Here is a 46,148-nt window from a genome sequence, read left to right on the forward strand (position 1 = left end):
CTTTGTAAGATATTCATAAGTCTATTATGCAGGAAAAAGGAAGAAAAAGAAACCCCCTAACCCCTCAAGATTGAGGGGAAGGGGAGCTGAATAGGCGAAGCCTATTTTTTATCTTCTATTGGAATTCCGGTTCAATCAGACCGTATGTGTTGTTCTTACGTTTGTAAACAACGTTCACTTCATCTGTCTCAGCATTGCTGAATACGAAGAAGTTATGTCCAAGCAGTTCCATCTGAACACATGCGTCTTCTGGGAACATAGGCTTGATTCCAAAACGTTTTGTACGAATAATCTTAATCTCATCGTTGTTAGAAGTATCCTGCTCTGCCTCGAAGAATTCTGATTGGAAGTTCCCGCCTTCCTGCTGTCTTGCAATTAATTTGTTCTTATACTTGCGAAGCTGACGTTCAATTACTTCTTCCACTAAGTCAATAGATACATACATATCGTCACTCACTTGTTCGGAACGAATAATGTGACCTTTGACAGGGATAGTTACCTCAATTTTCTGACGCTCTTTTTCAACACTGAGTGTCACGATAATTTCAGTATCAGGAGTGAAATACCTTTCCAGTTTTCCTAATTTTTGCTCGATGGTTGATTTTAAACCAGGTGTTACATCGATATTTTTGCCGCTAATAATATAGTTCATGTCTCCAACCCCTTTGCGATATATTTTATGGTCTTATTATACAACCAAATGATGGGACATGCAATAAAAATAACGAGAAAATTCTAAAAATAATATAAAAAAACTGACAAATAAAGCTAAAATAAGAAAAAACTCGAAAACTATAGTTTTCCTCTTTTTCTCATCTTGGAATCCAGAATTTTTTTACGGATACGAAGTGACTGTGGTGTTACTTCTAACAGCTCGTCGGTATCGATAAAATCAAGCGCTTCTTCCAAACTTAAAATACGTGGAGTTGTAAGCTTGAGCGCATCATCGGCACCGGAAGAGCGAGTGTTTGTTAAATGTTTTGTCTTACATACGTTCAGTTCAATATCTTCAGCTTTTCCGTTCTGTCCGATGACCATTCCGGAATATACCTTTTCTCCGGCTCCGATAAAGAGAGTACCTCGTTCCTGAGCGCTGTACAATCCGTAAGTAACAGATTCGCCAGTTTCAAAAGCAATCAGAGAACCTTGTTTGCGATACTGAATGTCTCCTTTATATGGTGCGTAGCCGTCAAATGCAGTATTTAAAATTCCATTTCCTTTTGTGTCTGTCATGAATTCCCCACGGTATCCGATCAGACCTCTTGCAGGGATTGAAAATTCCAATCTTGTAGTTGTTCCGTTGGAGGCGCTCATATTTTGGAGTTCTCCTTTTCGCTGACTTAACTTGTCGATGACTGTTCCGGTAAATTCGTCCGGCACGTCGATGTATGCAGTCTCGATTGGCTCTAAGAGTTTGCCGTTCTCATCTTTTTTATAGAGAACTTCTGCCTTGCTTACTGCAAATTCATATCCCTCACGTCTCATGTTTTCGATAAGAACGGACAAGTGAAGTTCACCACGTCCGGATACACGGAAACTGTCTGCGTTTTCTGACTCTTCTACACGGAGACTGACGTCTGTATTCAATTCGCGCAGCAGACGGTCACGCAGGTGGCGGGACGTTACAAATTTTCCTTCCTGTCCGGCAAATGGGCTGTCATTGACGATAAACTGCATTGCAATCGTTGGTTCTGAGATCTTTTGGAATGGGATTGCAACCGGATTTTCAGGAGAGCAGAGTGTGTCACCGATAGAAATATCTGAAATTCCTGAAATTGCAACGAACGAGCCGATTGTTGCCTCTTTTACTTCCACTTTGTTGAGTCCGTCAAATTCATATAATTTGCTGATTTTTACTTTTTTCTGTTTGTCCGGTTCATGGGCGTTTACGACAACCATGTCCTGATTTACGGCGATCGTACCGTTGTCTACTTTTCCGATACCAATACGTCCGACATATTCATTGTAGTCGATCGTGCTGATAAGAACCTGTGTATCGGCGTCAGGATCACCTTCCGGAGCAGGAATATAATCTAAAATTGTCTCAAATAATGGAATCATATTTTCCGGTTCATCTGTTAAATCTAAGATGGCATGTCCGGCTTTGGCAGATGCATATACAAATGGGCAGTCCAACTGTTCGTCAGATGCGTCAAGGTCCATGAATAATTCTAAAATCTCGTCGATGACTTCTTCCGGTCTTGCCTCAGGACGGTCGATTTTATTGATGCAGACGATAACCGGAAGCTGTAACTCCAACGCTTTTTTTAATACAAATTTTGTCTGAGGCATCGCACCTTCAAATGCATCTACGACAAGGATAACACCGTTTACCATCTTTAAGACACGCTCTACCTCACCGCCGAAATCGGCATGTCCAGGTGTGTCGATGATGTTGATCTTCGTATCTTTATAGTATACGGCTGTATTTTTTGCCAGAATAGTGATTCCACGTTCACGCTCGATATCGTTGGAATCCATGACACGCTCAGCCACTTCCTGATTGGCGCGGAATACACCGCTCTGTTTTAAAAGCTCGTCTACCAGTGTTGTCTTACCGTGGTCAACGTGGGCAATGATCGCAATATTTCTAATATCTTCTCTTTGTTTCTTCATTGTAAAATACCTTCTTTCTGTTATCAAAAAGCTTTTATATCCATAAAAGCAAAGGTTTTAAAATATAACTCATATAGTTTATCATATTATTAACAGAATACAAGAGTTTAAGTGAGAAATATAGAAATTGGAAAATGTCGAGAAAGGGTGTCGAGAATTGACGCACGGTTTTTAAGGCAAAATGTTCTAAAGTGTGTAAAATAGAAATAGACTTAGTAGTGACTAAAAAATACTGCGAAGAGGAAGGGAGAACTACAATTCATGTCAGATAAGATTATTGAAAACAACCAGGTAACGATTATGGGAGAGGTGGCATCTCAGTTTACATTCAGCCACGAGGTATTCGGGGAAGGCTTTTATATGGTGGAGGTGCTTGTGAAGCGTTTGAGCAATTCAGACGATCGTATTCCACTGATGATCTCAGAGAGACTGATTGATGTGCATCAGGATTACACAGGGGAATACATTATGGTAACAGGGCAATTCCGCTCCTATAATCACCATGATGAACAGAAAAACAGACTTGTGCTTTCTGTATTTGTAAGAGAGGTAACATTTGTGGAAGAAGAGCTTGATGGGGCAAAGACAAACAGTATCTTTTTAGATGGCTATATCTGCAAAACACCGATTTACAGAAAGACACCGCTTGGAAGAGAGATTGCGGATCTTCTGTTGGCTGTAAACAGACCATACGGGAAATCGGATTACATACCATGCATCTGCTGGGGAAGAAATGCAAGATTTGCATCTGGCTTTGAAGTCGGAGAACATGTGCAGATATTAGGGCGGATTCAGAGCCGAGAATATATAAAAAAACTGACAGAGACAGAGACGCAAAAACGGATTGCATATGAAGTTTCTGTAAGCAAACTGGAATGTGTAGAAGAATGAGTTCACGTGCATTGACATTGCCTGTGAATGGTGCTAAAATCCTGTAAGAGAGAACTGAGAACTCGGTATGTAAGGAGGACTAGAATGGCTATTTTTACAGGGGCTGGAGTGGCGATTATCACACCATTTCATGCAGATGGAAGTATTAATTATGAAAAATTAGAAGAATTGATTGATTATCATTGCAATAACGGGACAGACAGTATTGTGATTTGTGGCACGACAGGTGAGTCTGCGACGATGACAGAAGAAGAACATCTGGACTGTATTAAAAAGACAATTGATTTCACAAAAGGAAGAGTTCCGGTTATCGCAGGAACGGGATCAAACTGTACAAGAACAGCAATTGAATTGTCAAAAGCGGCGTCAGAGTATGGAGCAGATGGATTACTGCTTGTCACTCCATATTATAATAAAGCAACACAAGCGGGATTGATTCAACATTACACAGCGGTTGCGAATGAAGCCAAAGCGCCGATCATCATGTACAGTGTGGCAAGCAGAACAGGCTGCAATATCGAGCCGGCAACAGTTGCGCATCTTGTGAAGAATGTGGATAACATTGTCGGAATCAAGGAAGCTTCTGGGAATATTTCGCAGGTTGCGAAGATTATGAACCTGACAGATGGAAAGGTCGACTTGTATTCTGGAAATGATGATCAGATTGTGCCAATTATGTCCCTTGGCGGAAAAGGTGTGATTTCTGTATTGTCTAATATCGCACCGAAAGAGACACACGACATCTGTGCAAAATTCTTTGAAGGTGATGTAAAAGAAAGTATGCAATTACAGTTAAATGCACTGCCTTTGATTGAGCAGTTATTCTGTGAAGTGAATCCAATTCCTGTGAAAAAAGCGATGAACTTGATGGGAATGGAAGTTGGAGGACTTCGTATGCCATTGACAGAGCTTACAGAGGCACATACGGAAACGCTAAAAAAAGCGATGAAAGATTTTGGAATTTTATAGATCGCTGTGAACAGTGATTTTATGGAAAAGAATGTACAGGCAGGAGAGTTTGTTTTTGCAAACTCTCTTTTTTTGTGTTATTTTATAATATAAATAACTGTGAACAGGGAGGAAACGAATATGACAAAATTGATTATGCATGGCTGTAATGGGAAAATGGGACAAGTTATCAGTAAAATAGTAAAAGAAGACCCAAATGTCGAGATGGCAGCAGGAATAGATGCCTATACTGGAATTGCGAATGATTATCCGGTATTTGAAAGTATTGAAAAGTGTGATGTCAAGGCGGATGCAATCATTGATTTTTCGAATGCGGCGGCAGTAGACGGGCTACTTGACTATTGTGTGGAAAAACAGATTCCGGTTGTACTGTGCACAACAGGGTTATCAGAGGAGCAGCTCAAGAAAGTAGAAGAGACAAGCAAGAAAGTTGCGGTTTTAAAATCTGCAAATATGTCATTGGGAGTAAATATGTTATTAAAGTTGCTTCAAGATGCGACAAAAGTGCTTGCACCGGCAGGATTTGACATTGAGATTGTCGAAAAACATCATAATCAGAAAGTGGATGCACCGAGCGGAACTGCACTTGCAATGGCAGATTCCATGAATGAAGTAATGGAGAATGCATATACCTATAATTATGATAGAAGTCAGGTACGTCAAAAACGTGAAAAAAAGGAAATCGGAATCTCAGCGGTCAGAGGTGGCACAATTGTAGGAGAACATGAGGTGATCTTTGCCGGAGAAGATGAAGTCATTGAATTCAAACATACGGCATATTCGAAAGCGGTGTTCGCAAAAGGTGCAGTGGAGGCAGGAAAGTTCCTGAAAGGAAAAGGAGCCGGTCTTTACGATATGAGCGATGTGATCCAATTTTAAAAACTGTTTAAAAAAGGCAAAAACTCCCAATGGAAAGTGAAGTATATATTTGAGAAAAATGCAGATATTACATGATAAGAAGTAATTCTTAATGGTACTACATGAAAGAAAGGGAGTAAAAAAATGAAAAAATTGAAAAAAGTAATCTTGTGTATGCTGTGCGTTGGAGTGCTTTGTTCGACAACCGGCTGTGGAAGCAATACAAAAGATGATGCGGCAAACAATACAACAACCGACAAAAATACGACAACCGATCCAACAAAAGACAGCAATGGAGATGGTGTGATTGATGATCTCGGAAATGCCGTGAAAGATGGTGTTGATGATGTGGAAAAAGGTGTTGACAATGTAAGAGACGGTGTCAGGGATATGACAGACCAGACACCAGACAAAAACGTAAATGACGCAACAAAATAATTATTTATAGAAGGGAACGTGAAAAAGCGTTCCTTTTTTGGGCAAAAAATGCTATACTAAACGAAAAATTGCAAAAGTGGGGGAAGAAATATGCAATTCAGACCTTGTATTGACATACATAATGGAGCTGTCAGGCAGATTGTCGGAGGATCGCTGAAAGATGAAGGGGATCAGGCAATCACAAATTTCACCTCGGAATATGATGCGCGGTTTTATGCAAATCTCTATCGAAAAGATGATATCCGAGGCGGACATATTGTATTGCTGAATCCAAGTACATCAGAATATTTTGATGCCACAAAAAAACAGGCGTTGGAGGCGCTTCGTGCATATCCGCAAGGGATGCAGATCGGTGGAGGAGTTACCGCAGAGAATGCGGAGGAATATCTGGATGCGGGAGCAAGTCACGTCATTGTCACATCATATGTTTTTCGAGATGGGGAAGTGAAGTGGAAGAGTTTGCAAAAACTCAAGGAGACAGTCGGGAAAGAGCGGATCGTGCTTGATTTAAGCTGCAGAAAAAAAGAGAATTTCTACTATATTGTGACAAACCGATGGCAGACGTTCTCCAATGTACAGGTGACGATATCATTATTGGAGCAGCTTTCAGATTACTGCGATGAATTTCTGATACATGGGGTAGATGTGGAGGGGAAATCGTCAGGAGTGGAACTGCCGCTTGTGGAACTGCTTGCAAAGTGGGATGGTATACCGATTACTTATGCAGGCGGAATCGGAAGTCTGGAAGATTTGGAAGCATTTCGGCGGACAGGAAAAGGGAAGTTAAATTTTACGATTGGAAGTGCGCTAGATTTGTTTGGAGGACAGATTCCATATGAAATCGTAAAAAAAATGTGACCATTTGCGAAAGAGTTTGTGAACAGTTTATAAATTTGTTGAACTGCAATGTATATAGTGATAAAATGAAGATTAGAGTAAATTCGTAAATAAGGAGTAAAGTATGAGCTTATTAGAAAAAATTTTTGGGACACACAGTGATCATGAGTTAAAGAGAATCTATCCGATTGTCGACCGCATTGAGGCAATGGACGAGGATATGCAGAAGCTGACGGATGAAGAGTTGAGAGATAAAACAAAAGAGTTTAAAGAAAGACTGGCAAACGGGGAGACATTGGATGATATCCTTCCAGAAGCATTTGCGACAGTAAGAGAAGCGGCGTCGAGATCACTTCATATGAAACATTACCGTGTACAGCTGATCGGTGGTATTGTACTGCATCAGGGACGTATTGCGGAGATGAGAACTGGTGAAGGAAAGACTTTGGTATCGACACTTCCGGCGTATCTGAATGCGTTGGCGGGAAATGGAGTTCATATTGTAACAGTCAATGATTATCTTGCAAAACGTGATGCGGAATGGATGGGACAAGTTCACAGATTTTTAGGGCTTACAGTAGGCGTTGTTTTAAATGAGATGGACAACGATGAACGCCGTGAGGCATATAACTGTGATATTACATATGTGACAAACAATGAACTTGGATTCGATTATCTGAGAGATAATATGGTAATCTACAAAGAGCAGTTAGTACAGAGAGGACTTACCTATGCGGTAATCGATGAGGTCGACTCTGTATTGATCGATGAGGCGAGAACCCCACTTATTATTTCCGGTCAGAGTGGAAAGTCTACGAAGTTATACGAGGCTTGCGATATTCTTGCAAGACAACTGGAACGTGGTGAGGCAAGCGGCGAATTTTCTAAGATGAATGCTATCATGGGCGAGGACATCGAAGAGACAGGTGATTTCATCGTCAATGAGAAAGAGAAGAATATTAACCTGACAGAAGAAGGTGTGAAGAAAGTAGAAAAATTCTTCCACATCGAGAACCTTGCGGATCCGGAACATTTAGAGATTCAGCATAACATTATTCTGGCGCTTCGTGCACACAATTTGATGTTCAGAGATCAGGATTATGTTGTGGCGGATGATCAGGTTATGATCGTAGATGAATTTACCGGACGTATTATGCCGGGACGTCGTTATTCTGACGGTCTTCATCAGGCAATCGAAGCGAAAGAGCATGTAAAAGTAAAACGAGAGAGCAAGACACTTGCGACAATCACATTCCAGAATCTGTTTAACAAATATGAAAAGAAAAGTGGTATGACAGGTACTGCCCTTACAGAAGAAAAAGAATTCCGTGATATTTACGGAATGGACGTAGTGGAGATCCCAACGAATCTTCCGGTTCTTCGTAAAGATTTGGACGATGCTGTATATAAGACAAAAGATGAAAAATTCAAAGCGGTAATCGAGGAGATCGTAAGAGCACATGAGACAGGACAGCCGGTACTTGTAGGTACCATTACAATTGAGACATCAGAACTTTTGAGTAATATGCTGAAGAAAAGAGGTATTCAGCACAACGTCCTGAATGCAAAATTCCATGAGATGGAGGCTGAGATCGTAGCACAGGCCGGTGTGCATGGTGCAGTCACGATTGCGACGAATATGGCAGGTCGTGGTACTGATATCAAGTTGGACGATGAGGCGAAAGCGATCGGAGGATTAAAGATTATCGGTACAGAGCGTCATGAGTCAAGACGTATCGACAATCAGCTTCGTGGTCGTTCCGGTAGACAGGGAGACCCAGGAGAATCCAGATTCTATATTTCTCTGGAAGATGATCTGCTGAGATTGTTCGGATCTGAAAAGCTGATGAGTGTATTTAATACATTAGGTGTGGAAGATGGGGAGCAGATTGAGCATAAGATGCTGTCTAATGCGATTGAAAAAGCACAGAAGAAGCTGGAAGGAAATAACTTTGGAATCCGTAAAAATCTGTTAGAATACGATCAGGTTATGAATGAACAAAGAGAGATCATCTACGAGGAGAGACGCCGTGTGCTTGATGGAGAGAGCATGAGAGATTCGATTTATCATATGATTACGGAGTATGTGGAGAACACAGTGGATGCGTGTGCATCGCCGGATACAGAATCTGATGAGTGGGATTTGGATGCTTTGAACCGTGATCTGTATGCATCATTGCTTTTAAAACCGATAGTGTTTGAAGAAGTAAAAGAGATGTCGCAGAAAGAATTGAAACAGATGTTAAAAGAACGTGCGGTGAAAGGATATGAGGCAAAAGAGGCTGAGTTCCCAGAACCAGAACAGCTGCGTGAGATTGAACGTGTTGTTCTTTTGAAGGTAATCGACGCAAAATGGATGGATCACATTGATGATATGGATCAGCTTCGTCAGGGAATCGGTCTTCAGGCATATGGGCAGAGAGATCCGCTTGTAGAGTACAAGATGGTTGGATATGATATGTTTGGGGCGATGACATCGGCAATCGCAGCAGATACAGTGCGCATGCTATTCCATGTTCAGCTTGAACAGAAGGTTGAAAGAGAGCAGGTTGCAAAAGTAACCGGTACAAATAAAGACGATACGGCAGCACATGAACCGAAGAAACGTCAGGAAAAGAAAGTTTATCCAAATGATCCTTGTCCATGTGGAAGCGGTAAAAAATACAAACAGTGCTGTGGAAGAAAATAGAGAATAAGAGGTGAGAATGTGGTCGAATTAGATCAGTTTAAAGGTATATTAAACTCATATGAAGAACCATTGAAGGAAATGAGGGATTCACTTTGACCTGTCTGGAAAAGAAAAACAGGTAGAAGAGTTAGAACGAAAGATAGAAGAACCGGGATTTTGGGAGAATACGGAAAATTCTCAGATAGTCATGAAAGAGCTGAAGAGCCTGAAAGATTTTTTGGAGAAAGTATCACAGCTTACAACAAGTTATGAGGATATCGGTGTTTTGATTGAGATGGCATATGATGAGAATGATGAAAGTCTTGTGCCGGAGATTGAAAGTGAACTGACTGCATTTCAACAAGGATATGAGGAGATCCGTATTCAGACCTTGCTTTCCGGGGAATACGATAAAGACAATGCAATTGTGACACTGCATGCAGGAGCAGGCGGAACGGAGTCCTGTGATTGGGCGAATATGTTGTACCGTATGTATACAAGATGGGCGGAGCGAAAAGGATTTTCCGTGGAAGTGCTAGACTTTTTGGACGGAGATGTAGCCGGCTTAAAGGCAGTCACGTTTCAGGTGAATGGAGAGAATGCCTACGGGTATCTCAAGTCGGAAAAAGGGGTACACCGTCTTGTGCGCATTTCTCCGTTTAATGCGGCTGGAAAGCGACAGACATCGTTTGCGTCTTGTGATGTTGTTCCGGATATTGAGGACGACATTGACATTGAACTCAATGACGATGATCTGAAGATTGATACATACAGGGCAAGTGGTGCGGGAGGTCAGCATGTCAACAAAACATCTTCGGCAATCCGCATTACGCATATTCCTACCGGGATTGTAGTGCAGTGCCAGAATGAGCGCTCACAGCATAATAATAAAGAGAAGGCAATGCAGATGCTGAAAGCAAAGCTGTATCTGCTGAAAGAACAGGAACAGGCAGAAAAGGTGTCAGACATTCGTGGAGAGATAAAAGAAATTGGATTTGGCAATCAGATCCGCTCTTATGTCATGCAGCCATATACATTGGTGAAAGATCATCGGACGAATGTAGAAAGCGGAAATGTGTCGAGTGTGCTGGACGGAAACATTGATCTGTTTATGAATGCATACTTAAAAGCACAGAGCATGGAGGAGTAATCATGGATAAGACAAAATACTTTGTAGTCAAGAAAAAAGCGTTGCCGGAAGTCCTTATCAAAGTGGTGGAAGCAAAGAGACTGCTGGCGTCTGAGAGAGGATTGACGATACAGGAAGCAACAGATCAGATTGGAATTAGCAGGAGTTCTTTTTATAAATACAAAGACGATATTTTCCCGTTTCATGAAAATGAAAAAGGACAGACGATTACCCTGGTGGTGCAGATGGATGACACACCAGGGCTTCTTGCTGAAATTTTGAGAGATGTCGCAGAATACGGTGCGAATATACTGACTATACATCAGAGTATTCCACTGAACGGAGTGGCGACTTTGACTTTGAGTGTAGAGATCTTATCCACAACCGGAAATATATCCGATATGGTTGCGGAGATAGAGGAAAATCAAGGTGTTCACTATTTGAAAATTGTAGGCAGGGAGTAAGTACGATATGACAAAAATAGCAGTATTAGGATATGGAACAGTTGGATCCGGAGTCGTGGAAGTAATTCAGACAAACCGAGATTTAATCAATCAAAAAATAGGGGATTCTTTAGAAATTAAATATATTTTGGATTTGAAAGAATTTCCGGGAAGTCCTATAGAAAAATTGATTGTACATGATTTTGAAGAGATTGTAAATGATGAAGAGGTCAAAGTCGTGGTAGAAGTAATGGGAGGAGTTGAACCGGCATATACCTTTGTAAAGAAAAGTCTTTTGGCGGGGAAAAGTGTGGCGACCTCCAATAAAGCGCTTGTGGCAAAGCATGGTGCAGAGCTGCTTGCGATTGCAAAAGAAAAGAATTTGAATTTCTTATTTGAGGCGAGTGTTGGCGGGGGTATTCCGATTATCCGTCCTTTGAATACGTCACTTTCGGCGGATGATATTGAGGAGATTACCGGAATTTTGAACGGTACGACCAACTATATGCTTAGTAAGATGTATCATGAAGATGCAGATTATGATGCAGTGCTGAAGGAAGCTCAGACGATGGGATATGCAGAGCGTGACCCGAGTGCAGACGTGGATGGTCACGATGCATGCAGAAAGATTGCAATTTTATCTTCTTTGATTTGCGGGAAACAAGTGGAGTTTGAGGACATTTATACGGAAGGAATCACCGATATTACTTTGCGGGATATGCAGTATGCAAAGGCGATGGGAATGAAGATCAAGCTGCTTGCAACCTGCAGAAAGAACGGCGAAAGATTAGGAGCAGTTGTGGCACCTTGTCTTTTAGGGAAAAAACATCCGCTTTACAATGTAGAAGATGTATTTAATGCGATTTTTATAAAAGGAAATATGCTTGGAGATGCCATGTTCTATGGAAGCGGAGCAGGAAAACTCCCGACTGCAAGCGCAGTTGTGGCTGATGTTATTGAAGCGGCAAAATATCCGAGACAGAGTATGATGACAGTCTGGTCAGAGGAAAAAATGGTTTTAGAAGACAAAAGTGAGCGAGAAAATCGTTTCTTTGTACGCGTAAAAGGTACAGAGGCGTTAAAAGAAGAATTGGAACAGACTTTTGGAGAGATTACAGTTATAAAACCTGAAGGTGTGGAAGGTGAATTTGGTTTCGTGACATCAGTTATGAAAGAGGGCGATTTTGAAAGAGGTGCAGAAAAATATCCTCAGATTCAAAAAATGCTCCGGGTAAAAGAATAAAGTCAAAAGGGTAAGGAGGCGCAGTGGAATGAAATATATCATAGTCTTAGGAGATGGGATGGCGGATGAACCGATTGAAAAATTGTCGGGGAAGACACCGCTTGAAGCAGCAGATAAACCAACGATGGACAGACTTGCAAAGAAAGGTGAGGTAGGACTTGCCTATATGGTTCCGGAAGGAATGAGCCCGGGAAGTGATACGGCAAATCTGTCAGTGCTTGGATATGATCCAAAGATTTATTATACAGGCCGCTCGCCACTTGAGGCGCTCAGCATCGGAGTGGATATGAAAAAGACAGATGTGTCATTTCGGTGTAATCTGGTAACACTTTCGGAAGAAGAAAGCTGTTATGAAGAAAAGAGAATGGTGGATCACAGCTCCAGCGAGATCAGTACTGAGGATGCTGCAGTTTTGATGGAAGCACTGAAGGAAGGGCTGGAAAGAGAAGGATATGAGTTCTACGTGGGAACGAGTTACCGTCACTTGCTTGTGTGGGAGGAAGGAAAAGTGATAAAGCTGACTCCGCCGCATGACATTTTGACGAAGAAAATCGGAGAGTATCTGCCGGAAAATGAAGTGTTCTGTGATATGATGAAGAAAAGTTATGAGATATTGTCTGCGCATCCTCTGAATCAGAAAAGAAAAGAGCAGGGGCTCAATCCGGCGAATTCTGCATGGTTCTGGGGAGCAGGCACAAGGCCGAATCTGATGTCTTTTGAAGACAAGACAGGAAAGAAAGGTGTTATGATCTCAGCGGTGGACCTGCTGAAAGGACTTGCAGTTGGGTCTGAGATGGATACGATTTTGGTGGAAGGAGCCAATGGTGGACTTCATACGAATTATGAAGGAAAGGCAAATGCAGCGGCAGATGCACTTTTGAAGCATGGATATGATTTTGCTTATGTGCATGTGGAGGCACCGGATGAGATGGGACATCAGGGATTGCTGAATGAGAAAATAGAATCAATCGAGTATCTTGATAAGCGAGTGACACGGCTTATTGTAGAAGCATTAGAAAAAGCGGGCGAAGATTATCGAATATTGGTTCTTCCGGATCATCCAACGCCGATTCGAGTTCGGACACATACAAAAGATCCGGTTCCATATCTGCTTTATGACAGCAGAAAAGAATTGGGAAGTCAGGAAGAATATAGTGAAAAGACCGCAAAAGAAAGCGGAATTGTCTGGATAGAAGGCTATCGTCTGATTGACTGCCTGTTAGAGATATAGGAGGTAACCATGTTAATTGTAAAGAAATTCGGCGGAACATCCGTCGCGAATAAAGAGAGAATTTACAATGTTGCAAGACGCTGCATTGAAGATTATAAAAAAGGACACAGTGTTTTGGTTGTTCTTTCGGCAATGGGAGATACGACAGATGATTTGCTTGCACTCGCAAATGATATCAATCCAAATGCAAACAAAAGAGAATTGGATATGCTTTTGACAACAGGCGAGCAAGTCTCAGTTTCGCTCATGGCAATGGCTATGCATGCGATGGATGTGCCGGCAGTGTCATTGAATGCATTTCAGGTAGGGATGAACTGTACCTCCAGATACGGAAATGCCAGATTTAAGAGAATTGACACAGACCGCATCAATCATGAATTGGATTCCAGAAAGATCGTAATTGTGACAGGATTTCAAGGAATTACGAAATACGATGATTATGCCACACTTGGACGAGGCGGTTCTGATACGACAGCGGTAGCACTTGCGGCAGTATTGCACGCAGATTTGTGCGAGATTTATACAGATGTAGATGGTGTCTATACGGCAGATCCTAGAATTGTTCCGAATGCAAGAAAACTCTCAGAGATTACATATGATGAGATGCTGGAACTTGCAACGGCAGGTGCAAAAGTTCTGCACAATCGTTCCGTGGAGATGGCGAAAAAATACAGTGTTCCGATGGTTGTGCGTTCAAGCTTGAATGAATCAGAAGGAACGGTTGTCAAGGAGGTAGTAAAAATGGAGAAAATGTTAATTACCGGTGTGGCTGCGGATAAGAATACAGCCAGAATTTCAGTGATTGGAGTGGAAGACAGACCGGGTATTGCGTTTAAAATATTCAACAAACTTGCGAAAAATAATATTAATGTAGATATTATCCTTCAGTCCGTAGGACGTGACGGAACAAAGGATATTTCATTTACGGTTTCGCAGGATGACCTGAAAGATGCACTTGCTATATTGGAAGAGAACAAAGAGCCTTTGACGATTAAGAATATTACACACAATGAAGGTGTGGCAAAAGTTTCAATCGTGGGCGCAGGAATGATGACAAATCCGGGAGTTGCATCCAAATTGTTTGAGGCGTTGTTTAATTACGGAATTAATATTAATATGATTTCTACATCTGAGATTCGAATCACGGTACTGGTAGAGGAGTCAGAGATTGACAAAGCGGTGCGTGCAATCCACGAAAAATTTGATCTTGCAGAATAAAATATGTGAAGTAAAGGACGGAAGAGTTTCCGTCCTTTATTTGTGCTGAAGTTGACTTAAAAAACTGTTGTGGTAAAGAGGTGAGAAAGTGACATCTTCGACGAACCAGTCCGGTGGGGTGAATGCATTCGCTTCCTGCTCGGTAGGAAATTCTACCTCGGCGAGAACAAGCGGTGCAAGATCGCCCTCAAAAATGTCTAATTCAATGGTGTATATGCCATAAGGGATGCAGTAGCGCTTTTTGCTGATCAGTCTGCCGTCGATTTTAGTGCGCAGATGTTCATAGGATTCCTTTGTGAGTGGAAGATTGTGTTCTTCACGAACCATAAGTCCTTTAGATTTGTAGGTCAACTCATACTTGTCATCGTCTTTTCGCACACGCACGACAGGAGATGTGGATAAATATCCCTGTTCGAGCTGACGATGGGGATATTGTTCGAGATGCTCCGGCAGGGAGCTGATTAAATATTTGCGTTCAATTTCCATAATAGATACCTCCAGATGCTTTTATAGTAATACAGGTCAAGGGAAATGTAAACGGATTTGCTTTTTTTTCATAAGTTTGTTAAAATGCAAGTTACAGTTCACACATCAGCCGTGGAGTGAGCTGTGACGAAGGAAAGGAGGGAAACCATGGAAAAAAAGGTTTGTGTATTTTTGTCAGATGGGTTTGAAGAGATTGAAGGACTGACTGTTGTGGATTTGCTAAGAAGAGCAGGAATTTTTGTGACAACAGTATCGATTACAGGTAAATTGCAGATTCGCGGTTCACATGATATTTGTGTTCAGGCAGATAAATTATTTGAAGAAATGGATTATGAGGAGCAGGACATGGTTGTACTGCCGGGCGGAATGCCTGGAACGATTCATTTGGAAGAACACGAAGGCGTGAAAAATGTATTGGAAAAATACTATGAAGAGAAAAAATATATTGCGGCAATCTGTGCGGCGCCGAGTATTTTCGGAAAGATGGGCTTTTTAAAAGAAAGAAAGGCGACTTCTTATCCGAGCAAAGAGGCGGAGCTTTTCGGAGCAGAGGTAGTGAAAGATTCTGTTGTTGTGTCTGATTTTATCATTACAAGCAGAGGTCTGGGGACAGCGATTGATTTTTCACTTGCGCTGATCGCACTTCTTTTGAACAAGGAAAAGGCGGAGGAGATCAAAGACTCTGTCATCTATCAATGTAAATAGGAGGAACTATGAAATCAAAAAAAGGGACAGTAGCTGCGATTGCAGTGATCATTGTACTGGTAGGAATTGTATGCATAGGACTGCTCAGAGATTTTGATGCACAGGGATATGTCCGCGCGATTCTGAACCAGCGGTTTTTGGGAGATGTCACCGAGGCGGAAGAGATTCTGGAGGATACGTCCAAAAAGGAATTGCTGAAACAGTATGATGAAGGCATTGAAAGTTTTGTTTCGGATTACATCACAAATGGTGTCGAGATAGATTCGGAACTTGAGAAGAAGTTTGTAGACCTGTGCAAAGAGATTTTCGGCGCTATGAAATATCAGGTAAATGAAGCGGAGAAGATCAGCCGCAAGGAATATGATGTCAGTGTGGAATTTCAGCCGTCAGATGTATTTTTACAGTTTATCACATCGATTCAGACAGAGTCAGAAAATCTGAAACAAAAGGCGGAGAACGGAGAATATCAAGGGACAAAAGAAGAGATTAATGCCCAGATGCAAAGCGAATTTCTGAACCGTTCTTATGAACTTTTAGAAACAGCATATCAGAATATGCAGTACGGTGAGACAGAGACAATCGTCTTCAAAGTCAAAAGCAATGACAAAAATGTGTTTTCAATGAAGGAGGATGAGATTTCCTCATTTATTACGAAAATACTGCGTTTAGATGAAATTCAAGGCTAGTAATTTAGAAAGTATTGTGATATAATCTTGGAATGAGCGTTAGTGTAGATAAGTCTGGGGACTTCTCACATATATAAGGAGGAAATAGTAATGAGTTTACAAGTAGAAAACATGGAAAAAAATATGGCGAAACTTACAATCGAAGTTTCCGCTGAAGAATTAGAAAAAGCAATTCAGGGTGCATATTTAAAACAGAGAAATAAAATCAGCGTGCCTGGATTCCGTAAAGGGAAAGTGCCGCGTCAGATGATTGAAAAGATGTATGGAGCAGAGATCTTCTACGAAGATGCAGCGAATGCATTGATTCCAACAGCATACGGAAAAGCATATGACGAATGTGAATTAGATATCGTTTCACAGCCAAAAGTAGAAGTAGTACAGTTAGAAAAAGGAAAACCATTTATCTTCACAGCAGAAGTTGCTGTAAAACCAGAAGTAACTTTAGGAGAATACAAAGGACTTTCGGTAGATAAAGTTTCTAACAGAGTAACAGCAAAAGAGGTTGATGCGAAATTAGAAGAAGAACAGAAAAAGAATGCCAGAACAGTTGTAGTGGAAGACCGTGCAGTGCAGGACGGAGACGAAGTAGTGTTAGACTTCGAAGGGTTTGTTGACGGTGTTGCATTCGAAGGTGGAAAAGGTGAGAACTATCCATTGACAATCGGTTCAGGATCTTTCATTCCGGGATTTGAAGAACAGTTAATCGGCGCTGAAGCAGAAAAAGAAGTAGAAGTGAATGTGACATTCCCGGAAGAATATCATTCAGAAGATTTAGCAGGAAAAGCAGCAGTGTTCAAATGTACAGTACATGAGATCAAAGCAAAAGAACTTCCTGAATTAGATGATGAATTTGCAGCGGAAGTATCTGAGTTTGACACATTAGATGCTTACAAAGCAGATATCAAAGCAAAAATCAAAGAACAGAAGATTGCAGACGGTAATAGAAAGAAAGAAGATCAGGTTGTAGAAAAAGCTGTTGCAAACGCAACAATGGAGATTCCAGAGGCAATGATCGATACACAGGTAAATCAGATGGCTCAGGATTTTGCACAGAGAATTCAGCAGCAGGGACTTTCTATGGAGCAGTACTTCCAGTTTACAGGAATGACAGCTGAGAAGATGATGGAAGAATTGAGACCGCAGGCTGTAAAACGCATTGAGACAAGACTTGTACTCGAAGCAATTGTAAAAGCTGAAAACATCGAGATCACAGATGAAAAGCTTGATGAAGAATTAGCGAAGATGGCAGAAGCTTACAAGATGGAAGTAGAAAAATTAAAAGAATTCATGGGAGAAAATGAGAAAGAACAGATGAAGATGGATTTAGCTGTTCAGGAAGCTGTGACATTCTTAGCGGATAATGCTGTAGAAGAATAAAAACATTATATTTTTTAAGGAGGCATATACATGAGCGTAATACCTTATGTCATTGAACAGACAAGCCGCGGCGAGCGTTCATATGACATTTATTCAAGATTACTGAAGGAAAGAATTATCTTTTTGGGGGAAGAGGTAACTGATGCATCAGCAAGTGTAATTATTGCCCAGCTGCTATTTTTAGAAGGTGAAGATCCGGAGAAAGATATTCATCTTTATATCAACAGCCCAGGCGGTTCCGTATCAGCAGGTTTGGCTATCTATGATACAATGCAGTATATCAAATGTGACGTATCCACAATTTGTATTGGTATGGCTGCAAGTATGGGATCATTCTTATTGTCAGGCGGAAAGAAAGGCAAAAGATATGCCCTTCCGAATGCAGAGATCATGATTCACCAGCCATTAGGCGGAGCACAGGGACAGGCGACAGAGATTCAGATTGCAGCAGAACATATTTTAAAGACAAGACAGAAGTTGAATACGATTTTGGCAGAAAATACAGGGCAAAGTCTTGAGAAGATTCAGGCAGACACAGAACGTGATAACTTTATGTCAGCACAGGAAGCAAAAGAATACGGACTGGTAGACGAAGTGATTACCAGCCATTAATGTAACTGGAAGAGGGGATGCTTAATTTGGGCACCCCCTTTCCATCGTATGAAAGTGGAGAGACGAGGTGAGAGTATGGCAGGAAAGATAGGAGAAGAAATTGTAAGATGTTCATTTTGCAATAAGACGCAGGCGCAGGTGCGCAAGATGATTGCGGGACCTAATGGAGCCTACATTTGTGATGAGTGTGTGGACGTGTGTGCAGAGATTATTGAAGAAGAACTTGCATATGAGAATCCATCTGATTTTCAGGATATCAATCTTTTAAAACCAGAGGAGATCAAATCTTTTTTGGATGAGTATGTAATTGGACAGGACGAGGCAAAGAAAGTGTTGTCAGTGGCAGTGTACAATCATTATAAAAGAATTATGGCAGAAAAAGATCTTGGGGTCGAGTTGCAGAAAAGTAATATTTTGATGCTTGGACCGACAGGATGTGGAAAGACGTTGCTTGCGCAGACACTGGCTAAGATTTTAAATGTGCCATTCGCGATCGCGGATGCAACAGCACTCACAGAGGCAGGATATGTAGGAGAAGATGTGGAGAATATTCTTCTGAAGATTATTCAGGCAGCAGACGGTGATATTGCACGTGCGGAGCACGGTATCATATATCTTGATGAGATTGACAAGATTACAAGAAAGTCAGAGAATCCGTCTATTACAAGAGATGTATCGGGAGAAGGAGTTCAGCAGGCGCTTCTTAAAATTATAGAAGGAACAGTGGCATCGGTACCGCCACAGGGTGGAAGAAAGCATCCACACCAGGAGTTGATACAGATTGACACGACAAATATTTTATTTATTTGTGGTGGAGCGTTTGAAGGTCTGGATAAGATTATTGAGACGCGTATGGACAGAAAATCAATGGGATTTAATGCGGAAGTGGGCAATCACCATGAAGATAATGTGGACAGACTTTTAAGTCAGGTATTGCCGCAGGATTTGGTGAAGTTTGGTCTGATTCCAGAATTAGTAGGACGTGTTCCGGTCAACGTCACATTGGAGGTGCTTGACAGAGATGCGTTGATTCGTATTTTAACAGAGCCAAAGAGTGCTATTGTGAAACAGTATCAGAAATTGCTGGAACTTGATGGCGTTGAATTAGAGTTTGACAAAGAAGCATTGGAAAAGATTGCAGACACGTCATTGGCGAGAAAGACAGGAGCGAGAGGGTTACGTGCGATTATGGAGAATGTCATGATGGATACAATGTATCACGTACCGTCTAATGATCGCATAAAAACTTGTCGAATTACAAAAGAAGCCGTAGAAGGGACAGCAGATCCGGTTTACAATTCCGAGACCCTTACGTCAGAAAGTGCATAATGTAAATTGGGGACGGGGGTAATGTTACATTACCCCCGTCCCTGAATAAGGAGGAAATATGGAAAAACAGATACGGAATATACCTATGGTTGCCTTAAGGGGAATGACAATCATGCCGGAGATGGTGGTACATTTTGATGTGAGCCGTGCCTATTCCATCCAGGCAATTCAACAAGTTATGCAAGGCGAAGAACAACAGGTATTTCTTGTTGCGCAAAGAGAGTTGAATATAGAGGATCCAGAATTAAAGGATGTATTTGAGATTGGGACAATCGGAACGATCAAGCAGGTTATTAAGTTATCAAAGAATATGCTTAGAGTGTTGGTGACCGGAGAAGAGCGGGCAACACTCATTTCTTTTGAGAAGGAAGAAGGGTATTTAAATGCTCAGGTGGAAGTCATTGAAGAGCCGCAGGATGAGCAGGAAGTCGTAGATAATCCAAGAGCGAAGAATATTCAGGAATTATTTTTAGAATATGCGATGAAAAATGGGAAAATCCCGAAGGATGTTATTACACAGGTCGCAGATGAAAAGACATTTCTGGGGTTGGTGAATCAGATCGCTGCGAATGTCCCGCTTGATTATTTGAGTTTACAGGATGTTTTGGAAGAGACAGATTTGAACAGACGCTACGAAGTGTTGGCATTTAAGATTGCCAATGAGATGGAAGTGATGCATCTCAAAGAAGAGATTCAGGGAAAAGTCAAAGAACGCATTGACAGACATCAGAAAGAATTTATATTGAGAGAGCAGTTGAAAGTGATTCGTCAAGAGCTTGGAGAGGACAATATGCTTTCGGATGCGGAGGAGTTTGAGACTGCTACAAAAAAATTAAAGGCGTCCAAGGAAATTAAAGAGAAGCTGATGAAAGAAATTCATCGTTTTAAAAGTGCGATGAACAGTTCGGCAGAAAATGGGGTTATCCGCACTTATATTGAGACAATGTTGGAGATGCCGTGGGACAAGAGGGAAAAGGACAATACTGATATTGCATATGCAAAACAGGTGTTGGAGGACGAACACTATGGACTGGAGGCTGTGAAAGAAAGAATTTTGGAATTTCTCGCTGTCCGTTCTCTAACAAAGAAAGGAGAAAGTCCGATCCTCTGTCTTGTTGGTCCGCCGGGAACCGGAAAGACCTCAATTGCACGATCGCTTTCCAAATCATTAAAAAAACCGTATACACGGATTTCACTTGGCGGTGTGAGGGATGAAGCAGAGATTCGAGGACACCGGAAAACATATGTGGGAGCAATGCCGGGAAGAATTGCGAATGCACTTAAGATGTCTGGTGTAAAAAATCCGCTGATTTTGCTTGACGAGATCGACAAAGTGAGCAATGATTATAAGGGAGATACGTTTTCTGCGCTGTTGGAAGTGTTGGACAGTGAGCAGAATGTAAAATTTAGAGATCATTATCTGGAAGTACCGATTGATCTGTCTGAGGTATTGTTTGTGACGACAGCAAATTCGCTTCAGACAATTCCAAGACCGTTATTAGACCGTATGGAAGTCATTGAGATCAGTAGTTACACAGAAAATGAGAAGATGCATATTGCAACGCAGCATCTGCTTCCAAAGCAGCTCCAAAAACATGGACTGACACCGGAGCAGTTAAAAATCAGCAAAGGTGCTATCTGGAAAATTGCGAGAAACTATACAAAAGAAGCAGGAGTCAGACAGCTGGAGCGTAAAATTGGAGATATCTGTAGAAAATCAGCACGAGAGATTTTGGAGACAGGCAAAAGTAGCATTCGTGTAACAGAACGAAATTTGGAGAAATATCTGGGAAAAGAGAAATATTCGTATCAGATGATAAATGAGACAGACGAAATAGGTATCGTGAGAGGTCTTGCATGGACAAGTGTCGGTGGAGATACACTTCAGACAGAGGTCAATATTATGCCGGGAGAGGGCGAGATCCTATTGACAGGACAGCTTGGAGATGTGATGAAAGAGTCTGCACGGACAGGAATCAGCTATATCCGTTCTGTGGGAGAAAAATATAAGATTCCGGAAGATTTCTTTAAAAAGCACGATATCCATATTCATATTCCTGAAGGTGCTGTTCCAAAAGACGGTCCGTCTGCAGGTATCACAATGGCGACGGCGATGATTTCCGCAATCACGAATACGAAAGTCAGAGCGGATGTGGCGATGACAGGAGAGATTACACTGCGTGGAAGAGTGCTTCCAATCGGAGGATTAAAAGAAAAGCTTTTGGCAGCCAAAAGCGCAGGAGTAAAGACTGTATTGGTACCAGAAAAAAATATGCGAGATGTGGAAGAGATTTCATCCGAGATTACAAGAGGACTGGAAATTATTCCGGTAAGCTATATGGATGAAGTTTTGAAAACTGCATTAATATATGAGGAAAACGAAAATGAAAATTAAGAGTATTGATTTGGAAATTGTATGTGGAATTACGAGTAAGCTTCCGGAGACAGACAAAGTAGAGATTGCATTTGCCGGAAAATCAAATGTAGGGAAATCTTCATTGATCAATGCGTTGATGAATCGAAAGTCTTTTGCGCGTACATCAGCGACGCCGGGAAAAACTCAGACTATCAATTTCTATAATATTAATGATATAATGTATTTAGTAGATTTGCCTGGATATGGATATGCAAAAGTTTCTGAGAAAGAAAAAATACAGTGGGGAAAACTGATTGAACGCTATTTACACAGCTCGAAACAGTTGAAAGCAGTATTTTTGCTGATTGATATCCGACATGATCCATCTGCAAATGATAAGATGATGTATGAGTGGATTGTGTCACAGGGGTACAATCCGATCATCATTGCGACAAAACTGGACAAACTAAAAAGAAGTCAAGTCGCAAAACATGTAAAGATGATCAAGCAGGGACTTGATCTCGTTCCAGGAACACAGATCATACCATTCTCATCCGTGTCAAAACAGGGAAGAGAAGAAATTTGGGAATTGGTGGAAAAGAATTTTCTGAATGAAACCGAGGTGGAGTAAATGGAAGATACGCGTCCATATTGGAAAGTAATCGTAAGTCTGGCTTTCAGCCTGATAGGAACTATTTTATTTATCGTCATAGGAATAAAATTGTTGTGGTTTTTTATGCCGTTTGTCATCGGATGGTTTATTGCTTTTATTGCGAATCCACTTGTGTGCTGGTTAGAAAAACGGTTGAAGATTGTAAAAAAACTAGGATCCGCAATTATTATCATTGCAGTTTTGGCAGGGGTGGTCAGTGCACTGTACTTTGGCATCAGCAAATTGGCAGATGAGCTGGGGAGCCTGATTGCAAATTTTCCGCAGATGTATGGTGAACTGGAAAAGGGATTAAAAGATATTGGTGATAGTTTTCAAGGTATCTTTAATCTGCTTCCGGAAGGGATACAGACTGGGTGGAATGCAGTGGTTGCGAATTTAGACAGCACAATGGGAAAATTGATTGGTAATATCAGTGAGCCGACGGTGGAAGCGGCGGGGAATCTGGCGAAGAGTATTCCGTCAATTTTGGTATCAACCATTGTGACTATTGTGGCAGCATACTTTTTTATTGCAGAGCGTGACGAAGTGATTATGTGGTTCAAAAAGATTACTCCAAAGCCGATTCAACAGAGGATGACTTTGGTTATCGACAATTTAAAATATGCAGTGGGAGGCTATTTTAAAGCACAGTTTAAGATTATGATCGTAGTGGGCGTGATTCTGTTTATTGGATTTGAGATTATGCAAGTCAATTATTCGGCACTTTTAGCGATTTTGATTGCATTTCTTGATTTTCTTCCGGTGTTTGGAACAGGAACGGCAATTTGGCCTTGGGCAGTGTACAAAGTGTTAAGTGGTGATTATAAGATGACAATCATGCTGCTTGTACTGTATGGAGTAACTCAGCTTGTAAGGCAGCTGATTCAGCCGAAGCTTGTAGGAGATGGACTTGGGATGCAGCCTTTGGTAGCGCTTGTGTTACTTTTTGTAGGATATAAAGTGGGCAGTCTGCTTGGCATGATTTTTGCAGTCCCGGTTGGGATGATTGTGATTAATATGTATAAAGCAGGGGCATTTGATTATATATTAGATGATGTGAAGATATTGATCAAAGGAGTTATGAGTTTAAGAGAGTAAGAAAATATTGCAGATAAGAAAAAAGGCTGACTTAGAGAATCATTGACTCTAAGTGCAGCTGTTTTCTTATTTTAAGAAAAAGCGAAGCAAAGTTTCATTGGTTTTCTTGTAGGGTTGATAGCGCATCGGAAGATCCAGCCAAGTCCTCTTATCTACAATGCTTTTATAGTGGGAGAACGTGTCAAAACCGTCCTTTCCGTGATAAGCGCCCATGCCACTTTCTCCGAATCCGCCGAATCCCATTTCACTTGTGGCAAGGTGAATGACAACATCATTGATGCATCCGCCACCAAAACTGCACCGCGCAGTGACTTTTTTGGCAATCTTTTGGTCAGATGTAAATAGATAAAGTGCAAGCGGATGCGGCATGGAATTAATCTTTGCGATTGCATGGTCAAGAGAATCGTAAGTCACAATTGGGAGAACTGGTCCGAAAATCTCTTCTTGCATGACAGCATCTTTGAATGTGACACGGTCAAGTAATGTCGGCTCAATCTGTAACGTATCAGAATCGAATTTTCCGCCCCACACTGTTTTTTCTGTGTCTATGAGGGTCAAAATACGTGAAAAATGCTTTGCGTTGATGATTTTCCCGTAATCTGCATTGGCAAGCGGTGTGCTTCCAAATTGTCTGACAATCTGTTTCTTTAATTCTTGAATGAGCGAGTCTTTGATCTCCTTGTCGCAATAAATGTAATCCGGTGCGACGCATGTCTGACCGCAATTTAAAAATTTCCCAAATATGATACGTTTGGCTGCCAGTTTCAGATTGGCAGTCTTTTCTACAATACAGGGACTTTTCCCGCCGAGTTCCAATGTGACCGGTGTCAGATGAGTGGCTGCCTGCCGCATCACTTCCTTTCCGACAGACTGGCTTCCTGTAAAGAAGATGTAGTCAAAACGTTCATTTAGGAGACACGTATTTTCTGTGCGACCGCCGGTCACGACCGAGACATACTCCGGTGCAAAACATTCATGTATCATCTTCTGTATAAGCGCGCTTGTGTAAGGAGAGTAGGCACTTGGCTTAATAACGGCTGTGTTTCCTGCGGCAATTGCGTCAACCAGAGGGTCAATCGTCAAAAGGAATGGGTAATTCCAGGGACTCATGATCAGACATACGCCATAAGGCGAAGGTTTTCGATAGCTTTTCGAATGAAACTGAGCGAGTGGTGTGTGGACGCGTTTTTCTTTTGCAAAAGAGCGTGTGTGTTTCAGCATGTAGCTGATCTCACTCAGTACAAGTCCGGTCTCGCACATGTAGGTTTCAAAGGCGCTTTTCCCAAGATCTTTTTTGAGTGCTTTGTTGATATCTGCCTCATGGCGAGTGATACAGTCTCGCAGACGGCGAAGTGAGTCTAATCGATAAGAGACATCGAGTGTTGCTCCTGTATGAAAAAATGCATGCTGCCGGTCAATAATTTGTTTGATTTCATTTGGTGTCATTTAAGGTTCCTCCTGCTTGTTTTATGATACCTCTAACTATAGAAGAAGGCAAGGGAGGAATGTCAGAAAAAAATATTGAATTGTACAAAAAAAGTATTAAAATGTACAAATGAATAGAAAAAGCTTTTAAAATTATAGTCGATTTGTTATAATGAAGCGCACTAAAAAAACACATAGAGGAGAAAAAGTATGAAATTATGGAAAAAACTTTGTATCACATTTTTAGTGGCGCTGATGGCATTCTTCAGTGTAAATGTTGGAAATGTAGATGCGAAAGAAACAGTAACTACGAAAAAAAGTGTGTTATCAATTGATGCAGGAAGAAAGTATTTCTCAGAAGATCAATTGAAACAAATCATTGACAAAGCGTACAAAAACGGATATACATCTGTGCAGATTCTGTTAGGAAATGATGGTTTACGTTTTGTGCTCGATGATATGAGCATGCAGGTGAATGGAAAAAGTTATGCAAGTGAAGATGTAAAAAAAGCAATCACAGCAGGAAACAATTCTTATTATGCAGATCCAAATGGCGATGTATTGACAGAAGATGAGATGGATCGCATTGTGGCTTATGCAAAAGAAAGAGGTTTGGACATTATTCCGGGAATTAACAGCCCTGGACATATGGACTCCATTTTAGTTGCGATGGAACAGTTAGGATTAGAGAATGTACGTTACACGAAAGATGGAAGAGAATCAGAACGTACAGTAAACATTGAAAATCCAGAAGCAATTGAATTTACACAAGTTTTGGTAAAGAAATATATCGATTACTTTAGTGCATCAGGAGTTTGTGAAATCTTCAATTTTGGGGCAGATGAATATGCAAATGATGTATTTGGAGTTCCGGGATGGGGCGAATTACAAAAGTTAAATATCTATGATAAATTTATCGATTACACGAATGATATGGCTGCGCTGATCAAAGAGGCAAATATGCTTCCAATGTGCTTCAACGATGGTATTTACTACAACAGCGATGACAAATTTGGAACATTTGACAAAGATATCATTATCTCTTACTGGACAGCAGGATGGTGGGGATTTGATGTAGCAAAACCAAGCTATTTCGCAGAAAAAGGACACAAGATTCTAAATACAAATGATGCATGGTACTGGGTGTTAGGAAACATCACTTCTGAGGATGGAATTTATGCTTATGAAAATACACTGAAAAATATCGAGGCAAAACCATATAATGAATTAGCAGGTGGCAGCACAGTGGACACGATTGGAAGTATGCAGGCTATTTGGTGTGATAATCCGTCAAAAGAGCATGATATGGATCGTGTATTAACATTAATGGATGCTTTTTCTGAGAAACACAGAGATATTTTAGTGAGACCTGCAGATTACTCAAAAGTAGATGCAGCGCTTGCAAAAGTACCGGCTGATTTGTCTATCTACACAGAAGAGACAGTGAAGGCAGTCAATGATGCAACAGCAGCAGTTGTAAGAAACTTGAAAGAGACAGAACAGGCAACTGTAGATGGTTATGCAGCGGCAATCGAAAACGCAGTTGCTAAATTAGAGCTTAGAAAAGCAGACTATACAAAAGTAGACGAAGCAATTCAGAAAGCTGAAAAATTGAATGCAAAAGATTATAAGAATTTTGACGCTGTGACAAAAGCAGTGAACGCAGTTGTACGTGATTTAGATATCACAAAGCAGGCTCAGGTAGATGCTTACGCAAAAGCGATTGAAGATGCGATTGCACAGTTAGAAAAGAAAACAGTTACAGAAAACATTTCGAAATCAACTGCACCACAGACAGGAGATGTAGCATCACCATTTACTTGGATGACACTGTGCGTAATCGCAGGCGGTTGTATTGTGACAATGAAAAAAAGAAGAGCATAGAGAAAAAAATCTATCTGCTCATAGTTGAAATGTTCGAATAGCCTTGTTTGACAGGCTATTCGGACATTTTTTTCTGTGTTGAAGAATCATAAATAAAGAAATTTATTATTTTTTGCTGTCCTTTGATATGAAATGTGTGTTCCTTTTCCAAACGGCGTATCATTCCCTGGTGCTCATAAAATCCATAGTTACAGGTTGTATCTGTAAATAAATAAAATTCTTTTAACCCGGTTTTCTCCATATGCTCAAGAGATGATTGAAAAAGCATTTTTCCGATTCCTTTTCCACGGCACGAAGAACTTACGGCAAATAATGCAAGCTCTGCTGGATAGGATTTGTTGCTTTCACTCAATAATTGCTTATCTATCTCATTTACTTTTTCAAAAATTTTTGATACGTTCCGGCCCTCTTTGGAACGATACAATGACAATATAGACTTTACTTGTAATAATCTATTTGAAAATGAACATTTGTGGTTTTGGATATCGTTTATCAAAATAATGCCTGCAACTTTCCCGTCAAGTACGGCTACTCTTGAAAACGTATAATTTGTCAGACAACTGCTTAAAAATGCTCTTGCTAATTTAACCGCTGTTTTCTGACTGCTAAATTCATCATAATGCCAAGTTTCTCTGATGATAGTTTCTACTGTCTTAAAGTCTTGTTTTTGATATTCTCTTAATTCTATTTGCATTGCTATTCTCCTTGTTTTTATGTTTTATATTTTGTATGATAAAGTATACAGTTACTGTAATGTCAATGAGGAGATAAAACAAAATGAAGAAAGAAATGAAAAGGCTAACAACAGCACAATTTGCAAAATTGCATGAAGTGAATAAACGAACACTTCATTACTATGATGATATAGGTCTTTTTTGTCCTCTTACAAAAGAAGAAAATGGGTATCGATATTATGATATTTCACAGAGCATAGATTTTGAGTATATCCGTATGCTAAAGGAACTGAATATGAGTATTAAAGAAATTGAAATGTATCGAAAACAACCTACACCTGACAACTTTTTAAAAATTGCAGACACAAAGGAGCAAGAACTAGATAAGGAAATTCAAAAGCTGAAGAATATTAAAAGGATATTACAAGCAAAGAAAGAGCAGATCGTTTTTTGTGAAAGTTTACGAGAACAAGAAATTAGAGTTGAAGAATGTAAATCAGAAAGGATTTTAACGTTTCCTTATGACTTTTCCGAGGATGATATATCTCAGATTTTTAGCCCGTTAAAATCCACATGGGGAATTGAACAGATTCGTATGGGAATAGGTAGCTTTATATCACTTGATAATGTATATAACATGAATTTTACCAAATATGACGGAATTTATACGATTGCTTTAAACAATAAATCTGTTTCAAATAGTTTTATAAAGCCCAAGGGAAGGTATTTATGTGGTTATCAAAAAGGTACATGGGATAAATTACCGGAAATGTATCAAAAAATGCTTGATTATTCTAAAAAGCATGATTTAGAACTCACAGGATATGCTTATGAAGTCGGACTTAATGATTTTGTAATTTCCAATCCAAACGATTATGTTACAAAGATTATGATTAAGATTGAGGAAAACGCTTGTTTTTTGGATACAGAACCCTGATTATTGCAATTTAATTTGCAAACAAATGGAGAGCAACTGCATTAAAGAGAATGTTATAATAAGATCAGATGATAAAGCAAATGGTATATCTAGAATATCTCATTTGAAAGGAGAAAGAATATGAACAGTACTTATCTTAATGCAAAGTGTAAGGGGATTCTACGCAAACTTTTAAATAATAATTCTTATTTATCACTACAACAACTTGCAGAAGAATTGAATATTTCTCAGAGAAGTATTTATTACGATGTATGTCGGATTAATGAGTGGCTGTCTGAAAATGATATTCCGGAGCTGCGAGTCGTACGAGGAAAAGGACTTCTTTTGAGTGAACAGATCAGAATTCAAATTGCCGAATGTATGGAGGAAAAAAATACAGAGGAGGCATATGTTTATTCGCCGATGGAGCGAGTGCAGATTATTATCTGCAGCATCATATATTCTAAGGAACCAGTGCATGTAGATGTTTTGGCAGATTATTGTAAAGTGAGCCGTAATTCTGTATTTAATGATCTTCGAGTGGTTGTGAAACAGCTTCAGAACTATGATCTTGAGCTAGAATATAGATCAAAAAAAGGATATATTATTGTAGGAAATGAAGTGAAAGTAAGAGCTGTTTTTCTGTTGAATTATCAGGAATTGAAAAAAACGTTTACTAGAGACGGGATGAAATTTATTGATTGGGAAAAAGTGGATGCTTATGAGGAGACTTTGAAAAAAGTAGAACAGGATTTAGGGGTTGAATATGTATCTGATAATAGGGAATCTTTGGTAGTGTTGCTGCCAATTATGGAACAGGGGAAACAGAGAATCTATTTTGATGATCTTAAAATTGAAGAAATTAAGCAGAGAAAAGAGTATTATTTGATTGAAAAATATTTTTCACAGTTAAATGAGAATGAAAAAATATACCTGTGTATTCATCTTTTGGGAGGGCGGATTGCTACCGTGTCCGAAGATATTTTTGAAAATACAAATAATGAGATGGTATATGAGATTACAAAAGCACTAGTTACAGAATTTGAGAAGACGGCATGTGTGATATTTGATAATAAAGAAGATTTAGAAAGGGAATTGTTTGTACATATTAATTCCTCGCTATATCGATATCAGTATGGAATACAGAGTCTGGATATGCTAAATAGAGATATTATTCGGGAATATCCAGACTTGTTTGAAATTACGAAAATTGTTAGTAAATATCTGGAAAACCAGATTGGTCTTCCGATTCCGGATACAGAAGTGGCTTACCTGGCACTTCATTTCGGAGCACATCTTCCGATATCAAATAATAAAAGCGATAAAATTCGAGTGCTGATTGTTTGTGCAAATGGAATATCAACAGGAAATATGTTAAAAAGAGAGATTATGAAAATGTTCCCGGAAGCAGAAGTGGTGGGAGTGGAAGCTTCATCAAAGATTAAAAATGTGCAGGCAGTGTGCGAGTTGATTGTTACTACGGTAGCTTTTAAAAGTGTTGTTCCAGTTGTACAGGTTCATCCTATTCTGACAGGGAGAGATAAAGAGGTTCTGGCAAGACATTTGAAAAAGGAAGAATTTATGGGAAAAATCAAGGTGGATGACCTTATGAATATTATTGAGCCATACATTAAAGGAAAAGTGTATGATGAAATTCGAGAGAGTATAGAAGAATATTTGTTTAATTGTAAAAAGGGGATGGAAACAGAAATTAGAGAAAATTATCAAGATTTGAAGAGCGTGGTGGACGACTTGCGAGTGGATATTCACGACGGAAAATATATGTGGACACAGGCATTATGGGAAACAGCAGATTATTTGATACAGAATAAAAGTATTGAATCTGCGTATATAAATAGTATCATTTCTCAGATTCGGTATTATGGTTCTTATATGTTTATTATGCCGAGAGTAATTTTAGCACATTCAAAACCAGAGATGGGAGTGAATCAACTGGACTGTTCTATTCACTTTTTTAGGGAACCTGTGCGATTTTCAGATAAAGATTTGGCAAATGTTGTAATTGTATTGGCTGCAATTGATCAGGAAAGTCACCTGAAATTATTACGAGATATTATTACAATTTTTGGAGAGGACAGTGTTGTAGATGAATTTTTAACTTGCAGCACGAAAACGGAGATACTAGATAAATTTCAAGAAGTTCTAAGAGCTGCAAAAAAGATACAAATAGAATAAATATCAAAAATAGATCGACTGTATGAGTACGATCTATTTTTTTGCAAAAAGAATTGCAAAAAATTGTACACCTATATATCTAGATGCAAAACAATTTGCAATTTATTGGACTTCTATCTGATAAATTGACTTGATATAATACAAACAACAAAACAAGAAAGGGGAGACACAAATGATATCAGAGATGTTGAAATTAGAGAATATCCAGATTATTGAAAGTGCCAAGGATTGGAAAGAAGCAATTCACCTGAGTCTTGAACCACTAGTTAATGGAGGGTATGTTACTGAAAACTATGAAGCAGCAATTATCAAATGTACAGAAGAGTACGGACCATATTATGTATTGGCAGATGATATTGCGTTGATTCATGGAAGGCCAGAAGACGGAGTGCTGGAAAAACAGTTATCCATTACAGTTGTGCGACAACCGATACAGTTTATGAATGATGGTCAAAATGTTCGTGTACTAATTGCACTAGGGGCTAGTGATGCTAATTCTCATATTGATGTAATGAAAGTTTTATCCTTGTTACTGATGGATGAAAGCAAGATTAAAGAACTTGCGGAAGCAACGAGTGAGCAACAAATATATGAAATGTTGACAAAAGCAGAAAGTAATTTGTAGAGAATGAACGGAGGAAAAGAAAATGCTTAAAATATTTGCAGTATGTGGAAATGGGTTAGGAAGTAGTTTTGCATGCCAGATGGCAACAGAAGGAGTTTTAAAAGAGCTAGGTGTAGAGGCTAAGATGGATCACATTGATATCTCAAGTGTAGCGGGACAGAATGCGGACTTGATTATTTCAGGAAAAAATTTTGAAAAACAATTTGAGCGTATTACTTTAAAATGTCCGGCAATTTTTCTTGAGAGATTGGTAGATAAAAATGAAATCAGAGAAAAACTTATTCCAGTGTTAAAAGAAATAAATGCTATTGAATAGTAGGAGGGAGGAAAAAATATGGCAATATTAAATTTCATTATTGAAAATATCTTGACACAGGCTGCGATTATTATCGGATTAATCGCTTTGTTAGGACTTGCATTGCAGAAAAAACCGGTTGGAACAGTTATTTCAGGAACCATGAAAACAATTCTTGGATTTTTGATTCTGTCGGCAGGATCCAGTGTCATGCAGGAGTCACTGTCATACTTCGGTGATGTGTTTAACAAAGGATTTGGCTTAAACGGTCTTAAGAGTGTAGTTGCATCTATTGAAGCAATCAATGGACAGGCGATGGGAAATCTTGGGCTTGGTGGAGAAATCGCTATTTCATTGGCAGGAATTTTTATTGTAAATATTATTCTTGCAAGATTTACTCCTTTTAAATACATTTTCCTTACTGGACAAGCACTGCTTTGGGAATCAACGATTTGTGTTGTATTTGCTTGGGCATTGGGACTAAAAGGAATTCCTCTGATTTTGGTATCTAGTGTTGTAGGTGGTGCATTTGCAACTTTGATGCCGGCAATGGCGCAGCCGATTCTTAGAAAAATAACTGGCGGTGATGATATTGCACTTGGGCATTTCTGCACATTTGGATATATATTTGCAGCTCTGGTATCTAAATTGGTCGGTGACAAGTCGAAATCTTGCGAAGAATTAAAACTTCCAAAAAGTGTAGAATTTCTTCAGGATACATACTTATCTGTTATGGTTGTAATGATACCTTTCTATTTAATTGTTGCAGCTATTGCAGGACCTAAAGCAAGTGCAGAGTTTTGTGGAGATACGAACTATATGGTATTTGCATTTTTACAGGCAATGCAGTTCGTTGTAGGGTTATATATTTTACTTTCAGGTGTTCGACTCTTATTGGCAGAAATTGTTCCAGCATTTCAGGGAATTTCTCAGAAATTGGTTCCAAATGCAAAACCAGCATTAGATTGTCCTGTATTGTTTCCATATGCACCAAACTCAGTCATCATGGGATTCGTATTTACTACTATTGGTTCAATGATAGGTATGCTGATAACAAGTATTCCGTCACTTGGACTTCCTATGGTAATTCCAGGAGTTATGAGTAACTTTTTTGCTGGTGGAACAGCTGGTATTTTTGCAAACCAAACGGGAGGACGCAGAGGCGTTATCATCGGATGTATCGCACACGGTATTTTCATTATTATTCTTCCGGCACTGCTTTGTCCAATGCTTGCAGAAATCGGTTTCCAGAATATCACATGTACAGATGTGGATACAGTAGTGACCGGATTTGTATTTATGGCTGTTAAAGCGATTGCAGGAATCTTCTAAATCTATAGAAAAGAGGGATTGAGATGTTTTTGTTTGGAAAAAAGAAGGAAAAGAAAGAAAAAAACATTGAAGTAAATATTAAAGTTAACAAAGATGAGCTGATTGCGGAAGCAAGTGAAAAGATACAAGAACTTGAAGGATTATCTGGGGAGCAGAGAGTTCCCTTGTTAAATCAAATAGGAGCTTTGTATTATCAAGCGGAAGAGTTAGAAAGCGCGATCAAATACTATGAAGAAAGCCTGTCTATAAAAAAGGAAATGGGGAAAAGTTACACTGATTTAATGTCGCTTTACAATAAGAAACGTCAGCAGGCAGCAGAAAATAGAAATGATGAGCAGATGAACTACTATATGCAGAAAGTTCAAGAAATGATGCAAATGTCAAAAGATATGCTTCGTGGGAAAATGTAAATATAAAGATTAAATAGAAAGAAGGAAGAAAGATGTATAAGAATTTAATTGAAATGTTTAAAGAAAATGAAGGAAAAGGAGCAATAGGGTCATTTAACTTGCACTGTTTTGAGATGGTTCCGGCAATGATTAAAGCGGCAGAGAAGCTGAATGTTCCAGTTATTCTTCAAACTTCTTTGGGGACAGCTGAATATATTGGATTTGAACCATTGATTGCAGCGGTAAAAGCTATAGCTGAAACTTCCAGCATTAATGTTGCATTACATATGGATCACTGTAAAGATATTGATGCATTAAAACATGCAATTGATTGCGGATATTCTTCAGTTATGTATGATGGTTCAGCTCTTCCGCTGGAAGAAAATATTGCAAACACGAAAATCGTTGTCGAGTATGCACATGCCAAAGGAGTATCTGTAGAAGGAGAAGTCGGTTCTATTGGCGGAGCGGAAGACGGAGTAGTTGTTGACAAAGATGCTGCAATGTACACAAAGCCAGAAGATGCATTACGCTTTGCCTCTGAAACAGGAGTAGACGCGTTGGCAGTTTCTATTGGAACGACACATGGACAGTATAAATCAAAAGCAAAGATTAACTATGAATTGTTAGAAGAATTGAAAGCAAAACTTGGGGATACCGGTTTGGTACTTCATGGGGGAACAGGAGTATCTGACGAAGACATGAGGAGACTTGCAAGAGAAGGGATGAAAAAGATCAATGTAGGAACAGAATTAAATAAATCTTATATTGAGGTGGTAAGCAAGACATTTACTGCAGAAGGGGTAACACCATTGACCTCGCTGAGAACCCTTCTTGGACCTGCAAATGATCGAATTGCGGAAATTGTAACTGAAAAAGCAACTCTATTTAGACTATAGACAAGAAGAAACAGGCTTATGAAAAATATTATTTTTCATAAGCCAAAAACAATATGGGAGAATTATTATGCAAAAATGTATGATATTACTTGCAGGTTATCCGGCAACAGGAAAAAGCTATATGTGTCGCAAAATACAGGAACGATACCCTGGGTTTATTAGTGTTAATCAGGATGAGATAAAAGAACAGAAGTGGGATGAATATGGCTTTGATAATTTGGAAGAAAAAAGCAGACTTGAGCAGAAGGCATGGGAAGAATATTATGCCTCCTTAGAACAAAATATGGAAGAGGAAAATCTTTTGATTTCAGATTATCCATTTAGCGATAAACAAAAAACTAGATTGGAAGAATTGTCAAACCGATATGGATATAGTGTGATTACAATTCGTGTTATAGGAAATATCGATCAGTTGTACAAAGTGTCGCGTATGAGAGATTTGGATCAAAGCAGACATCTTGGTCATATGGTCAGTAAGTATCATAAGGGAGATTCGATGGAAGATCGTTCTAAGGCAGATTGTTTGGTATCGTATGAATTATTTAAAGACAGATGTTTGCATAAAGGATATGACACCTTTCAATTAGGAGAGCTCATTCAAGTCGACGCCTCAGATTATAATCAGATTGATTACCAAGCCATTCTCAATCGAATTGGTGAGATTTTTTTAGCACCTCAATCGAAATTACATCAAGATTAAATCAAATCTAAACCGTCCTTCTTTATGATGTAAATAACATCAGAGAAAGGGCGGTGTTTTTATTCACATAGGTAATCGAGACTATATTTAACTCGCAGGAAGGAGGAACAGTAACCAGGAGAGTTATGATTTTATTGTTAAATGATGAAGATTGACGAAAACTTGATTTTTCGTGTACAATTGCTTATAAAGAAAATAATAAATTTGCAATTGTTACTTGCTGGTAACTTAAATGTTAATATGCGTTGCTTGCAGCAACGGGGAATTCCTCATACAATATTTTTAGAAAATAAAAAAGGAGGACATTTATAATGTTAAATGAAAACATTAAAGCAATCAGAAAATCAAAAGGACTTTCACAACAAGAACTTGCTATTAAATTGAATGTGGTACGGCAAACAATATCGAAATGGGAGCAAGGAGTTTCCCAAACAAAAGGATATATAAGAAACAACCTGTGTTTTACCTGCTTGTAAATATTATTAACTTTCTTCTGAAAAATATAGTAGACTAAAGAAAAAGTAATAAATAGTATAAAAATAAATTTGGATTGCTAGAAGTTAAGGATATAGTTAAATCATTAGGGGCATACAAATGTTGTGCCTTGCCACAATAGTAGGAGTTATTATTTTTAGTCGTATGGTTTTTATTTTCTTACCACAAAATAATTTACTCAAACTTTCAATCATATAAAAGTTTTGCAATCAATACAACGAACCAAGAACTGTAGTTATACACCAACGTTCATGTTATAGGAGTAAATAGTCCTAAAAGCGAAAATGTAATAACAACTCAGTTAATAAAACAGTACAATTACTACACTATCAGGTGATTTTATTCACAATTTATTCATTCATGCGATTGTTCTGATAGTAGGGTCACTTTTCAAAATAATATAGTAAATGTCTTTCTACAAAAAGATGTTTTATATAGTTCTTTCAGAACAAATATGTTAGAATAAACATGTTTTTAATATTGTGTAAAAAAAGGAGCATATCCATGAAACGAATATTAATTGTCGAAGATGATGTAAATATGCAGAGAGAGTTGTCCGGTTTATTGAACAACTCCGGATACGAAGCGGTTATTTTAGATGCTTTCAGTCGAGCAAAGGATGAAATCATTCGATCGGGAGCAGATTTAATTTTGATGGATATCAACATTCCGTATCTCAATGGACAGTTATTACTAAAGGAATTGAGGAAAACCTGTGATACCCCGGTTATTATGGTAACAAGCAGGGATAACGAAGTCGATGAAGTTTTATCTATCAGCATTGGCGCAGACGACTATATTACGAAACCTTACAATCCTACACTGCTTTTGCTGCGAATTAACAATATTTTCAAAAGGATGCAACAGAAAAATCCAGTTGTTCTTTATCGTGATTTAGAAATTCACACCAGAAAAGGCGTTGTCACAAAAGGTGATAGCGAGGTTGTGTTAAGCAAAAATGAGATGATTATTTTGAATAACTTAATTTCTAATCAGGGTAAAATCGTATCACGAGACGAGCTGATGACAGATTTGTGGAACAACGACGAATATATCAATGATAACGCTTTGACAGTAAATATCAGCAGGTTGAGAGCTAAATTAAAACAATTGGGACACGAAGATGCTATTGATACAAGGAAAGGACAAGGGTATATCTTGCAATGAGCTTAAAAAAATATTTAGCAGATAAAAAAGTAGAAATAATATCAACTTTTTTTGTTTTAATTGTGTTAGCCCTGGTACTTCGGGCTTTTCGAATCAAAACAATCATCATCCTATTCACGCTGCTTTTACTGCTGACTCATTGCATCATTCTTATGATTTATGACTTTACCAGAAGGTCAGAATATTACAAAACTTTAAAAGAAACTACAGAACGATTGGATAAGGCATATCTTGTACTCGCCACATTAGAAGTGCCTGATTTTTATGACGGCAAGATAATGAATGAGATCTTGTATGAAATCAACAAATCTATGCGTGAAAATGTGAAAGGGTTGGAAATACAAAATTCAGATTTCAGGGAATACATAGAAATGTGGATTCATGAAATCAAGATGCCGCTATCTACATTAAACCTGATTACTCATAACCGAAAAAGTGATGCAGATGCGGAGTTGAAAGAACAGTTAAAAAGAATTACCGATTATGTGGATCAAGTCCTTTATTATGTCAGAAGCGAAAATTCTGCAGAAGATTATTTGATTAAAAAAGTGCCACTGAAAAAAGTTGTAAATACTGTGGCTTTGAATCACAAAGATTCTTTGTTATATAGTCGTATTGATTTTATTGTTGAAAATATTGGGTTCGAAGTCAATACAGATGCCAAGTGGCTGGAGTTCATCCTGAATCAGATTGTGCAGAATGCCATCAAGTATAAGCGGCAGATCCCGGAATCCTATATTAAAATATCTGCAAAAAGTGACAATAATACTGTAAGATTGTATGTAGAGGATAACGGGATTGGTATTCCGGCAGAAGATATCAGGAGAGTCTTTGATAAATCTTTTACAGGATATAATGGAAGAACTCGGGCAAAGTCAACAGGCATGGGGCTGTATATTGCAAAGAAGTTATGCAAAAAACTTGGGCATACCATCGGCATCGAATCGAAAAAAGATCATTTCACAAGAGTGTGCATAACTTTTCAAGCAAATGATTTTTTTGAGGTTTTGTCCTGATATTACAAAATTGTAATGTTCCGTAATATTCAAATAACGACAGCACACTTCAAAAATGGGTATAATAAATCCGTGAAAGGAGCGATATTATGGAAAACATCTTAAAAATAGACCATATCGAAAAATATTATGGAAACAAATTCAATTTAACAAAAGCGATTGACGATATTTCCTTTGAAGTAGACAAGGGAGAATTTGTTGCAATTATGGGAGCCAGCGGTAGCGGGAAAACTACCCTGCTAAATTGTATTTCTGCTATTGACAGAGTTACTTCAGGGCATATCTATGTTGCCGACAGAGACATTACCCAATTAAAAGGGAACGCATTAAACGAGTTCCGCAGGGAGCAGGTTGGATTTATCTTTCAGGATTTTAATTTATTGGATACGCTGACCGCATACGAGAACATCTCTCTTGCACTCTCTATTCAAAATGTGAAAGGATCGGAGATTGGAGAAAGAATCCAAACCATTGCACAAAAACTGAATATCGTAGATGTTCTAAAAAAATACCCTTACCAAATGAGTGGAGGACAGAAACAGCGTATTGCGTCTGCACGAGCGATTATTACAAACCCTAAAATCATTCTGGCTGACGAGCCAACAGGTGCACTTGATTCCAAATCGTCAAAAATGCTGATGGAAAGCTTCTGCCATTTGAACAGTGAACTTCAATCAACGATTTTAATGGTAACGCATGATGCATTTACGGCGTCGTATGCAAAAAGGGTTATTTTTATCAAGGATGGCAAAATCTTTAACGAGTTATTCAAAGGGGATGGCTCCAGAAAAGAATTTTTTGATAAAATTATTGATGTGATTTCATTGTTAGGCGGAGATGTAAATGATGCTCTTTAAGTTATCTCTGAAAAACACCAGGAAGAGCATGAAGGAATATGCCATCTATTTCTGTACGATTATTCTTGGTGTAGCTATTTTTTATGTATTTAATGCAGTGGAATCTCAGACAGTTATGCTGGAAATAGCAAAGTCTAACTATGTTTGGTTTTTAAATTCCATGCTTTCTGTTGTGAGTGTTTTTATTGCCGTTATACTGGGATTTTTAATTATTTATGCCAATCAGTTTTTGATAAAAAGAAGGATCAAGGAATTTGGGGTATATTTTACGCTTGGAATGAGTAAGCAAAAAGTATCCAAACTGCTTTTTTTTGAGATATTGTTTATTGGTGTGATTTCTCTTGGGGTAGGGCTGGTGTTGGGAATCCTGCTGTCTCAATTTATGAGTGTTATCGTTGCAAATATGTTTGAAGCGGATTTAAGCAAATATGAATTTCTCTTTTCTCAGGAAGCGTGTGTGAAAACAATTGTCTGCTTTATGGTTATGTATTTGGTTGTCATGCTGTTCAATACCATACAGGTAAATAAATACAAGCTGATTGATTTACTTCAGGCAAAGAGAAAAAATGAAAAAGTATATTCAAAAAATGCACTAGTCTGTGTGTTGCTGTTTTTTGTTTCATGTGCTTTACTAGCGTATGCTTATGTACAAGCAACAATATACTATGAGCACCTTTTTGTACATGGTAATATATGGAAAACTGCAGTTGCCGGTGCTGTCGGTACGATATTGCTGTTCTGGTCGTTAGCCGGATTGATAATCAGGATATTTGCCGGAATGAAAAATACGTATTATAAAGAACTGAATTGTTTCGTAATTAAGCAGTTCAGCAGTAAAATGAATACAATGGTCTTTTCGATGAGTGTCATCAGTTTAATGCTGTTTGTGACGATCTGTATGTTTTCAAGTGCATTTTCCTTGAGCAATTCAATGAACAACAGCTTAAGAAAGTATGTCCCTGCAGATGTGGAGATGTCTATCCCCTACGAAAGCGCCAACAAAGATAAAGATATGGAAACACTTTTGACGGATAACAAACTGGAACCAAGCCGAGCATTTCAGAATTACGCTGTGTTTGATGAGTATAGGGATCAGGATCTGACATTGAAAGCCACATTAGGAAACGAACTTGACAGGGCTTTAAAAGAAAATCCGAGTTTAAAAATTGAACTCCCGGAAACCATTGTGACCTTAAGTGATTATAACAGAGTGGCAGAACTGTATGGAAATGAAACTTATACCCTGAAAGATGATGAATATATCATTGTTTCAAATTTAGACAGCATGACTACGGTAAGGAACTACGCGTTAAGTGCAAATACTGCCGTAACGGTTAACAAGAACACATTACATCCAAAATACACCCAATGTAAAGAGGGGTTTGTTCACATGACAGCAGCACCATCTAATAGTGGTTTTTTTGTTGTGCCGGATGATGTTGTTACGGATTCTATGAAATTTGTTAACTATCTGGTGGCTAATTACATGCCAAACGATAACAATATCGAAAATACACTTATGGACATTGCCAATGCCAACGACGCAATTTGTACCACAAAGACATTTCTGGCGGAAAAAAGCATCGGTCTGGAAGCAATGTTCACTTTTGTCGGCTTATATGTCGGGATCATTTTCCTGGTTGCCAGTGCAGCCGTACTTGCACTAAAAGAATTGTCGGAAAGTGCAGACAATATCGAACGGTATGCTGTTTTGAGAAAAATCGGCACAGATGAAAAGATGATTAACAGAGCGTTATTTAAGCAAATCGGCATTTTCTTCCTGCTTCCGCTTGGTGTGGCAAGTATCCATTCCATCTTTGGTGTGCAGTTTGCAATGAAAACGCTGGAAAGTTTCGGAAACGCCGGATTGACCTGGTCGATTATACTTACCGCCATAATTGTTATTTTGATTTACGGTGTATATTTCCTGATCACATATGTTGGTAGTAAAAATATGATAAAAGATTCTTCCTTGAAGTAAAAGTTATCTTTATCAGGTTTGTTCTGCATTTTACTTGATATAAACTTTCAAATTTTACTTTGTATGTGCATCTGAGAAGATGAGAAATCGTAGACAGACGGAGTGATCCAGACACGGCGGTGGGAAAATCGCTTAGATTTTCTAACAAGGGGGGCACAAAAAACAAGAGACAATATACATTAACAAGCGGAAAACGCTGTATTTACAAGGCGAAACCGCATTTTACATGGTGTGATATAAATTATGCCATTATCACTTGGGAAAATTGAATAAGACATAGGAAAGACAGTTGATTTCAAACGAGAAATTGATTGTCTTTTTCTTTTGCAGAAATTTAAGTATAGGCAATTATCAAATACAGCAGTTGCTTTTTTGATTGGAGGAATTTAAAAATGAATGATAAAAACTTTATTGAAGAACTAAGACAAAAGCGTGAGGAATATGGAGTAACACAAACAAGGCTTGCTGTTGCCTGTGGTATCAGCCGTGAATATTACAACCGCATTGAAAAAGGGAAACAGCCATTGAATGACGAATTAAGAGAAGTCATAGAAAAACAGATTGAGCGTTTCAATCCGCAAGAACCACTATTTTTATTGATTGATTACTTTCGTGTCCGCTTTCCTACTACGGACGCATTGGCGATTATCCGTGATGTATTACAACTGAAATCTAATTATATGCTTTATGAAGATTATGGAAAATACGGATATGAAAGCAAATATGTACTTGGCGACATCAATATCATGTGTTCCATGCAAGAGCATTTGGGTGTTTTATTGGAACTGAAAGGCAGAGGTTGTCGGCAAATAGAAAGTTATCTGCTGGCACAGGAACGTTCATGGTATGATTTTATGCTGGATTGTATGACGGCTGGTGGTGTGATGAAACGGCTTGATTTGGCTATCAATGACCGAGCAGGAATATTGGATATTCCAAAGTTAAAGGAAAAATACAAGGCTGGCGAATGTATCGCCTACTTCCGTATGCAGAAAGATTACAGCGGTACAGAAAAATGCGGTAGCGATTTACCAAAGAATACAGGAGAAACCTTATATCTCGGTTCAACAAGTAGCGAATTATATATGTGTGCTTATCAGAAAAATTATGAGCAGTATGTCAAGAATGGCACAGAAATTGAAGATACGGAGATTAAGAACCGTTTTGAAATACGCATGAAGAATGAACGAGCCTATTATGCGGTTGTAGATTTACTGACCTATCGGGACGCTGAACGCACCGCTTTTTCTATCATCAATCATTATGTCCGCTTTGTTGACAGAGAGGACGACAAGCCAAAAAGTCAATGGATAACAAATGATGATTGGGCATGGTTTGTAGGGGAACACAGAGAGCCGATACGCTTAACCACAAAGCCAGAGCCTTACACTTTACAAAAAGCGTTGCATTGGCTACAAAGACAAGTCGCACCAACCATAAAAATGGTACAGGCATTAGATAAAGAAAATCATACAACGATACTGAAAGATATGATTGAACAGGCAGAACTTAAAGACAAGCATAAACATTTATTACAATTAGAAAAATCGACCATAGAAGAACGAATAGATACCGCTGTTTCACAAGAGAATGACGGTATTTTTTAATGTAATTGAAAAATTTCAGACTTAGTCAGCAAGGAGCTGTTTTCATTCCCTATGTGGAGTGAAAGAAGAAAAATAAATTTTTTATCAAATCTGCAACAAAACGGTTACTTGCGTACAGATATGGTGCGAGAAAAGGAAATCTAAACTTTTTTTGAAAATAGGTCATTAAATCAGGGCTTGCTGTCCCTATATGATGTGAAAGAAGAAAAAAGTTTTGAAAAAATGACGGAAATTCGTGATTAGTGGACAGTGTTCTATGAAAAGAGGAAAAACTATCTTAAATTTGTATTCAAATATCTTACTCGTGTCGAGTGTTGGTGCAAGAAAGAAGAAATTATTATGTCATTTCTTGATTTGTATTCAAACAGGCATTAGCAGTTGAGTGTTGATGTGAAAAGAGGAAAATACTTTATTCTAAACTTAACAATTTAAGGTTTCCGTTCCCTATATGGTGCAAGAAAAGAAGTTAAAATTTTTCCATTTCAACTTAGCAAATGGACGTTTGCTGTACAGATAGTAGTGAAAAAGGAGAAAATCAACCGTTGATTGCCAAAATGAACCGTTCCATTTGTACTAATAATGGAAAAAGTTTTGAATTTTGGTTACGTTTCCCCTCTTTTCCAACGCGGTATATAGGAAAGATGATTTTCTTCTTTCGTGTTCTTTGACAACTGAATAAAGCAATTCAATACGTTTGACAGACAGCAAGCCGTTGAAACAAATACGCCACGACCTTTCCCCTGCAAGAGCGAGCGAAAACCTATTTGTGTTCTTGTAAAAGATTTGTCCTCTTTTATCGCCATGACCTGTACTGTCAGATAATGATACTCCCGTACAGCCACAGCTTGAGCATTAAGAGCGTCGCACGCAATGGGTACGGCTACATAAGAACTATGCAGAGGTGGAATCCCTGTGGGCTATGACAAAAGCCGTTGAATTGCTTGGAAAGATTTTACAGAAAGGGGGTATGTGTTATTGATAATGCTGTAAAAACAATTCAAAAGAAAAATGGCAAGTGTGGCATTGGCAACAGAGGAAAGACAAAGATTGTTGTAAAAGAGCATTTTTCCGAAAAGGGAAAGACAATGGAAGAACTTTTAACTGATGTCATGCTGGAAAAAGCAAAGCAGACAATCGCATAAAATCGGTGCAGTTGTAAGAAATAGATTGAATGACAAAAAGTCCCCGTGTTATACTTTACTTGCAAGCAGGTATTGTAAACACGGGTTAGTTATAAAGGAGGATAACTGACAATGAAACAACAGATTTACAATACTGCACTTTATCTTAGGTTAAGCCGAGATGATGAATTACAGGGCGAAAGTTCCAGCATTACTACACAAAGAAGTATGTTGCGTCTATATGCAAAAGAACATCATTTGAATGTCATTGATGAATATATTGATGACGGCTGGTCGGGAACAAATTTTGACAGACCGAGTTTTCAAAGAATGATTGAGGATATAGAGGCAGGAAAAATCAATTGTGTTGTGACAAAAGACCTTTCCCGACTTGGCAGAAATTATATTATGACAGGACAATATACCGAATTGTATTTTCCCAGTCATAATGTCCGTTACATAGCGATTGATGACGGTGTAGACAGCGAAAAAGGCGAAAGTGAGATTGCACCATTTAAGAACATTATCAATGAGTGGTATGCGAAAGACACGAGCAAAAAGATCCGGTCTACCTTTAAGGCAAAAGGCAATTCCGGGAAGCACGTTGCAAGTACCACACCATACGGATATCTGAAAGACCCGGAAAATAAGGAACACTGGATCGTGGATGAAGAGGCTGCACAGGTTGTCCGCAGGATCTTTCAGATGACAATGGACGGATATGGTCCTTACCAGATCTCAAAGAAGCTGAAAGAAGATCAGGTGGAGATCCCGGCAGTACACATGGCAAGGCATGGGGCAGGATTATGGCAGGGAAGAGTGGACGAGATCAAAGACCCCTATGCGTGGGGTTCGTCGACGGTGGCAGGGATCCTGAAAAAGCGGGAATATCTTGGTCACACTGTTAATTTCAAGACCAGAAAGCATTTTAAGGACAAAAAGAGCCATTATGTGTCAGAAGATAACTGGACAGTATTTGAGGACACGCAGGAAGCGATCATTGATCAGGAAACCTTTGATAATGTCCAGAGAATCCGGAAGAATGTCCGCAGATACCCGGACGGATGGGGAGAAGCACATCCACTGACAGGGCTGATGTATTGTGCCGATTGCGGGGCAAAAATGTATGTGCACCGGGTAAATAATGGGAAAAGAATCCCACAATATACCTGTTCTGCATATAGCAAGGTTCCGGTTGGAACACTCTGCCCGACACAGCACAGGATTAATGCGGATATTGTGATGGAGCTGATAAAAGACCTGCTGAAAGCTATCGCAGAATATTCCCATCTGAACCGGGAAGAGTTCATTGAGACAGTGAAGACAACACAGAATTCCCAGCAGTCCAGTGGAATCGTGAGGCTGAAAAACAGGATAGCAGAAGCGAAAAAGCGTCTGCAGGAACTGGAAAAACTGATCTGCCGGATATATGAGGATAATATCCTCGGTAAGCTGCCGGATGAACGTTACGCAGTCCTTGATGGGCAGTATTCCAAAGAACAGAAAGAACTGACAGTGGATATTTCAGAATTGGAAGCAGAGGTAGCCGGATATGAAAATGGCAGACGGTCTGCGGAAAGATTTATTGCACTGGTGGACAAATATCAGAATTTTGATGAACTGACCACATATATGCTTAATGAGTTCGTGGAAAAGATTCTGGTGCATGAGAGGGACAGGAAAGGAAGCCAGCAGACCACACAGAAGATTGAGATTTATTTTAATTTTGTGGGAAGGTATCTTCCACCGCATTTTGGAGAAGTCCAGCTGACACCAGAAGAGGAAGAAGAATTACGAAAGCGGGAAGCCAGGAAGGACAGGCTGCACCAGAATTATCTGAGGCGGAAGGCAAATGGAAAACAGAAAGAATACGAAGACAAAGTAAAAGAAAAAAGAAAAGCCGAGATCAAGGCGAAGAAAGAAGCAATCCGGCAGGAAGATATTGCGAAAGGTGTGTTTGTTCCAGTGTCGATGCTTCCGGCTGCAGAACCAAAGAAAGGGGTGGCAAATGCATGAAAGAATTGAAACCGATGATACATGATGAAAAGAACGGACTGGATTATATCCTTGTGGGAGATTATTATATCCCGCTGATCCGTGTGGCGGAAGAAACAAGAGATATTGGTTTCTATGGAAGCCTCCGCAGGAATTATTTGAAAGACTACAAACAGGCTTTGTATTCCCAGCTTATGCTGACTGGGAAGCTCTGGACATATCTTGCTGATTTTAATGAGATCTGTGCAGAACGCAGGGACAGCATGATGGATCAGATCATGGAAGCAGAGGGTGTCACAGAGGATTTAAAAGGCAGGGATCAGATGGAATGGCTTCGCAGGGTAAATAACATTCGCAACAGAGTGGATGAAGTAATTCTGACAGAACTGGTCTATGTATAGGGGGATGCTTATGAGATACCGGATTGAATACGCAGATGGTCAGTGCTGTAATTTCGCCAACAGCCGGAAAGACCTTCTGGAATGGCTGAAACTTTTAAAGAATGAAGAGATCACAGATATTCGGAAAATCTACAAAAACGGTGTGACAGATTCCGTACTTGAGAAGTATCAAAATTATCTGGATAAGAATGCCGGATAGGGTAGAAAAGGAACAAGCTTATAAAAAATAGGCTTCGCCTATTCAGCTCCCCTTCCCCTCAATCTTGAGGGGTTAGGGGGGTTCTTTTTCTTCCTTTTTCCTGCATAATAGACTTATGAATATCTTACAAAG

General features: G+C 39.2%; 42 protein-coding genes and 1 pseudogene. 38 read left to right on the plus strand and 5 right to left on the minus strand.

What is annotated here, in order from left to right:
* Window positions 1–115 precede the first annotated feature (115 nt).
* Entirely contained in the window at window positions 116–652 is a 537-nt protein-coding gene (gene hpf / locus ACTQXY_RS09230) for a ribosome hibernation-promoting factor, HPF/YfiA family (protein ID WP_004613625.1), read from the minus strand.
* Window positions 653–792: 140 nt separating this feature from the next.
* Window positions 793–2,616, minus strand: coding sequence for a translational GTPase TypA (typA, locus tag ACTQXY_RS09235; protein ID WP_441659218.1), 1,824 nt, complete (start codon window positions 2,614–2,616; stop codon window positions 793–795).
* A 261-nt stretch (window positions 2,617–2,877) separates the two neighbouring features.
* Here typA and ACTQXY_RS09240 point away from each other — a divergent pair, with 261 nt between their 5' ends.
* The 11 genes from ACTQXY_RS09240 (at window position 2,878) to ACTQXY_RS09290 (ending at window position 14,541) form a co-directional block, all read left to right on the plus strand.
* Window positions 2,878–3,507: a single-stranded DNA-binding protein gene (locus ACTQXY_RS09240; protein ID WP_004613627.1), complete on the plus strand. Its 630-nt coding sequence runs from the start codon at window positions 2,878–2,880 to the stop codon at window positions 3,505–3,507.
* 84 nt (window positions 3,508–3,591) lie between these two features.
* Window positions 3,592–4,476 carry a 4-hydroxy-tetrahydrodipicolinate synthase gene (gene dapA / locus ACTQXY_RS09245; RefSeq protein ID WP_441659219.1) on the plus strand — a complete coding sequence of 295 codons (885 nt, stop codon included), beginning with the start codon at window positions 3,592–3,594 and terminating at the stop codon, window positions 4,474–4,476.
* 120 nt (window positions 4,477–4,596) lie between these two features.
* The gene (dapB, locus tag ACTQXY_RS09250; RefSeq protein ID WP_441659220.1) at window positions 4,597–5,355 is read left to right on the plus strand and encodes a 4-hydroxy-tetrahydrodipicolinate reductase; all 759 of its coding nucleotides are present in this window, start codon (window positions 4,597–4,599) and stop codon (window positions 5,353–5,355) included.
* Between the two features lie 123 nt (window positions 5,356–5,478).
* Window positions 5,479–5,772, plus strand: a complete 294-nt coding sequence (locus tag ACTQXY_RS09255; RefSeq protein WP_441659221.1) for a hypothetical protein — start codon at window positions 5,479–5,481, stop codon at window positions 5,770–5,772.
* Window positions 5,773–5,862: 90 nt separating this feature from the next.
* The gene (hisA, locus tag ACTQXY_RS09260) at window positions 5,863–6,630 is read left to right on the plus strand and encodes a phosphoribosylformimino-5-aminoimidazole carboxamide ribotide isomerase (RefSeq protein ID WP_441659222.1); all 768 of its coding nucleotides are present in this window, start codon (window positions 5,863–5,865) and stop codon (window positions 6,628–6,630) included.
* Between the two features lie 103 nt (window positions 6,631–6,733).
* Complete coding sequence (secA, locus tag ACTQXY_RS09265; protein ID WP_441659223.1) at window positions 6,734–9,298, plus strand: preprotein translocase subunit SecA; 2,565 nt, start codon at window positions 6,734–6,736, stop codon at window positions 9,296–9,298.
* An 18-nt stretch (window positions 9,299–9,316) separates the two neighbouring features.
* Window positions 9,317–10,427, plus strand: a protein-coding gene (prfB, locus tag ACTQXY_RS09270) for a peptide chain release factor 2 (protein WP_441659224.1) whose coding sequence is annotated in 2 segments (ribosomal slippage) — window positions 9,317–9,379 and window positions 9,381–10,427 — 1,110 coding nt in all. Because the reading frame shifts where the segments join, the coding sequence is not laid out codon by codon here.
* Complete coding sequence (locus ACTQXY_RS09275; RefSeq protein ID WP_044987663.1) at window positions 10,427–10,870, plus strand: ACT domain-containing protein; 444 nt, start codon at window positions 10,427–10,429, stop codon at window positions 10,868–10,870. The genes prfB and ACTQXY_RS09275 overlap by 1 nt, the downstream gene beginning before the upstream one ends.
* A gap of 7 nt (window positions 10,871–10,877) precedes the next feature.
* Window positions 10,878–12,092: a homoserine dehydrogenase gene (locus ACTQXY_RS09280; protein WP_441659225.1), complete on the plus strand. Its 1,215-nt coding sequence runs from the start codon at window positions 10,878–10,880 to the stop codon at window positions 12,090–12,092.
* A 28-nt stretch (window positions 12,093–12,120) separates the two neighbouring features.
* The gene (locus tag ACTQXY_RS09285) at window positions 12,121–13,323 is read left to right on the plus strand and encodes a cofactor-independent phosphoglycerate mutase (RefSeq protein WP_441659226.1); all 1,203 of its coding nucleotides are present in this window, start codon (window positions 12,121–12,123) and stop codon (window positions 13,321–13,323) included.
* 9 nt (window positions 13,324–13,332) lie between these two features.
* Window positions 13,333–14,541, plus strand: a complete 1,209-nt coding sequence (locus ACTQXY_RS09290) for an aspartate kinase (protein ID WP_441659227.1) — start codon at window positions 13,333–13,335, stop codon at window positions 14,539–14,541.
* A gap of 36 nt (window positions 14,542–14,577) precedes the next feature.
* Here the strand turns inward: ACTQXY_RS09290 and ACTQXY_RS09295 are convergent, their stop codons facing one another.
* Entirely contained in the window at window positions 14,578–15,027 is a 450-nt protein-coding gene (locus ACTQXY_RS09295; RefSeq protein ID WP_441659228.1) for a CYTH domain-containing protein, read from the minus strand.
* 147 nt (window positions 15,028–15,174) lie between these two features.
* Here ACTQXY_RS09295 and ACTQXY_RS09300 point away from each other — a divergent pair, with 147 nt between their 5' ends.
* The 8 genes from ACTQXY_RS09300 (at window position 15,175) to ytvI (ending at window position 23,842) form a co-directional block, all read left to right on the plus strand.
* Complete coding sequence (locus tag ACTQXY_RS09300; RefSeq protein ID WP_441659229.1) at window positions 15,175–15,732, plus strand: DJ-1 family glyoxalase III; 558 nt, start codon at window positions 15,175–15,177, stop codon at window positions 15,730–15,732.
* A gap of 8 nt (window positions 15,733–15,740) precedes the next feature.
* Window positions 15,741–16,418, plus strand: a complete 678-nt coding sequence (locus ACTQXY_RS09305; protein WP_004613641.1) for a hypothetical protein — start codon at window positions 15,741–15,743, stop codon at window positions 16,416–16,418.
* Between the two features lie 90 nt (window positions 16,419–16,508).
* On the plus strand, window positions 16,509–17,795 hold the full coding sequence (tig, locus tag ACTQXY_RS09310; protein WP_441659230.1) for a trigger factor: 1,287 nt from the start codon (window positions 16,509–16,511) through the stop codon (window positions 17,793–17,795).
* A gap of 30 nt (window positions 17,796–17,825) precedes the next feature.
* Window positions 17,826–18,407 carry an ATP-dependent Clp endopeptidase proteolytic subunit ClpP gene (gene clpP / locus ACTQXY_RS09315; RefSeq protein ID WP_441659231.1) on the plus strand — a complete coding sequence of 194 codons (582 nt, stop codon included), beginning with the start codon at window positions 17,826–17,828 and terminating at the stop codon, window positions 18,405–18,407.
* Window positions 18,408–18,482: 75 nt separating this feature from the next.
* Window positions 18,483–19,736, plus strand: a complete 1,254-nt coding sequence (clpX, locus tag ACTQXY_RS09320) for an ATP-dependent Clp protease ATP-binding subunit ClpX (protein WP_441659232.1) — start codon at window positions 18,483–18,485, stop codon at window positions 19,734–19,736.
* 58 nt (window positions 19,737–19,794) lie between these two features.
* Window positions 19,795–22,131 carry an endopeptidase La gene (gene lon, locus ACTQXY_RS09325; RefSeq protein WP_441659233.1) on the plus strand — a complete coding sequence of 779 codons (2,337 nt, stop codon included), beginning with the start codon at window positions 19,795–19,797 and terminating at the stop codon, window positions 22,129–22,131.
* Entirely contained in the window at window positions 22,121–22,723 is a 603-nt protein-coding gene (gene yihA / locus ACTQXY_RS09330; RefSeq protein ID WP_441659234.1) for a ribosome biogenesis GTP-binding protein YihA/YsxC, read from the plus strand. Before lon ends, yihA begins: the two co-directional genes overlap by 11 nt.
* Entirely contained in the window at window positions 22,724–23,842 is a 1,119-nt protein-coding gene (gene ytvI / locus ACTQXY_RS09335; RefSeq protein WP_441659235.1) for a sporulation integral membrane protein YtvI, read from the plus strand.
* Window positions 23,843–23,908: 66 nt separating this feature from the next.
* Here ytvI and ACTQXY_RS09340 read toward each other — a convergent pair whose 3' ends face one another.
* Window positions 23,909–25,288 (minus strand): aldehyde dehydrogenase, encoded by a 1,380-nt coding sequence (locus ACTQXY_RS09340; protein WP_441659236.1) that lies wholly within the window; start codon window positions 25,286–25,288, stop codon window positions 23,909–23,911.
* Window positions 25,289–25,477: 189 nt separating this feature from the next.
* Between ACTQXY_RS09340 and ACTQXY_RS09345 the strand changes: the two genes are divergently transcribed.
* Window positions 25,478–27,151, plus strand: a complete 1,674-nt coding sequence (locus ACTQXY_RS09345; protein ID WP_441659237.1) for a family 20 glycosylhydrolase — start codon at window positions 25,478–25,480, stop codon at window positions 27,149–27,151.
* A gap of 55 nt (window positions 27,152–27,206) precedes the next feature.
* Here ACTQXY_RS09345 and ACTQXY_RS09350 read toward each other — a convergent pair whose 3' ends face one another.
* Window positions 27,207–27,845, minus strand: coding sequence for a GNAT family N-acetyltransferase (locus tag ACTQXY_RS09350; protein ID WP_441659238.1), 639 nt, complete (start codon window positions 27,843–27,845; stop codon window positions 27,207–27,209).
* An 83-nt stretch (window positions 27,846–27,928) separates the two neighbouring features.
* On the opposite strand from ACTQXY_RS09350, the gene ACTQXY_RS09355 reads away from it, so the two are divergent.
* From ACTQXY_RS09355 to ACTQXY_RS09440, 18 genes and pseudogenes are all read left to right on the plus strand, one after another.
* A complete protein-coding gene (locus tag ACTQXY_RS09355; protein WP_071143421.1) occupies window positions 27,929–28,762 on the plus strand; it encodes a MerR family transcriptional regulator in 834 nt (277 codons plus the stop codon).
* A gap of 120 nt (window positions 28,763–28,882) precedes the next feature.
* Complete coding sequence (locus ACTQXY_RS09360; protein WP_441659239.1) at window positions 28,883–30,937, plus strand: PRD domain-containing protein; 2,055 nt, start codon at window positions 28,883–28,885, stop codon at window positions 30,935–30,937.
* Between the two features lie 172 nt (window positions 30,938–31,109).
* Window positions 31,110–31,562, plus strand: a complete 453-nt coding sequence (locus ACTQXY_RS09365) for a PTS sugar transporter subunit IIA (RefSeq protein WP_071143423.1) — start codon at window positions 31,110–31,112, stop codon at window positions 31,560–31,562.
* 22 nt (window positions 31,563–31,584) lie between these two features.
* On the plus strand, window positions 31,585–31,878 hold the full coding sequence (locus tag ACTQXY_RS09370) for a PTS sugar transporter subunit IIB (protein ID WP_071143424.1): 294 nt from the start codon (window positions 31,585–31,587) through the stop codon (window positions 31,876–31,878).
* A gap of 18 nt (window positions 31,879–31,896) precedes the next feature.
* Entirely contained in the window at window positions 31,897–33,189 is a 1,293-nt protein-coding gene (locus tag ACTQXY_RS09375; protein ID WP_441659240.1) for a PTS ascorbate transporter subunit IIC, read from the plus strand.
* Window positions 33,190–33,212: 23 nt separating this feature from the next.
* Window positions 33,213–33,599, plus strand: coding sequence for a tetratricopeptide repeat protein (locus ACTQXY_RS09380; protein WP_441659241.1), 387 nt, complete (start codon window positions 33,213–33,215; stop codon window positions 33,597–33,599).
* 32 nt (window positions 33,600–33,631) lie between these two features.
* Entirely contained in the window at window positions 33,632–34,477 is an 846-nt protein-coding gene (locus ACTQXY_RS09385; RefSeq protein WP_441659242.1) for a ketose-bisphosphate aldolase, read from the plus strand.
* Window positions 34,478–34,544: 67 nt separating this feature from the next.
* A complete protein-coding gene (locus ACTQXY_RS09390; protein WP_441659243.1) occupies window positions 34,545–35,177 on the plus strand; it encodes an AAA family ATPase in 633 nt (210 codons plus the stop codon).
* A 311-nt stretch (window positions 35,178–35,488) separates the two neighbouring features.
* Window positions 35,489–35,605 (plus strand): annotated as a pseudogene (locus ACTQXY_RS09395) (helix-turn-helix transcriptional regulator); the annotation flags it as partial.
* 571 nt (window positions 35,606–36,176) lie between these two features.
* A complete protein-coding gene (locus ACTQXY_RS09400) occupies window positions 36,177–36,839 on the plus strand; it encodes a response regulator (RefSeq protein WP_441659244.1) in 663 nt (220 codons plus the stop codon).
* Window positions 36,836–37,855 (plus strand): ATP-binding protein, encoded by a 1,020-nt coding sequence (locus ACTQXY_RS09405; RefSeq protein WP_441659245.1) that lies wholly within the window; start codon window positions 36,836–36,838, stop codon window positions 37,853–37,855. Before ACTQXY_RS09400 ends, ACTQXY_RS09405 begins: the two co-directional genes overlap by 4 nt.
* 89 nt (window positions 37,856–37,944) lie before the next feature.
* On the plus strand, window positions 37,945–38,712 hold the full coding sequence (locus ACTQXY_RS09410; RefSeq protein ID WP_441659246.1) for an ATP-binding cassette domain-containing protein: 768 nt from the start codon (window positions 37,945–37,947) through the stop codon (window positions 38,710–38,712).
* Window positions 38,699–40,693: an FtsX-like permease family protein gene (locus ACTQXY_RS09415; RefSeq protein ID WP_441659247.1), complete on the plus strand. Its 1,995-nt coding sequence runs from the start codon at window positions 38,699–38,701 to the stop codon at window positions 40,691–40,693. Before ACTQXY_RS09410 ends, ACTQXY_RS09415 begins: the two co-directional genes overlap by 14 nt.
* Before the next feature lie 392 nt (window positions 40,694–41,085).
* Window positions 41,086–42,300, plus strand: a complete 1,215-nt coding sequence (locus ACTQXY_RS09420) for a replication initiation factor domain-containing protein (protein WP_441659248.1) — start codon at window positions 41,086–41,088, stop codon at window positions 42,298–42,300.
* A 941-nt stretch (window positions 42,301–43,241) separates the two neighbouring features.
* Window positions 43,242–43,442 (plus strand): hypothetical protein, encoded by a 201-nt coding sequence (locus ACTQXY_RS09425; protein ID WP_441659249.1) that lies wholly within the window; start codon window positions 43,242–43,244, stop codon window positions 43,440–43,442.
* Window positions 43,443–43,553: 111 nt separating this feature from the next.
* Entirely contained in the window at window positions 43,554–45,437 is a 1,884-nt protein-coding gene (locus ACTQXY_RS09430; RefSeq protein ID WP_441659250.1) for a DUF4368 domain-containing protein, read from the plus strand.
* Window positions 45,434–45,817, plus strand: coding sequence for a TnpV protein (locus ACTQXY_RS09435; protein WP_441659251.1), 384 nt, complete (start codon window positions 45,434–45,436; stop codon window positions 45,815–45,817). The genes ACTQXY_RS09430 and ACTQXY_RS09435 overlap by 4 nt, the downstream gene beginning before the upstream one ends.
* 10 nt (window positions 45,818–45,827) lie before the next feature.
* On the plus strand, window positions 45,828–46,016 hold the full coding sequence (locus ACTQXY_RS09440; RefSeq protein ID WP_441659252.1) for a hypothetical protein: 189 nt from the start codon (window positions 45,828–45,830) through the stop codon (window positions 46,014–46,016).
* The last annotated feature ends 132 nt before the right edge of the window (window positions 46,017–46,148 follow it).

Source organism: Faecalimonas sp. LCP19S3_D12 (genome assembly GCF_052121495.1).
Classification (GTDB): Bacteria; Bacillota; Clostridia; order Lachnospirales; family Lachnospiraceae; genus Faecalimonas.

Coding starts and splice junctions, on each gene's coding strand:
- hpf (WP_004613625.1), bottom strand. CDS start 652: ATGAACTATATTATTAGCGGCAAAAATATCGATGTAACACCTGGTTTA.
- typA (WP_441659218.1), bottom strand. CDS start 2,616: ATGAAGAAACAAAGAGAAGATATTAGAAATATTGCGATCATTGCCCAC.
- ACTQXY_RS09240 (WP_004613627.1), top strand. CDS start 2,878: ATGTCAGATAAGATTATTGAAAACAACCAGGTAACGATTATGGGAGAG.
- dapA (WP_441659219.1), top strand. CDS start 3,592: ATGGCTATTTTTACAGGGGCTGGAGTGGCGATTATCACACCATTTCAT.
- dapB (WP_441659220.1), top strand. CDS start 4,597: ATGACAAAATTGATTATGCATGGCTGTAATGGGAAAATGGGACAAGTT.
- ACTQXY_RS09255 (WP_441659221.1), top strand. CDS start 5,479: ATGAAAAAATTGAAAAAAGTAATCTTGTGTATGCTGTGCGTTGGAGTG.
- hisA (WP_441659222.1), top strand. CDS start 5,863: ATGCAATTCAGACCTTGTATTGACATACATAATGGAGCTGTCAGGCAG.
- secA (WP_441659223.1), top strand. CDS start 6,734: ATGAGCTTATTAGAAAAAATTTTTGGGACACACAGTGATCATGAGTTA.
- ACTQXY_RS09280 (WP_441659225.1), top strand. CDS start 10,878: ATGACAAAAATAGCAGTATTAGGATATGGAACAGTTGGATCCGGAGTC.
- ACTQXY_RS09285 (WP_441659226.1), top strand. CDS start 12,121: ATGAAATATATCATAGTCTTAGGAGATGGGATGGCGGATGAACCGATT.
- ACTQXY_RS09290 (WP_441659227.1), top strand. CDS start 13,333: ATGTTAATTGTAAAGAAATTCGGCGGAACATCCGTCGCGAATAAAGAG.
- ACTQXY_RS09295 (WP_441659228.1), bottom strand. CDS start 15,027: ATGGAAATTGAACGCAAATATTTAATCAGCTCCCTGCCGGAGCATCTC.
- ACTQXY_RS09300 (WP_441659229.1), top strand. CDS start 15,175: ATGGAAAAAAAGGTTTGTGTATTTTTGTCAGATGGGTTTGAAGAGATT.
- ACTQXY_RS09305 (WP_004613641.1), top strand. CDS start 15,741: ATGAAATCAAAAAAAGGGACAGTAGCTGCGATTGCAGTGATCATTGTA.
- tig (WP_441659230.1), top strand. CDS start 16,509: ATGAGTTTACAAGTAGAAAACATGGAAAAAAATATGGCGAAACTTACA.
- clpP (WP_441659231.1), top strand. CDS start 17,826: ATGAGCGTAATACCTTATGTCATTGAACAGACAAGCCGCGGCGAGCGT.
- clpX (WP_441659232.1), top strand. CDS start 18,483: ATGGCAGGAAAGATAGGAGAAGAAATTGTAAGATGTTCATTTTGCAAT.
- lon (WP_441659233.1), top strand. CDS start 19,795: ATGGAAAAACAGATACGGAATATACCTATGGTTGCCTTAAGGGGAATG.
- yihA (WP_441659234.1), top strand. CDS start 22,121: ATGAAAATTAAGAGTATTGATTTGGAAATTGTATGTGGAATTACGAGT.
- ytvI (WP_441659235.1), top strand. CDS start 22,724: ATGGAAGATACGCGTCCATATTGGAAAGTAATCGTAAGTCTGGCTTTC.
- ACTQXY_RS09340 (WP_441659236.1), bottom strand. CDS start 25,288: ATGACACCAAATGAAATCAAACAAATTATTGACCGGCAGCATGCATTT.
- ACTQXY_RS09345 (WP_441659237.1), top strand. CDS start 25,478: ATGAAATTATGGAAAAAACTTTGTATCACATTTTTAGTGGCGCTGATG.
- ACTQXY_RS09350 (WP_441659238.1), bottom strand. CDS start 27,845: ATGCAAATAGAATTAAGAGAATATCAAAAACAAGACTTTAAGACAGTA.
- ACTQXY_RS09355 (WP_071143421.1), top strand. CDS start 27,929: ATGAAGAAAGAAATGAAAAGGCTAACAACAGCACAATTTGCAAAATTG.
- ACTQXY_RS09360 (WP_441659239.1), top strand. CDS start 28,883: ATGAACAGTACTTATCTTAATGCAAAGTGTAAGGGGATTCTACGCAAA.
- ACTQXY_RS09365 (WP_071143423.1), top strand. CDS start 31,110: ATGATATCAGAGATGTTGAAATTAGAGAATATCCAGATTATTGAAAGT.
- ACTQXY_RS09370 (WP_071143424.1), top strand. CDS start 31,585: ATGCTTAAAATATTTGCAGTATGTGGAAATGGGTTAGGAAGTAGTTTT.
- ACTQXY_RS09375 (WP_441659240.1), top strand. CDS start 31,897: ATGGCAATATTAAATTTCATTATTGAAAATATCTTGACACAGGCTGCG.
- ACTQXY_RS09380 (WP_441659241.1), top strand. CDS start 33,213: ATGTTTTTGTTTGGAAAAAAGAAGGAAAAGAAAGAAAAAAACATTGAA.
- ACTQXY_RS09385 (WP_441659242.1), top strand. CDS start 33,632: ATGTATAAGAATTTAATTGAAATGTTTAAAGAAAATGAAGGAAAAGGA.
- ACTQXY_RS09390 (WP_441659243.1), top strand. CDS start 34,545: ATGCAAAAATGTATGATATTACTTGCAGGTTATCCGGCAACAGGAAAA.
- ACTQXY_RS09400 (WP_441659244.1), top strand. CDS start 36,177: ATGAAACGAATATTAATTGTCGAAGATGATGTAAATATGCAGAGAGAG.
- ACTQXY_RS09405 (WP_441659245.1), top strand. CDS start 36,836: ATGAGCTTAAAAAAATATTTAGCAGATAAAAAAGTAGAAATAATATCA.
- ACTQXY_RS09410 (WP_441659246.1), top strand. CDS start 37,945: ATGGAAAACATCTTAAAAATAGACCATATCGAAAAATATTATGGAAAC.
- ACTQXY_RS09415 (WP_441659247.1), top strand. CDS start 38,699: ATGATGCTCTTTAAGTTATCTCTGAAAAACACCAGGAAGAGCATGAAG.
- ACTQXY_RS09420 (WP_441659248.1), top strand. CDS start 41,086: ATGAATGATAAAAACTTTATTGAAGAACTAAGACAAAAGCGTGAGGAA.
- ACTQXY_RS09430 (WP_441659250.1), top strand. CDS start 43,554: ATGAAACAACAGATTTACAATACTGCACTTTATCTTAGGTTAAGCCGA.
- ACTQXY_RS09435 (WP_441659251.1), top strand. CDS start 45,434: ATGAAAGAATTGAAACCGATGATACATGATGAAAAGAACGGACTGGAT.
- ACTQXY_RS09440 (WP_441659252.1), top strand. CDS start 45,828: ATGAGATACCGGATTGAATACGCAGATGGTCAGTGCTGTAATTTCGCC.